Genomic DNA, 57,671 nt, shown 5'->3' with positions numbered 1-57,671 from the left:
CTATCAATAAATGCAGCACCTTCAAGTACGTTTGATGCTAATAATCCACTACGAAAAGCTAACCACTGAAAGCCATGTTTTATAGCATGGATACCTTTGTCAGCGCCAAAGAGGCTAATAGGATCTTTGGTTGTGACATTAATGGACATATGAAGATGATCATGGAAGTTTTTACCGACAGGAAGGTCAGCGACCGTTTCAATCCCTAATGATGAGAGGTGATCTTTAGGACCGATACCTGAGAGCATGAGTAATTTCGCGGAGCCCATCGCGCCGGCACAAATGATCACCTCTTTTTGGGCGAAAACATCGACTTCACCACCATTTTTATCCTGATAGCTTACCCCAACAGCGACACCATCACGGATAATAATACGGTTAACTTGTTTATTAAGCTTTACTGTAAGTTTATCGCTTTGTGCGACACTCTTAAGATAAGTTTTTGAAGTGCTTGCTCTTTCGCCATTTTTCGTTGTTGTTTGATAAAAACTGACTCCTTGTTGGCTTTCACCATTAAGGTCATTAACATAAGGAAGCCCTTGCTCTTGTGCGGCTCGGATAAAAGCCATAGAAAGAGGGTGCCGATAACGGTTTTCACTGACAGGAAGCAGCCCTGCGGTACCATGATAGCTATCAGATAAACTTTCATTTTGTTCGGCTTTCTTAAACCAAGGTAGGACATCTTGGTAGCTCCAGCCATCACAGCCATAGATTTGCGCCCAATTATCGTAATCCTGTTTTTGGCCTCGAATATAAATCATGCCATTCACAGAACTGCTGCCTCCGAGAACTTTACCTTGTGCTATCTGCATCTTGCGATTATTTGCATGTGGTTCAGGTTCCGTTTCGTAGGGCCAGCTTTTTTGGGCAATAATTTTAGCTACCCCAGCTGGCATACGAATATACAGATGATTATCACTTCCTCCGGCTTCAATCAAAAGAACGCGTGACTGGGTTTCTTTAATAAGCCGTGCGGCAAGCACGCAGCCAGCCGAACCTGCTCCTACAATGATGTAATCATAGTTTTCATTATTCATACAGTTATTCCCCTGATCAAAGTAGCGTTGCTATAACAATTTATTTTCATGTTATTAACAATAACTCTTTATCTTATTAAGGTGTGAATAATGTGTTGTTTATGTGAAGAGTATCAAAATGAAAGTTGTGTGTTTTTTTCTCGGTGTTTTAGTATTTTGTTGTTTTTAAAGGATAAAAAATCTAATTTATTAAGGTTTTTTGGGGTTTTCTTATTATTAATAAGTAAATGAGCTAATTAACTGATTGTTTTTTATTAGAGTATTTGCTGATTTTCGCTGTATTCTTAGTTTGAATATTAGTGGCATCCGCTATATTGCATTAATACAACTGATTGGGGTGAGGAAGTCGAAGATGAAGCAAGGTTTGATTGGGCTGTTATGCGTATTACCGAGCATGTTATTTGCTGATTCACTACATGAGCAATTTGCACAATTGATAGAAGCACCAGAAAAAACATTAAATTGCTTTGAAGCCGACTCTGCATATCGCTTTTGTTTAAAAAATCTCCCTAATCAAGGAATAGTTGTGGTCGACCAACAGGGCAATGAAGCCTATCGACCTTATTATTTTGATAATTGGCCTGATGAGCCTAAAAATGGGCTTTATCGTATCCGCCAAGGTGACAAAATTGGTTTTGCTGAGGCAAAAACAGGCAAGGTCGTGATTGAAGCAAACTATGATTGCGCCTACCCTTTTGAGAATGGGAAAGCCCATGTAGGAATAGGTTGCCAACGGGAAACGGATGGTGAGCATAGCTGGTGGGTTGGTGGCCATTGGGTATGGATTGATCTGCAAGGAAATAGGATAACCGCTCATCCTGCATCGTGAGATTTTACGACTATTCGAGTTTTATTTAACAAACCATTTCATTTATACCATTTCCATTAATATGATTAACTTATTGATAATCAACTGTTATTGTTAAGTTAATCACACTTTTTTCGTCTTTGCCATTTCGATAAAACCATTCGCAGTGAAAAACTGACCGCTTAATTTTGTATGCAACCGCTCGCACTGACTTTAGACATTCGCCAATAGATATTTTCTACCATAGAGACCATGGCAGAGCTCAAATTTTTTCTTATTGCACGGTGATAACGACTGCCAAAAAGAGACTTAGTAATGATAAAGAACGGTTCTTTGAATCGATTTGTTATTGATAAGTCAATAAAACATAAGAGAAGTTCGTTTTACCTCAGAAGGGTGTTTTATGAACAAAAATGGTATTTTAAAGCACATTCCTTGGATGATCCTTGGGATTATCGGTGCGATTTGTCTAGGTGTGGTTGCACTTAGACGCGGAGAACACATCAGTGCGCTGTGGATTGTTGTGGCTTCTGTGGCGGTTTATCTCATTGCTTATCGTTATTACAGTTTGTATATCGCGAAAAAAGTGATGAAGCTCGATGAAACGCGAGCGACGCCCGCGGTCATTAATAATGATGGCTTGAACTATGTTCCTACAAATAGAAACGTTCTATTCGGTCACCACTTTGCTGCAATCGCAGGTGCAGGGCCACTTGTAGGGCCTGTCTTAGCAGCACAAGTCGGTTACTTACCAGGCACCTTATGGTTATTGGCTGGGGTGGTACTGGCTGGTGCAGTACAGGACTTTATGGTGCTATTTATCTCTTCTCGCCGTAATGGTGCATCATTAGGGGAAATCGTTAAAGAAGAGCTTGGCCCTATTCCGGGAACCATTGCGCTTTTCGGCTGTTTCCTCATCATGATCATTATCCTTGCAGTATTAGCGTTGATCGTGGTTAAGGCACTAGCAGAAAGTCCATGGGGCGTGTTTACGGTATGTTCAACAGTACCGATTGCGCTGTTTATGGGAATCTATATGCGCTATATCCGACCCGGACGAGTGGGGGAAGTTTCGGTCATTGGTATTGTGTTACTGATCTTGTCGATTTGGTTCGGTGGTGTTATCGCTCATGACCCATATTGGGGTCCTGCACTGACCTTTAAAGACACTACAATTACTTATGTTTTAGTTGGTTATGCGTTTATCTCTGCATTATTACCTGTTTGGCTGATTCTGGCGCCTCGCGACTATCTCGCTACCTTCTTAAAAATCGGTGTGATTGTCGGTTTAGCGATTGGGATTGTGATTTTAAATCCTGAGCTAAAAATGCCAGCGGTCACTCAGTTCGTTGATGGCAGTGGCCCAGTTTGGAAAGGCACGCTGTTCCCATTCTTATTTATTACGATTGCTTGTGGTGCCGTATCGGGTTTCCATGCCTTAATTTCGTCAGGGACAACGCCTAAGTTGTTGGCTAACGAAAAAGATGCTCGCTATATCGGCTATGGTGCGATGTTAATGGAATCGTTTGTCGCGATCATGGCGCTAGTTGCAGCTTCAATTATTGAACCTGGCCTCTATTTTGCGATGAATACTCCACCAGCCGCTTTAGGTATCACTATGCCGAATCTGCATGAGCTTGGTGGTGCTGACGGTGCGGCAATCCTAGCACAACTGAAAGATGTTACGGCACATGCTGCGGCAACCGTCAGTTCATGGGGCTTTGTGATTTCACCTGAGCAAATTATGCAAACGGCAAAAGATATCGGAGAGCCTTCCGTATTGAACCGTGCAGGGGGAGCACCGACGTTAGCGGTAGGTATCGCGTATGTATTCCATGAAATCATACCTGCTGCTGATATGGGCTTCTGGTATCACTTTGGTATCCTATTCGAAGCACTGTTTATCTTAACTGCATTGGATGCAGGAACGCGCTCAGGTCGTTTTATGTTACAAGACTTATTGGGTAACTTTGTACCTGTGCTGAAAAAAACCGATTCACTGTTGGCTGGGATTATTGGTACAGCCGGATGCGTTGGTTTATGGGGATATTTATTGTACCAAGGCGTGGTTGACCCACTGGGCGGCGTGAAGAGCCTATGGCCTCTGTTTGGTATTTCGAACCAGATGCTGGCGGCAGTTGCCTTGGTGCTCAGCACCGTAGTCTTAATTAAGATGAAACGCAGTAAATATATCTATGTCACTGTGTTACCAGCGGTTTGGTTATTGATTTGTACAACTTGGGCATTAGGTTTGAAACTGTTTAGTGATAACCCTCAACTCGAAGGTTTCCTCTATTTAGCTAAGTCTTATAAAGAGAAAATTGCGGCGGGTGGTGCTGACTTAACGGCTCAGCAAATCACTGACATGAATCACATTATTATCAATAACTACACAAACGCAGGGTTAAGTATCCTATTCCTAGTTGTTGTCTACGGTATTATTTTCTATGGTATCAGAACAGCGATGAAGGCGTATAAAAACCCAGAGCGTACCGATGCTGAAACACCTTATGTACCGGTGCCTAAAGAGGGCGTGAAAACCTCATCTTCACACTAATCTTTAGTGTATAAAATGGTGCCCTGCATTGTGAGTAAACATGATGTAGGGCATCTGTATTGGAGAGCATATGTTTGGAAATTTAGGCAAAACAGGTAAGTACTTAGGGCAGGCTGCACGTATGTTGATAGGCATTCCTGACTATGATACCTATGTACAGCACATGAAAGATAATCATCCAGACAAGCCGATTATGACTTATAAAGAGTTTTTTCGTGAGCGCCAAGATGCGCGCTATGGTGGAAGCGGTAAAGGTGGATTTCGCTGCTGTTAATTAATGACGTCATGAGGAATACAATGAAACCAATCTCTGTCACGATTTTGACCGGTTTTCTCGGTGCGGGCAAAACCACCTTACTACGCCATATTCTTCAAGCAGATCATGGGCATAAAATCGCAGTCATCGAAAATGAATTTGGTGAAGTGCCAATTGATAATGCCTTAATTGGTGATCGTGCGACACAAATAACGACATTGAGTAATGGTTGTATTTGTTGTAGCCGCTCTAATGAGTTGGAAAATGCTTTGCTCGATTTACTTGATGGGTTAGATAGTGGGAAACTCGACTTTGATCGCTTAGTGATTGAGTGCACAGGAATGGCAGATCCCGGTCCTATCACTCAAACTTTTTTTTCTCATGAAGTGCTTTGTGAACGTTATTTATTGGATGGCATTATTACATTGGTGGATGCGGTTCATGCAAATAAGCAACTTGATGATTTTGCGATAGCGCAGGCACAAATTGGTTATGCTGATCGGATCTTATTAACGAAAACGGATGTTCAGCCTGAGCATGAAAGCTTAATTGAACGCTTACAGCGCATCAATGCACGGGCACCCATCTATCCCGTGACCCATGGTGAGATTGACCTCGATTTACTGTTTAATATTCAAGGTTTTTTACTCGATTCACAACTGAAAGTGAATCAACCCACTTTCCGCTTTACCCCTAAACAGCACAATGAAGTGAATTCTATCGTTGTTGAATTTGATTACCCTGTTGAGTTAATGGCGGTCTCTGATGTTATGGAGTCTCTACTGCTAGGATTTGCGGATAATTTATTGCGTTATAAAGGGATTTTATCAATCAAAAACGAGCCGAAAAGGCTACTATTCCAAGGGGTTCAACGCTTATATAGTGCTGATTGGGATAGCGATTGGGCAGAGAATGAGCCGCGTCACAGTGTTTTGGTGTTTATTGGGATTAATTTACCAGAAAATGAAATACGCCAAAAATTCGCACAACTCCAGACGAATAATGAAGAGCTATAAACATATCGATAACCCCTTTCCTGACTGCTAAGGGAAGGGGGCGATAATAAACATACGAATCTTAACTTAACATCATAGCTTTTCATTGGTTCCGATATTAACTTAACCAAAATTAAATGGGTTAAATTTCTTGTCTCATAGGAACGGTACAAAAATATCAAAACTAAATTTTAATAATTTCAAAATGAAACTTATTCTTTATTTTAAGGGGAATTTTAGGTTTGGAAGGGTAAAAGTGTGCTCTAATCGAAAATAATGGTTATAAGTTATCGACCTTACTCATTTTTATTCTATTATGAATTAGTATAAAGAATCAGTAATTAAATGGTCCATTGGCTTGTGTTGATAGAAAAACGAAAAACCAGCGTGATAAGTTAATTTGCTATTATACTTTTAGTGATACTATCGCGATATAACGTTCACCATCAATGATACTAAATTTAGTATCGTTGTTTTTATTGGCCATTTTATTAGTTCGGCCTTGGTTCTGTTGAAATAAACAAGACTTACTCCACTGATATAACCAATAATAACAAGATTTTTTAACCCACTTTTACTAGCAAATACACTAGGGTGCCAAACAGGGCTAACATACGTGTCTATCCTAACAGCGGCACCTTGACTGCAAGGGACTGAGAAAAAAGGAGATTGAAAGTTTATTAAATGCAATTTAGCCAAATAATAATGAAGATTTTGAAGTTACATAATGATCAGTTTTCTCACCATTATTTTTGCAAACATTTAATATCCTATCTAAATCAACGTGATTTTTGATCGGGGTTAAATTAATTTCTTCGATAAGTAAAGTATTAAATTCCCCAACGGTAATATCGAGTTTTTCTAATAATAGTAATAGCATGCTGACATTAATATGATTAATGCCACACTCATAGCGTGATATTTGCTGTTGGCTAAGATTGACTAAACGACCAAAATCGGCACCAGTTAAACCTTGATTTTGCCTAAGTCGTTTCAACGTTCGACCAATAGCTAATGAAATAGATGAAAAAAAACTATCGATACTCAATTCTTCACTTTCCATTAAAAACCTCTGTGTAGATAAAGTTAATAAATTATAGCCAACAAGCAATATGCTAAAACGTATTGCTTATTTAAGTTATGTTTTTATGTGAGCTTATTCTTATTTCTAAAACAAATATAAATCTTATTTTTTTTAGATCAAATATCCGATAGTCTGAATTTATTTATTATACGAGTAAAACCCATAAATGGAGTAATGGTTCTATTAATATAAATCTAATAAAATCAATGCGATAAATGGTTATTGATACTTTTTGAGCACCAATAACTGAGTATTATATGCTTATAACCCTGGTTTTTATGTGTCAATTCGAGATAAACAACTAAGATTATTAACAATTAATAGTTGTTATATAAACATGTTACAAAAAGAAATGTTTAACGGGGAATTGTTAGAAAGTATTAATAAAGTATAAAAAAATATGAATATGAATAAATCAAAAATTATTACTATCAATAAGTTATAGGTTTCTGGTTTTTTGCCATATAAATAAGAAATAATAATGATTGTAATATATTAAATAACGCTTCACTGCATACATGCCAAGTTTAAATAAAAATTACCGATTATTTGGTTAACATCTACATTTTATTGAGCAACAGCACTATGCTCGACCTCTATTGAGCTAAATTATCTACAAACCCATATTTAAGTATTATTGTAAGAATTATCTTAGTTATTTTCTACTGTTTTTATCTGTTTTTTTAATATTTTTAGATGCCATAAAAAAAACAGGCCACGAATAATTAGTGGCCTGTTTTTCTTGAATTTTGATTATGTTAGCGCGCTTTTGCAGCCATTATTTCAATAATTTGAACATCGGTGTGCCTCATAGAGCCGGTAGCTAAAGCGCATAAGTTAGCTATGGATTGGTCTACATCGTCGGACACGATGCCATCAGAGCCTCTTACACAACTGTTGTCGAGAGCCATTAACACGGCTTTATAGGCGGCGCTAGCGCTGGTTGAAACCTTCATCGCACAACTGTTTGATGCACCATCGCATATCATACCACTGACATCGCCAATCATACTGCTAATTGCCATTGCGACAACCTCATAACGTGATTCTAGCAACCAAGCGATCCCCGCCGCAGCTCCCATTGCGGCTGTTGTTGCAGCACACAGCGCAGATAAGGCGGGCAGTTGATTATGGATATAGATTGCCATTAAGTGTGACAACATTAAGGCGCGAGCTAACTGCTCTTCTGTTGATTGTAAGTAGTCAGCAGTGACAACAACAGGCATTGTCGCCGCTATACCTTGGTTACCTGAGCCGGAATTACTCATCGCGGGTAATACGGCTCCACCCATACGTGCATCTGAAGCTGCCGATGTTCTGATCATAATTTCTGACATGAGATCTTTCGACAGCAAGCCTCTATCTCGCTGAGATTGCAACGTTTTACCAATATGCAGACCATAAACATGGCGTAGCCCTTCCTGAGACAGGGCATCATTTAAATGTGCGGCTTCTAAAATAAAGCGGATATCTTCAAATGGCGCTTGTGTTGCAAATTGATAAACAGCTTTGGCCGTGACAGGGGGAAGTGTCACGTCGGCAGCACAATCCACAGGGGATTCATTTTGTTGCATTTGTTGGGTGCTATCAAAAATAACAGTGTCGTTATGGATCATTTTTACGACATGCGTATGAGTACCCGCGATAACGACAGTTGCTGAGCCTTTATCTGTAAATACCGTTGCCTCTGAATAGATCACATCATCACAGGGATGCTTAATATCGACAGTAATAAGGCCCTGCGCCAACATATTTTTACTGCGTTCAATGGCACTCGTTGAGGCTGACTTTAATACCTCTAGCCCAGCGTCGGCATCCCCTCCAACAGCACCTAATGCCGCTGCAATTGGGAGACCCACCATGCCCGTTCCCGGTACGGTCACTCCCATGCCATTTTTCATTAAGTTAGGGGAAACGAATGCGGTGACACGAGTGACCGTACCACCAACGCAAGCAGCGGCTTTTGCTGCTGCTAAGGCTAAAGAGATTGGCTCAGTACAACCTAAAGCAGGTTTGACTTCTTGTTTTACTGCATGGATAAAATACTGCCAAAGAAGTGGCTGAGCTTGAACTTGCATAATGAATTCCCCCTAAAGAACACCTGTTTAATAAGGATATTTTAAAGAATTATTGGGAGAAAATTTTCACTATGTTAGAGAAGATAAAATTGTTTGAGAGAAATTTTTTCTATAAAGATGCGAATAGTAAAAAATAAATTTCAAGTTTGAGCTTAATCACAAAAAATCCTGCCTAAGCGATAGGCAGGATAATATTGGTTTTAAGACTCACTTTCGAGATCAAGTCTCTTACTTTGCCATCGACGAGAACGCCAACGCCATGCGTTAGTTAAACCACGTAACCATTCATCGGCAAAAAAGCCAATCCAAATGCCTAATAAGCCCATTTCCATTTTTATTCCTAAGAAATAACCGAGTGGAATGGCGACTCCCCACATAAAAATAATGGCGGTGCAAAGTGGGAAGCGAGCATCTCCTGAAGCCCTAAGAGCGTTAACCATGACGATATTGATAGTACGCCCCGGCTCTAAAAAAACAGAGAGTAGAAACAGCGGTAATAACACATGAATAATATTTTGGTCATCCGTTAAATTGTTAAGGATAGGGGAACGGAATAACCAAAAGAAAAATACCACGCCAATCGTGACATAAAAGCCCATTTTTAAGCTTTTTATTCCACGACGGTAAGCCTCTTCAAAACGCTTAGCGCCAACAAGGTGTCCCACCATAATTTCATTACCAATACTGATAGAGATACCAAACAGCATGATAAAGAGTGAGAGTTGGAAATAGAGTGTTTGCGCGGCAAGAGAGGTTTCTCCCATTAAACCGATAAACGCAGATGCGGTCATAAAATGGAGGATCCACACTAAATTTTCACCCGCAGATGGCAAGCCTATATGCAGTATTTTACCTAGCATTGTACGTGACCAGCGAACCAGCAGCTGTGGCGTAAACTTGATCCTTAATCCATAGAATAACAGACAGAACAGCAAGATAACGGCGACAATACGGCCCACTACCGTCGACCATGCTACCCCTTCAAGGCCATATTGCGGCAGACCAAAAAAGCCATATAGCACAATCATATTACCAACAACAGTGATCACGTTAGCAATGAGCGTTACCCACATAGCGGGCTGAGCTTTGCCGTACACACGCAAGCAAGCAGCAAGAATGATGGAGATGGCTTCGGGGATTAGACAAATACCAAGAATATGCAAGTAAGCATAACCATCTTCCATAAGATGGGATGGCGTATTCATGATACTGAGGATTTTATATCCAAAAAACAGCGCGATAAGAGCACTGGAAAAACCGAGTAGAAAGTTAAAAGCAATAGAAATATGAATAGCTTGGCTGGCCTTTTCACGGCGTCCAGCCCCTAAATATTGGGCGATGACAACGCTACATCCCACACTAATAAAGTTAAATATGGTAATAAAAAGATCAAATACCTGATTCCCCACGCCCATTGCCGCAAGGTAGGCGGTTGAAACATGGCTCACCATATAGGTATTGATAAGTAATGTGGCCAAATGAAGAAAAATATCAATAAATATTGGCCAACTGAGAGAAAAGAGTGATCTCTCAGTGACATCGGATTGATGCATTGAGAACCTTCAAAATAATTAAAATAAAATTCATATGGATAAAGGAAAAGCAGGCAGATTTTACCCGTATTTATGTTGAGTTAATAGAGTCTATAGGTGCTTATTTAAGGAAAAGTTAATCTTTTGTTTAATAATGATGATTCTGCTAATTTATTCCTGATTGATAGTTATGATATCAATATAAAAAGACAACATCAGAACAGTAAAGGAGTCACAATGACAAAAATTAAAGCCGCAATAGTGGGATACGGAAATATTGGCCGTTATGCACTCGAAGCGGTATTGGCAGCGGATGATTTTGAACTTGTCGGTGTGGTACGCCGTAATGTACAGAATATCCCAGCAGAATTAGCGGGGTACACCGTTGTCGATGATATTGAAAAATTAGGCAAAGTTGATGTGGCGCTTTTATGCTCACCCACACGGGCGATTGGTGATTTAGCTGAGAAAGTTTTAAGTCAGGGGATCAATACCGTCGATAGTTTCGATGTTCACTCCGATATTGTGGCACTAAAAAAACGGTTAGATAACGTTGCGAAAGAGCATAAAAGCGTTGCCGTTGTTTCCGCGGGTTGGGATCCGGGCTCTGATTCAATTATGCGTACACTCATGTTGGCAATGGCGCCAAAAGGGGTCACCTACACTAACTTTGGCCCAGGAATGAGTATGGGGCACAGTGTTGCAGCTAAAGCTATTGATGGCGTTAAAGACGCACTATCGGTAACGATTCCGTTGGGTACTGGCGTTCACCGCCGTATGGTCTATATTGAGCTTGATGCGGGCGCAAACTTTGCAGACGTTGCTAACGCGATTAAAGCCGATAGCTATTTCTCATCCGATGAGACCCATATTCGCCAAGTTGATAGTGTGGACGCGCTGAAAGATGTTGGCCATGGTGTCCATATGACGCATAAAGGGGTTTCTGGAGCAACGCATAATCAATTATTTGAGTACTCAATGCGAATTAACAACCCTGCACTGACATCGCAATTTATGGTTTCTGCGGCAAGAGCGACGATGAAACAATCTGCCGGAGCATATACCGTGATTGAAATCCCACCAGTGCATTTCTTGCAAGGTGATCTCGATAGCTTGATTGCTAAGTTAGTGTAATCACTGGATGGCATGATTGTTTTTGCTACACTCATGCCAATTCCGTTTGACCTATTTAGTCTTTTTAGATAAACCATTAACGTTGGTTTACCGCTTATTTCCCCCGCAATATCGCCATGTCGCGCAGAGTGATAATCTGAGTTTTATTTTAGGTGATCGGGCTATTTTTATGATGGCGCAGCGAACGCTTTGTTTTTCCTTGAACGCAACAAAGACAAACGGATAAGTAAGAGAATCAATTCTGGCAGGCTGTAAAAAGAAAAGCACCTACGGTGAAGTAGGTGCCCTGGTGTTGGCAAAGCCATAGATACTCGTGATATTAAAGTTGCATTATTATTAGCGGTTTATGATTACCATGGACAACTTTCATTGAGTATTAAAGTACTAACGTTTAATTGATTTAAATTTTTCGGTTGTTGCAGTGAGAGCGACCTCCGTTGGTAGGCGCTCCATGGAGCTTGCACCATAGAAACCGTGGCAGTCTGGGCAGTTCGCTAAAATATATTCCGCATCTTCTGGGGTCGCAATTGGGCCACCATGGCACAGAACGATAACATCATCGCGTACTGATTTTGCGGCTTTAGCCCAGTCATTGATTAATGGCACACAATCTTTAAGTGTTAATGCTGTCTCTGCACCAATATTGCCCCCCGTGGTTAACCCCATATGAGGCACGATAATATCTGCACCCGCTTCGGTCATTGCAATAGCATCTTCACGGCTGAAAACATAAGGGGTAGTTAATAAGCCTTTCTCATGGGCTAGGCGGATCATATCCACTTCTAAACCATAGCCCATCCCGGTCTCTTCGAGGTTAGCTCTGAAGTTACCATCGATTAAACCTACGGTCGGGAAGTTTTGCACACCCGCAAAACCTTTGGCTTTTATTTCATCAAGAAAATGATCAAATTGGCAGAATGGATCTGTGCCATTAACACCGGCAAGTACAGGCGTATGTTTTACAACTGGTAAAACCTCTTTAGCCATATCCATAACGATTTCATTAGCATTACCATAAGCAAGTAGGCCCGCGAGTGAACCACGACCCGCCATCCGGTAGCGGCCAGAGTTATAAATGACAATTAAGTCAATGCCGCCTGCTTCTTCACATTTCGCAGAAAGGCCTGTACCGGCACCACCGCCAATAATTGGCTCGCCTCGCGCGATCATCTCTTTGAATTTTTTCAGCAAGCTTTCGCGATTATGTTTCATTGATGAACCTCTATTTGTTGTTCAAAATGTCCTGGTGTAATTGAATCACTTGTTCACAAAACTCCAGTGAGTTGATGTGATATGGACTCAAAATAAGTTTGCGTTTTTCTGTTGTTATAAGATTTTCAGTTAATGCATCAATGAAGGCTTGATCGGCTTCTGGATCCCAAAATTGAGCGCCTTCAATATCCAATGCTGAGAAGCCTGCCGTTGGGATAATAAAACGCACTTCACCTTCGCAGCGGTTCAGTTTGTTTGCTATCCAGCGGCCCATCTGCTGGTTTTCTTCTTTCGTTGTGCGCATCAATGTTACTTGCGCGTTATGGTTGTAAAATAATCGATGGCGATAATGGTCGGGCACCGTTGATGGGCGTCCAAAATTAACCATATCCAATGCCCCACAAGACAGAACACAAGGGGTCTGTGTTCGTGCTATCGCACCAAATCGATCGTCGTCACAAGCTAAGACGCCGCCAAAGAGGTGGTCACACACTTCTGTGGTGGTGATATCCAATACAGAGTGCAGTAAATGGCTATCGATTAATTTTTCCATCGCTTTACCGCCACTGCCTGTTGCGTGAAAAACCAAGCAGTCATACTGTGATTCAAGTTGCTCAGTGAGCTGTTGAACACAGGGGGTGGTTACCCCAAACATCGTTAATGCAATGGCTGGTTTTGATACATCGTCTACTTTATCTTCACGGTTAAAATAGATTGAACCAGCAATTTGGTTAGCGGCATTTTTTAGCACTTTACGAGAAATCACATTTAGGCCCGAGACATCGGTGACGGAGTACATCATCGAAATATCACTTGCACCGACATATCCAGAAGTATCTCCTGATGCCATGGTGGAAACCATGAGCTTTGGAATACCAACGGGAAGTGCCTGCATCGCGGGGGTAATTAACGCGGTACCGCCGGAGCCACCTAAGCCTAAAATAGCCGCTACATCGGTTTGTGCATTGAGGTAAAGGCTAAAAGCCAATGACATTGCCTCAATCGCTCTTCCTCTGTCACCACAAAAAACGGCTTCAACACCTGCTGGGTGGAAACTGGCAACCGTCTGTGCACTAACATCTGCATCTCTTTTTAATTGTGTTGGTTGCGTAGTCAAATCTACAGTGCGTACAGATAAACCCGTCTCTTTGATCAAATCGCAGACATAGAACAATTCATCGCTTTTAGTATCTAATGTTGTTGCTATGTAGATGTATCCCTGATGTTGTTTCATAGGAAAATCCTTACAGGTTAGGAAGATGTTTAATTTCTCATCTGAATGAGACTATAGTATCATTTTGGCTGAATGTAAAATGAGACTGTAGTCTCATTTTGGGGTTGTTCAATAATTTTTAGATATTGGTTTCTTTTATGGCTTGATAAATAAGGCATATTTGAATTTTTTGTGTTTTAATTTTTTTTAAGGCGAACGATAAAAATACAAGGTGCTTTAAGAATCGGTAGCTGTCATTATGGCAAAGTGTCATGATGAGTAACCATTCACTATTTTATCGTAGCGAAATGTTTTTAAGGGGAGGGAGACGATGTCATTAACACATTCTAATCATGAATATAAAGGCACAAGAAAACGGACTTACATTTTACTCGTTAATACAGCATTAGCGCTTTTTGAAAAAGGGAGCATGCCGTCAGTCTCTGAGCTTGCCGCTGAAGCGGGAGTGTCAAGGGCTACCGCGTATCGCTACTTTCCGACGCAAAGTGATCTGATCGCTGCCACCGTTAATGCGAGCTTGGGGCCAATTTTAACATGGCAACCACGTAGCCAAAAAACTGAAGAGCGTATTGATGAGTTATTATCATTTGCCTTACCTCGGATGTTTGAGCATGAAGGCGCATTGAGGGCGGCATTGCAAGTTTCATTGCAACAATGGGCACAGGGGCGATCACTGGCGCAAGACCCTAAAGAAAAGCGTCTTGAAAGGGGGAACCGTAAAGACATTTTAACGATGGTGACCGCTCCAATGAAAGATGAGTACCCTCAAGAAATTATTGATAAGGTGATCAAAGCATTTTCAGTCATTTATGGTTCTGAAATCTTTTTAGTACTCAAAGATATTTGGAAACAAGATGATGCTGAGGTCATTGAAATCGCACAGTGGATGGCAAAAGCAATTATTAACCAAGCCACTGCGGATAAAAATGCCCAAGGGTGCTGATATATCGCACTAAAAGAACGGTAGGGGGAGTACCTATCGTTCCTGATATATAGATTTATAACGCTTTCATAAAATAATACCTTTCATGCTTAATCGGGTACTCAATCAGTGTTGAGATCACCTGATAACCTTGTTTTTCATAAAAAGGTTTTGCTTGGAAACTGAATGTATCGACTTGTGCATATTTGGCCCCCAACTCTTTCGCTTTGTTCTCCATGGCTTGTATTAATTGTGATCCAATGCCTTGCTTTCTCAGTGACTCTTCGAGCCAAAAGTAGTTAATTCGTAGCCAATTTCCGAGTGTTGAGCCTGTTATTCCGCCTAATATTTCCCCTTCTTGTTCATAAAATACGGCTAATGGGGAATGAATATCTTCACTGAAAAATTGCAAATTATAGTTAATTAATGATTGATGAATACGAGCAACTTCAGATTCAGACGGGGATGTTGTGATACGTATTGTCATAATTTTGCTTATCTCTCAAGGTAATGATGATTTATACGGTTATTTACTATCTAATAATTTAATGAATTTAAAGTATTAAGAGGATACTATTAAGACTATTACAGATAATATAGGCACGCTAACTGCTCTCGCAGTGATAGGATTTTGCGATGATAAGATTATTGAAGATGGGCTTAGGCATTGCTATTTGTGCCTTAATTGGTGGCACCCTCACTTATCTTGGCGTACCTCTCGCATTAATGTTTGGTCCAATCATTGCTGTCATTGTGTTTAATCGCTTCAAAATTCAATTTGCCATTCCAAAATATACGCTCACATTTGTCCAGATATCATTAGGAACGTCTGTGGGGCTGATGTTTAATCAAGTCTCATTGGGGCAAGTGGAAAATCTATTTCTACTCCTTTTGATGTTGGTCGTCTGTTTAGCCGTCCAATTTTCATTCAGTTACTTTTGGTTTCATCGCAAAGTCGGGTGGACAAAACAAGAAGCGATGCTGGGCTCTGTTCCGGGAGCCATGGCGGCCATATTAGCATTAACAGATCATACCCATACCCCGCCACAAAAAATTGTCATTTCTCATACGATCCGCCTCATCATTTTAATTTTGTTAGCTGGGATCGTGGTAGGTAGCAATGGGGATCCCCAGCCGTTAATTGTACTGCCATCTTTGACGTTAGAAGCAACCTTCTGGTTAACGCTCATTGTATTAACGGGGTTAGGATTAGGCTTGGTATTGCAGCGGATGCATGTTCCTGCTCCATTTATGCTGACATCATTAGGTGCTGCGACGCTGATCCAAGGCTGGCTAGATGTGCAAATCCATTTTCCGCTGATGATCACTGAACTCAGTATGGTTTTGATCGGGATGAATATTGGTAACCACTTTATTGTTTTTCCACTGTCGTCATTGATCAAAAATATCTATTCATCGGCTCAAGTGGTCATTATTAATATTTTCCTAACTTTATTGATCACACTGTTTGCTGCATGGGTGACTGGCTATCCGATTTCGGTATTGTTGCTGGCTTGGGCACCGGGAAGCATGGAAGCGATGACGTTTGCTGCAATCACAATGAAGCTGGATGCTGGATTTGTTATGTCAAATCACATCATTAGGATGGTGATTATTCAAAGTATTCCTTCCATTGCTATGTTCTGGCAAGAAAAGCGGGCGAAAAAAAAGCGTAATAGCGATGTTGGCTGATCAGTGAGCGTTGACTCCCCTCGATAAGGGGAGATGTTTATTTTACATAAGCAAATAAGCCTAATGAATCACGCGCAAGAGATTGGCATTTAAATTCTTGCGGGAGCGGGATCCCTTTTAGGTCATTGTAGCTCTCTTTGTTCAAAACAGTCATTTGGTGTGAATCGTAATCCCCTAAATCCCACTTATTGCTGCGAGCAAAGTAAACGATAGCTCGTTCAATTTCTCTATCAGGGATTTGGGTGTAGCCACAATCATATTTTAAGTAGATAAAGACCGCTGTGAGATCAGCAAGATCTTCAGCTTCGTTGGGGGTCAATGCTCTGGCAGAATGGGTTATTCCTAACAGAGTTATGATGTAAAAAATTACAGTAAATTTGCGCATTCAGTATTCTATCTGTTTTTTATGTCAAGTAACGTTAACATAACAATAGAATTGTTAGTCAAGTATATTTTTCTTAAAACTGTGTAATATACCCTTAATAAGTACATGGTTTCCTTGACCTTCCTGTAAGGGGAAGCTTTATCATTTTTGGACATTAAACCATATTTTGGCCCTAAACGGTAATCACCCACGGAGCCAGATAGTTTGAATTCGTTTATTAATTTGATAAATAAAAGGAAGGTTATCAATGTTACGTCGCGATTTCATTAAGTTGAGCGCTATCACTTATGCGGCTAGTGCACTACCGATTTGGAGCCGTATCGCTGTGGCAGCCGAAAATTACCCAACACTGGCAATCCCTCCACTGCTAGAGCCTGATGCCCAAGGTAATATCCAATTAGCAATCAAACAAGGTGCTTCCCAATTTGTTCCCGGTAAAAAAACGACAACGTGGGGATATAACGGAGACTTACTCGGCCCAGCTTTGAGCCTGAAAAAAGGTCAGAGCGTAAATATTCATATTGCTAACCAATTACCAGAAGATACAACCGTTCACTGGCATGGCCTTGAAATTTCAGGGGAGCAGGATGGTGGGCCACAAGCGATCATCAAACCGGGCGCTAGCCGCCAAGTCAATTTCACCATCGACCAACCAGAGGCGACCTGCTGGTTCCATCCTCATACTCATGGCAAAACAGGTTATCAAGTCGCAATGGGGCTTGCGGGCCTTGTGATTATTAAAGATGAACAAAGTGACAAACATGGGTTACCAAGCCAATGGGGCGTTGATGATATCCCTGTGATTTTACAGGATAAGCGACTTAAAGATGATGGGCAAATCGACTACCAATTGGATGTGATGAGTGTGGCCGTGGGTTGGTTTGGGGATTTGATGTTAACCAATGGTGCGGTATTTCCGAAACATGTGGCACCAAAAGGCTGGTTGCGTTTAAGGCTACTTAATGGTTGTAATGCACGTAGCTTGAACATCTCAACCAGTGATGGACGTAAAATGTATGTTGTAGCAAGTGATGGCGGATTGCTCGCTGAGCCTATTGCTGTGACCGAATTACCTATCCTGATGGGGGAAAGGTTTGAAGTGCTGATTGATGCGAGGGATGGCCGCTCTTTTGACTTGCTGACACTGCCTGTTAATCAAATGGGCATGACAATCGCGCCATTTAATCAACCCTTACCTGTGTTACATATTGAAACCACAATGGGTACTGGTGCGGGGAAATTGTCTGAACAGCTCGCGACGTTGCCCGCCCTCCCTTCATTGGCTGGATTAACGCGTCGTCGTTTTCATTTAATGATGGATATGCGCTTGGATATGCAAGGGATGATGATGTTACGTGAGCGCTATGGTGAGCAAGCGATGGGTCATATGGGCGGACATGGTGGCATGATGCAAGGCCATATGATGTCGAATGGTGAAAATGGCGGTATGGGCATGATGGGGCATGGTAATATGGGCGGTATGCGTAATGGCGGAGGCCACTGCGGAACTGGCTCTGGTGAACTTGATATCCATAATGCCAATACAATTAATGGTCGGGCATTTTCGATGACGGAAGCCGCCTTTGATGCCCCTATGAATCGCCAAGAAATATGGGTTATTTCCGGTCGTGGCGATATGATGCTTCACCCATTCCATGTTCATGGAACGCGCTTTCGCATACTAAAAGAGAATGGCAAGGTTGTGGAGCCTCATCGACAAGGTTGGAAAGACATTGTTAAAGTTGAAGGCCAAGTCAGTGAGGTGCTGGTGGAATTTAAACATCCTGCCACCAAGGCGCATCCTTATATGGCGCATTGCCATCTCTTAGAGCACGAAGATACTGGCATGATGATGGGCTTCACAGTGAGTTGAGGTGATATCACTTAGCCTTGTGTATTAGGTCGTTAATGAGCCATGCTGCTATGCCCTCATTACGCCCTAATACTGAAGTGAAAAAGTCAAGGATGACATCTTTTATTCATATCTATTGCTATTGATTTTATTCGTTTTCTCATCATAAAAAGGCCATATTGCCTGAAATTGTGAAAGATGAGTTATAAAATTTATAACAAGTTATCGGATCCTTTTTTACGACAAATGGTGAGTTCTGTTATACTCCTTCCAAATTTTGTTCTCATATTTCTAATGTTGCTGTTGGTCGCGGCTTAAAAGCGTTTTGCGTCTTATCATAGAAATGTGAATTTTAGTATTCAAAACAAATAGGTAGTGGGAAATTGAAACATACACTAGAAGTGATGATCTCTGAAGAAGAGCTCAGCCAGCGAGTCAGTGAACTAGCTGAAAAAATTAGCGCACATTATAAAAATATTGATGGCGAGCTGGTCTTAGTAGGTTTATTAAAAGGTTCATTTATTTTTATGGCTGACTTATGCCGTAAGATTGAAGTCCCACACGAAGTCGATTTTATGACCGTTTCAAGCTACGGTAACGCAATGAACTCAAGTCGCGATGTTAAAATAGTCAAAGACTTAGATGAAGACATTCGCGATAAGCATGTGTTGATTGTTGAAGATATCATTGATTCAGGGAATACCTTAAATAAGGTTCGTGAGATCTTTGAATTGCGCGGTCCTAAATCCGTGGCAATCTGTACTCTGCTTGATAAGCCATCACGCCGTGAGGTTGAAGTACCTGTCGAGTGGATTGGATATTCAATCGAAGACAAATTTGTTGTTGGGTATGGTATCGATTATGCACAACAATATCGTCATTTACCTTATATTGGTCATGTCACGCTGATTGAAGAGTAAGTGAATAATATTCGATGCGTTAGTTAAAAGAAGGGCCGTTCCATGGAACGGCCCTTTATTCGTTTATCGCGATAAATAAAAATTATTTTTTATTGGTCAATTTAGCAATTGCTTCACGGTAGCAAAGCTCTAATCTTTCACGGCTATCTGCGGTAATATGCAAGTCATGTAGACGACCATTGTTGATACCGTAAACCCAACCATGGATCATCACTTTTTGCCCACGTTTCCACGCTGATTGCATAATGGTTGAGTGACCTAGGTTGTAAACTTGCTCAACGACATTTAATTCACATAAGCGATTTAAGCGTTCGCAAGGTTTTAATTCACCTAACATTGAGCTGTGTCTGTACCAAATATCACGAATATGCAGTAACCAGTTATTGATTAAGCCAAGTTCAGTATTGTCAACCGCAGCCTCAATACCACCACATCCATAGTGGCCGCAGATGATAATATGCTCAACCTGAAGGACATCAACAGCATATTGGATAACCGACAAACAGTTTAGGTCGGTATGGATAACTAAGTTTGCAACATTACGGTGAACGAAGAGATCGCCTGGTGCAGCATTGATTAATTTTTCGGCAGGTACTCGGCTGTCTGAACAACCTATCCATAAGAACCTCGGTTTCTGAGCTTTGGATAGTTCTTTAAAAAATTCAGGATCTTTTTCTTTTACGGAAGCTGACCATGCTTCGTTGTTAGCAAACAGCTCTTCAATTTTTCTCATCATGACGTATAGCCTAGTTGTGTTACTTTACGTTAAAATCTTATACAGCATTTATTTATTAATTAATATTCAGTTGTATTAATCTTTACATCCTTATGATGTGCATTTCATTCTGATTAGACAATATTGATATGGCTAACCACATGAATTGGTTAGCATATACCTATTTTCTCTTTTCTGCATAACAGTGATCAGAAAAAAATGGCATCATAGTATTATATTGCTCCCAAACCTACCCAAGAATAAAGGTGTTTTTTACATATGACTTACGCACTTGAGTTATCGCAGCTCACCAAAACCTATCCAGGTGGCGTGAAAGCCTTGCGAGGAATTGATCTAAGCGTAGAAGATGGTGACTTTTATGCATTACTTGGACCTAATGGCGCTGGTAAGTCGACCACAATAGGAATAATTAGCTCATTGGTCAATAAAACGAGTGGGTCTGTTAAAGTGTTTGGTTATGATTTAGACAAGCAAGTCGTACAAGCTAAACAACAATTAGGGTTAGTTCCTCAAGAGTTTAATTTTAACCCATTTGAAACCGTGTTACAGATAGTACTTAACCAAGCGGGCTATTACGGGGTTTCTCGTTCTGTAGCCCATCAACGGGCAGAAACCTATCTTTCTCAATTGGATTTATGGGAAAAGCGCAATGAGCGCGCGCGTAACCTATCCGGTGGGATGAAGCGTCGCTTAATGATTGCACGAGCGCTAATGCATCAGCCAAAACTACTGATTTTGGATGAGCCGACCGCTGGGGTCGATATTGAATTACGCCGTTCTATGTGGAGCTTTTTGAAAAAGCTCAATGCACAAGGAACGACGATTATTTTGACCACACACTACCTTGAAGAGGCAGAAATGCTTTGTCGCAATATTGGTATTATTCAGCATGGCGAGTTAGTTGAAAATACGAGTATGAAACAATTATTAAGTCAGCTGGAATCTGAAACCTTTATTTTTGACCTTGGCACAAGAAGCCCTATTCCAGAGCTTAAAGGGTATGAAACTCGTTTAATTGATACGTCGACCTTAGAAGTTGATGTGAAAAGAGAGCAAGGATTAAATGGGGTATTTAGCCAACTTAATGAGCAAGGCATCGAAATTTTAAGTATGCGCAATAAAGCTAACCGGTTGGAAGAACTGTTTGTGAACTTAGTGAAAAAAGAAAGTCATGCCGCTCGTTTGGAGGAAGCACAATGATTTCTCTATATTGGGTCGCATTAAAGACTATTTGGATTAAAGAAGTCACACGTTTTGGTCGTATATGGGTACAAACGTTATTACCGCCAGTGATTACAATGTCTCTCTATTTTGTCATTTTTGGTAACCTGATTGGTTCCCGAATTGGCGATATGGGTGGGGTAGATTATATGCAGTTTATTGTTCCTGGCTTGATTATGATGGCAGTGATAACGAACTCCTATTCTAACGTCTGCTCCTCATTCTTTGGCTCTAAGTTCCAAAAGAACATTGAAGAATTGCTCGTTGCGCCAGTACCGACACATGTCATCATTGCTGGTTTTGTTGGTGGTGGTGTTGCTCGCGGTATTTTGGTTGGGCTACTTGTCACCATCGTGTCACTGTTCTTTATTCCACTCCAAGTACATTCTTGGAGTATGGTGATAATTACATTGTTATTAACTTCAATCGTTTTTTCACTGGCAGGGTTATTAAATGCAATTTTTGCCAAAACATTCGATGATATCAGCATAGTTCCTACTTTCGTATTGACACCATTGACCTATTTAGGTGGCGTATTCTATTCACTCTCATTATTACCTCCCTTTTGGCAAGCGGTATCAAAACTCAACCCGATTGTGTATATGATCAGTGGCTTTAGGTATGGCTTTTTAGGTATTGCTGATGTATCAATTGCCGTGACATTAGGTGTATTGATGATCTTCTTTGTGATTTTTTATGGATTAACATGGTATTTAATTGAGCAAGGGAGAGGGCTAAGAAGTTAACGATATAACTTATTTTCTTATCTCAAAGTGATTTAATTTAACCCCTAATAGCTAGCTAACTATTGGGGGTTTTTTTATACCTTAATATCTATCGACGATTAGTTAGATCCCTATATTCAATTCAGATTTTTATCAATCATGAAATTAACATGGAATACAGTTACGAAAATATACTTAGTTTGGTTTCTTGCGTAAATAATATTAATAAAAAATAATCACTATAATTTATGAGATAAATATAACTAAACTGTCTTTTTGCGATATATGTTCAAATGTAACTAACAAAAAAGTATTAAAATAATTTCAATCTTAAATTTTTTTTATTTTTCGTTGGGTAGGAAAAATAGATATTCTTAACATAATGATTTTATTGTGTTTTCTGATATCGAAAAAAAATAGCAAACGCAAAATAGTAGAGATATCAGCACAGTAGGGTGAAATATTGCCTTACATTTATGTATTAGAATATTGAATACTCTCTTATCCCTCAAATTGGATTTAATAGCTTCCTTGTGTTTTATTTTTGTTTTTTTGTTCTGTGATTTTCTTTTTTATAGCGTTTTGTTTAGTGATTTGTTTGTTTTTAATGTAAATTAACGGTTTTCACACGTAAACTGGATTTTACACATAAATTGCATATACTCCTATGCAGGATGGTCGAGATAAGAAATAACCTTATTAAACTATGTAATTTCATAGTGAAATACCAATAAAAGAATTAGATAACAAATTATATATTTTAGGAGTCATCAAGATGAAACTAAATAAAGCCTTATTAGTTACTTCAGCTATCACTATGTCTTTATTCACTGGCGTTGCAAATGCAGATGTCATTGATGGTAAAGAAACGGGAACTATCCATTTTAAAGGGCAATTTGTTGAATCAACTTGTACTATCGAAACAAATAATGAGAACTCAAGTGAAGGAACAGTACAGTTAGGCACTTGGTTGGTGAGCCATTTTCAAAAATCCGATGAAACAACAAAACCAACAAAGTTTGTGATTGCACTTAACGAATGCCCTGATGTTATTAAAAAAGCAAAGATCACTTTCACTGGAACTGCGGATAGTACAAATAGCAGCTTATATAAAACATCCACAGAAGTTGGTGCTGGTATTGGTATTACTCATGCTGAAAGCGATACAGCTTATATTACCCCTGGAGCACCAGCGGGTGAAATTGAACTTAAAGGAGCTAATAATAGCGGTGAGAAGGAATACTATGCCCGTTATGTGACAACTGGCCCTGTAAAAGCGGGTGTGGCTAACGCGGATGTGACAGTAACAATTTCTTATAACCAATAATGCCAAGTAAATAAACAATAATAATTAAAGTGAGAAAAATTCTCGATTTAATTTAACAAAGTTTTAGCATTAATGGGAACATATCATTCTACACGTGATTATCAGAAGGTATGTTCCCCATATTTAGGGATAGCATTATGGTTAAAACATTAATATCTACTCTTTTTTTCTTCTTTTTAATCGTAACCCAAGCGAATGCAAGTGTTGTACTTGGTGGAACACGGGTTATTTATGATGCAAACAGCAAAGAAGCTTCCATTACAGTTCGTAATAATGATAAGACACCATATTTAATTCAATCTTGGATTGATCATTTCGATAGTAATAATCAAACTAAGTTACCTTTTGTTATCACCCCTCCCTTATTTAGAATTGAACCTGAATCCAGCAATTCATTGAGGATTGTTTATACAGGTAAAGATCTACCTGACGATAAGGAAAGCGTTTTTTGGTTGAATGTAAAGTCGATTCCACCGACTGATCCTAATGCTAAAAATAACCTGACTATTTCGATTAATAATCGAATCAAACTGATTTATCGCCCTAAGTCATTATCGAGCGCAGACGCAGGGGCTGCTTATAAAAAAGTGACATTTGAAAGAAAAGGCAACCTGTTAGTGGGTAAAAATCCAACACCTTATTATGTCTCTTTTAGTGAATTAAAAGTAGGGAATAAATCTATCGACGAGCCTGTTATGCTTCCTCCTATGGGAGAGCATTCGTGGAATATTTCAGGTATTCAAGTTAATAAAGTGATGTGGAAAGCCGTGACTGATGTTGGTGGGATAACAGATAGTCAAGAGCAAGAATTAAAATAATAAAAAATTAAAGTCAGGTATGGAATTTTACTATTATGCTAATTTTTAATAAAGACGAGTACATACAAGAAAATTTAGTATCCATATTTGAACTCAGCAAGATTGCTCCTCATTCGCTCAGCAAAGCCATTGCAGGTTTAACTCTGTCAGTTGCTTGCCTTCCAATGGCGTTTGCTGGTGACTATTTTAGTCCTCACTCGTTAACGCCAGTTAATGGACAAAATATAGCCGAACTGCAAAGTTTAGAGCAATTTTCAACGCCTGGAGGACAGCAGGAGGGCGAATATCATGTAGATATTGTCTTAAATGGGCGAGGAGTAGGTTCTAAATCTTTGGTTTTTGTTAAGAGCAAAGAGGATCAAAAATTAATACCAGTACTCACTAAAGAGGAACTTGAAAATTGGGGGGTTAATGTTAAAACCCTTCCTACTTTTGCCAATTTAACTGAAACACAGCCAATTGAAGATATTTCAAAGTATATTCCAGATGCGTATACACGGCTTGAATTGACTAACCAGAAGCTGATTATTTCTATTCCTCAGATAGCGATGAATAAAACAGCGTCTGGAACAGTTGATCCTAGTTTATGGGATGATGGTGTACCCGCTCTGGTATTAAGTTATTTTTATCGGGGATCTAACACTTGGTATAAATCTTCTCATGCAGATACGTCATCCCACTATGTTAACTTACGCAGTGGGTTAAATGTTGGCCCTTGGCGTTTAAAAAATTATTCAACGTATTCTTATCAAAATAATCAAAGCCGTTGGCAAAATATTGAAACCTACCTTGAACGAGGCATTAACCCTCTTAAATCTCAATTAACAATTGGTGATACTTCAACGCCGAGTGAGGTCTTTGATGGTTTTCAATTCCGTGGTGCTAAACTCGCTTCAGATGAATCGATGATCCCCAGCTCTCTACGTGGTTTTGCACCGATCATCCGAGGAATTGCGCAAAGTAATGCCGAAATAACGATAAAACAAAATGACTATATTATTTATCAATCTTATGTTTCACCCGGCCCCTTTGAAATAAACGACCTCTATTCGACGGGAACGAGCGGAGATTTAACGGTGACGGTAAAAGAGGCCGATGGGAGTGAACGCTCATTTATCGTTCCTTTTTCTTCATTAGCCATTATGCAGCGTGAAGGTCAATTGAAATACGCAGTGACTGGCGGGAAATTTAAAAATAATAACAGTGGCAAAGAGCCTAATTTTGCGCAAGCAACGGTCATTTATGGTTTACCTAAAGGAATAACGGCGTATGGCGGTGGTCTATTTTCCAAAGATTACCAATCTTATGCTGCGGGTATTGGATTAAACCTAGGTTATGTTGGTGCTTTGTCTTCAGATGTGACCCAAGCAAAAACAAAATTTACTCAATTTGATAACCGACAAAAAACAGGTCAATCGTACCGTGTTCAATATACTAAAAATCTGTTAACTACAGGTACCACAGTCACCTTTGCAGGTTATCGTTATTCAACTGAGGGCTTTTATTCTTTCCCAGAAGCTAACGCTAATTATTTGCGAGACAGTTTTTATAGCAAAAAAAATCGTTATCAAGCGACGGTTAATCAGGATTTGGAGGCTTATGGCAACCTTTATGTTTCCGCTTATCAGCAAGATTTTTGGAATCAAAGTGGTCATGAGCGGACATTAAATGCGGGTTACAATAATAACTATAAAGGTTACCAATATACCTTGAATTATAGCTATTCTGATTTTTCAGGCTACGATAAGGCTGATCACCAATTTGTTCTCTCTTTTAGCATACCTCTTGGTGGCCTATCGATTAATAATAGTATGCTAAACCTCTCTATGAGTAGTAATAACAGAGGGGATAGTAATTATATGGCTGGATTGAGTGGATCCCTGTTGGATGATCATAATTTAAATTATTCAGTACAGCAGTCATACGGCAATCGAAATCAAAAAGCACAAGGTAATGCTTCATTATCTTATAAAAGTACGTATACCATCGCAAATGCTGGCTATAGCTATGACCAATTTTCACAACGCGCCAATTATGGCTTAAATGGTGCCATTGTTGTGCACTCTGATGGTGTGACATTATCTCAGCCAATCTATGACTCTTTTGCTATTGTGAAGGCACCGGGAGCAAAAGGGGTTAAAGTTAAAAATAAAACAGGAATAAGAACTGATTGGCGAGGTTATGCGATAGTTCCTTATCTCAGCGCCTATACACAGAATGAAGTGTTATTAGATACCACGTCATTACCAGAAAATGTTGATTTGCAAAAAAGCGCACTGACCCTAGTTCCGACAAGAGGTGCGGCAATGTTAGCGGAGTTTAAGACATATACAGGATATCGTGTTTTATTGACAGTGACGCACAATGGGAAAGCCGTTCCTTTTGGTTCAATAGGACAATTAGTTTCCGAACAAGATGGATTAAGCAGTGGTGGTATTGTTGGGGATAATGGTGATATTTATTTTAGTGGTATGCCAGAGCAAGGAAAGATCCATATTAAATGGGGAAATCAAACAGATGAACAGTGTATGGCCAATTACCAACTTAATGAACAAGAAAAGCAAATGCCAGTAGCATCTCTGCAAGCAATATGTGAATAAAGAACGGAGATAAAATGAAAAATACAGTATTAAAATTATCATCAATTGCATTTTTTCTCGGATTGCTATGTGGTTACCCAAATATAGCTATAAGTTCAGATATTTCTGCAAGGATCATTTTTCCTGATTCAGAATTAGTGTTTGATGATGCTGCGGGAGAGGTCGCATCGGGAACGATTATCGGGGAGGGATGGCAAATATATTCAGGAACAGTTTGTCAAAGCAACCTTAATAACCCGAAAGAACAAGGGAAGTTTACCGAAATGATATTTTATGATGCTAGGTACGCAACAGGCCTAACAGTTAATTTTGGAGGAAAAGCGTTCCCTGTTTATGCTGGAAATGTTAAAGGCGTTGGTTATGCTTGGGGAATTAGAGAGGATGGTGATCCTGAGTGGTATCCAATAAAAGATAGGTATGGAAGTGGCCTTTTTGGTTTAGAAAAACCTGATACTGAGGTTAGGATTGAAATTGCCTTTGCAAGAGTCAGAGTTGATGGTATCCCGCCAAAAGGTGATACAAAGATCTCTCGCGATGCTCGGGCATTTTTTACCTGTTATAAGGACGATGATCCCCAATATACTTATGATGGATTTATAGATAGTAGCTATACTCATTTAAAGTCGACAGCCTCTACTTGTAATATCAATACAAAAAGATTAAATATCGATTTAGGGGAGCATGATCTAAATAGGGTAAATAGGTTTGATGTTGGCTATAGGTTTGGTTTAGCAGAAGAAAGTATTGAGATGAGTTGTAATGCTGAGATGCGTGTTTATATGACATTAGGCGAATATGGAAGAGCCTCTAAAATAGGCAGTGATTTCATCGAGTTAACAGATAACTCGGACTCACCTGGCTATGGCGTGCAGGTTTTTCATAATGGCTCTCCGGCATTAAAAGTTGGTGGTGATAAAAACGTTGTTACCGATAATCATCAGCTTCTATTTCGTACGGAAGCAGGCAAAAAGAATTATACCGTTCCATTGCGTTTTGAATATGTTAAAACGGCCAAAAAGGTTAAAGCGAGTTCAGGGAATGCAGCATTAACACTAACGTTTGCTTATGACTAAAGGATTGATACCATGAGACAAGGTTACAATCTAATACGTTATTTTTTTCTCGTATTCCTTATCCCTATTCTGATTAATTCGGCCTCTGCAACAGTAATGGTCAATTATACAGGAAGCATTAAACATTCGACTTGTGGTATCAAAACACGGAATATCAGTGTTGATTTAGGAACTTGGCTAACTAATAGTCCTAGAGGTTTTGGCAGTGCAATAAATTCCCAGTCTGAATGGATTGAATTTACACTTGAGTTTGATTGCCCAGATAAAATGAGTGTATTAAATGGCCAATTTCAAGGTGTTTCAGAATCTAATGGCCGTTATTTATCGCTTGATAAAGGTGATGGATATTCAACGGGAGCTGCAATTGAATTACAAAGCTATGAAAATAGTCTCCACAATTGGGTCAACCGAGATATTAATACGCTATATAACTTTATGCAGAATGAAGCTATTAATAAGGGAAATACTGAATTAAAAGTGCGTGCTCGTTATGTTCAAACCAATAGTAAAATTACACAAGGTAAAGCAAACGCTTCGGTTACCTTTGTCGTACAGGCCAATTAATATGACCACTAAAAAAATACTGCGGATAGTATTGCTGAGTTATTTCGGGTTAACTATAAACCATGCTTACAGTTACGATGTGTTAGTCAACATCACAGGTGCTGTAAAAGCTTCAACTTGTGATTTAAGTTCGAACCAAACTAAAAATATTAATTTAGGGGATATTTATTTAAGCTCTACAGGTTTGGGAGGCAGCGTTGGTTCGACTAGCCCAAAGGCAGATTGGTCAATTAGCTTGAAATGTCCAAGTAATATTCCAGTGATATTTATACCTAAAGGTAACAGTTATTCTGGTCAATCTAGTGTCTTAGCGCTTGATGCGGTCGATGGCGTTGCAACGGGGGTTGGGATAGAAACAGAATATTCAATGGATAAAAATAATTGGAAAGCATTAACGCTCAATGTACGAAATGAAATTATTAATAGTGTAAAGAGTGAGGGTGACATTCATATTTTTATGCGGGGTTACTATAAACAAATAAATGAAAAAGTAACACCTGGTTTTGCAAATGCCTCCATGACTATCGATATTGTTTACCAATAAAGATAAGAAAAAAATTATTGAATAAAGCCAAGATAAATGAGTGAGATTTATCTTAGCCTTATTTTTTATTTAGAAAACCAAATTATTATAAAAGTTAAAATAATCAACAAGGAAACTATATTTTTACCCGCAATAAATGTAAAAAAGTACTACAGAGCAGATAAAGATGTTCAATATAGGTAAGTAAAAACAGTTATACATAACCGTATGATAATAAAGTAATTTTAGGTATATAATTTTAATTATTCATTTTTTGATGCAGATCAAAAAATAATATTCCTATATAACAATGAGTTGTGATGTGTGAGTTGTTTTTTTGTCACCTCTAAAATTTACGTTTTGAAAAACTTACACAAATCAAATACTACTTTAATGTTATATACTCTTTTTACATGTTACTCACCAGTCGGGTAACATGAATTTTTAACTATTTCTTATTTGTGTATATAAGTCTTTAATATGTTCTCGCATTAATTTTTAGAATAGCGATATTTACCTATATCTATACTATTTTATTAATTACGCGCTGAATAATTAACATTACTATTAATTACTACGTAGAGTGTAAAGGTATATCAATGAAAAAATTATCAACTCGAAATATTTTTATGGCTGTTATTGCTTCAGCATTTGCTTTTTCAGCAACAGCAGAAGAGCAAAGTGGAACGATTAAGTTTAAAGGACTTATTTATAATGCTACATGCACTATTAGCCTGAATGATACTAACTCACCAAATGCTGATGTAAAAATGGGACGTTTTGCTACTAGTGAGTTTACTGAAGAAGGTGATGAGGTTGGTGGTACTGGTGGTGATGGTAAATTAAAAATTAAATTAATTGACTGTCCTGATCAAGGTACTATCTCTATCAATTTAACGGGTCATGAAAACCGTTTTGATAAAACTATCTTAGAACTGGACAATAAAGGTAGTGCTGGCGTTGCAAAAAATGTGGGTATCCGTATTTACAATGAAGATGACCTATCCAAGCCATTAAAAATTAATGGTAGTAAAAGTGAAGAAATAAAAGTAAATGGTAACAGTGCTCAATGGACTGGAACTTTTATTGCTAAGTATGTAAGTACAGACGATGACGTAGAAGCAGGCCAAGCAGACGCAACATTAAATTATAAAATTACTTATAAATAATTTGATAACGCAGATTATCAATTATTAATCTGCGTTACTTTTTTTCTTGGAGGACATCCTATGTTTATGAAAAAAATAGTTCCTACACTGTTATTGTGTTTTCTTGCTAGTTCAACCAGCTATGCTGGCTTTGGTTTAGAAACAACGCGTGTTATTTATCACGAAAAAGAGAATAGCGAAGGTGTTGTTGCATTTAATACAGATAAAAATAGGAATTATTTACTTCAATCTTGGGTGGAAGATAAAAATGGAAAAATAACACAAGATTTTGCAGTAACACCTCCATTAATTAAGCTAAAATCTGAGCAAAAAAACACGATCCAACTGACTAAAATAGCATCATTACCGAGTGACCAAGAAGCATTATATTGGCTAAATGTAAAATTTGTGGCACCAAGTAGTGAGGATTTAGAAAACGTTTTACGTTATTCAATGACAAACAAAATAAAGCTAATTTATCGACCTACAGCATTATCCGATAAAAAGCTTGAAGATGTTGTCAATGAGTTAACTTGGTCTCGCTCTACCGCTGGAGTCAAGGTTGTTAACCCAACACCATTTTATATTAACATTGCAAAAATAAAAATTAATAACAGAGAAGTCGAAGCACCAAGCTATTTAGAACCACGCTCTGAAACAGTAATTAATGTTTCTAATTTAGGGGCTAGTTCCAATAAGGTTTCTCTAAACTATATCAATGATTATGGTAAAGGGTTAGATAGTCAATATCTTATAAAATAATAATCTAATAAAGTAGAGTAAAGGCCTATGAATCGTCTTTATCATAAAAAGTATCCATATTCACCTCTGTTTATGGCTATTGTATTCGCTTCATTGTCATTTGAAATGCGGGCTGCTGATTATTATCCACCTAGCTTGTTAAATATTGCAGGTACAGATACGCAATTGACTAATGAAGATCTGGATGTGTTTAGGGAAAATGATATAGCACCAGGGAAATATCATGTCAGGTTTTTCATTAATAATAATTTAATTCTTAATAAAGAAATTAGCTTTGTGATGATGCCTCGGGCAGATGGTGGAGAACAACTTACACCTTGTTTTAGTTTTGCGGATTGGGAAAGTTTTGGTATAGATTTTCATAAGACCTTAAAAGGTGATCAAGAATGCTTCAATATTAATGATATTGAGTATATGACACAGTCACTTGATTTAAATACTAAAGTGTATTCAATGACTGTTCCGCAATCAATGATTAATCAGCAGCGCATAAGAAAAGCTGAAGAAGCACAGTGGGATGATGGCATTCCTGCTGTATTTTTAAATTACTCTTTTTCAGCTTTTAACACCTATGAAGGCGGTAAAGTCGATGATAACTATTATGGTAATATTCAGACGAAAATTAACATAGGCTCATGGCGTTATCGTAATTATTCCACATGGGCCAACAATCGGCACGATAAGAATAAATGGAATAATATTAGCAACACCTTATCAAGAAACATTAATATAATAAAAAGTGAGCTAACACTAGGGGACTTATATACAAGCTCGCAATTATTTGATTCTTTTAAATTTAAAGGGGTTAAATTAGCATCAGATAGGCAAATGGAACCTTATAACTTAACGAGTTATGCGCCAAGCGTAAATGGTATCGCTAATTCTGAATCTATCGTGACTATTGTACAAAATGATCAAGTTATCTATAAGAAAAGTGTGCCTGCTGGGCCATTTGAAATTACAGATTACTATCCAATGAGTAATGGTGGCAATCTATATGTCACAGTAGAAGAAGCAAATGGTAATGAAGTTAACTTTATTGTTCCTTTCTCATCAATTGCTTTTTTAGAGCGAAAAGGCAGTATTAAATACAGTTTCTCTAGTGGTGAATATGATGGGAATAATAACGGTGATGGCCGTTATGTGAATGAAGCTGAAATCTATTATGGATTAACAGACTTTGTGACCGTTTTTGGTGGTGCACTCTACGCTAAAAAATACCAATCCTATGCAATCGGTACAGGGTTTAACTTAGGTGAGGTTGGCGCAATTACAACGGATGTTGTGCACTCTCGTACTGATGTTGATAATCAATCTACGTTGAGTGGTAATGCATTTAGAGTCAATTACTCAAAACATATTGAGACAACGAATACGAGCTTAGCTTTAGCGGGTTTCCGTCATTTTGATGCTGATTTTATGAATATAGATGACGCATTCTCTTATGAGGAAAAATACCGTGGCAGCTATGAAAAACTAAAAAATGAATACACCGTATCTCTTTCTCAACCAATACTCGATAGCTCAAGCTCGATTAACTTAAATAGTGTTGTTTATGAGTATTCAAGTGGTCATAAACAACAATCTTATAATGTTGGTTTTAACAGTAATATCGATAAGGTTCATTACAGTGTCTATTACACCTATTCAAAAGGTAGACAATTTGAAAATGATAACAGCCGTTCATACAATTTGAGTTTAAATGTCAGTATTCCGTTCGATGTGTTAAATAACACAATGAGTGTGAATTATGGCATATCAACGGATGACCAGCATCGTACTTCACAAACAGCACGTTTAAGTGGCAGCTATGGCGAATTATATCGTGGAACGTGGGATATTTATCAAGGCTACGGTAATAAAGGTATGGGCTATTCAGGGGGATTAAGTAGCTCTTATCGCTCCCCTTATGCAGTCGTTAATGCAGGGTACGCTTATAACGATAGCCATAAAAACTTTAATTACGGTATTAGTGGTGCATTTGTTGGCACTCAATACGGTGTGGTATTAGCACCTTCAATGCAAGATACAAGCGCATTGATTCTTACCAAAGGGACACAAGGTGTCGGTATTATTAATGGGCAGTCAGTTGAAACTAACGCTTACGGTTTAGCGATTGTTCCGGGGATGGCGCCATATCGTAAAAATACACTGGCGATTGATACAAAAACTATCCCACAAGATACCGAAATTGAAAATAACATTATTAATAATGTTATCCCAACAAAGGGCGCTTTGATACTGGCTGATTTCGACGCTAAAAAAGGCTACAAGTTATTATTTAAGTTACAGCATCCAACGAATAAAGAATTACCGGTAGGTGCAAAAGCTGTTACAGAAGATGAAGCGACTCATCTCGTTTCTAACTTTAATACCTTGTATTTAGTTGCAGATAAGCCTAAAGGACGCATTAAAGTTAATTGGAAAAATGAGGGTGCTAATGAATCCTGTGATGTGGATTACAACATCGAAAATACCATGCCAACAAATGGGCTTTATATCCTGAATTCAGAATGCCGCTGAAAGGAGTAAGAATAATGAGAAAACAGATTAATTGGGGCTATGCAGCAGCGTTCAGCGTGGTGTTAATGTTCTCTGGGATAAATAGCAGTATTGCGGCTCAGAATTGTGTTGAAGGAGGGGATGGTCAAAATCACTCTGCAATGCGCGCAATGGTGGACATTAAATTAAGTGGTGCGATCAAAAAGAACGACGAGATTGCTCGTTATACATTTGTGCGAGAGAGTGGACGAGGTGGTGTCGCGCAGTGTGGGCCTGACTCACAAGTCTATGCTTATGCAACATACGGTGAAGGCAGCGGCATTATAGCGAGATATTATGGCGAAATTGATGGGAAGCCCGCTTACCATGTGCATGCTGGTGGCCCCGTAAATATCGTCTATGTCTTAATTGAAAGTAAATCAGGATTGCCTTTTACAAATCGTCCAGGACAAGTGTTGCCTGTTCCTGAAGGTGCACTTATGCCTATAGATGCAACGGTTATTTTTTATGCCGGTAAAGATAACCCGACGGCAACATCCTTTGATAATTCGGTGATTGGGGCGATACTCATTAAACGGTTTGACCCAGGTGGTGGCTCGACAAAAGTTGGTTATACTTATCGACTAAAAGGAAAAGTGACAAGCGCGCCGACATCTTGTGAAGCTAAAAATACCGATTTGTCATTTACGTTACCTCGGGTACCGACCACGGCATTCCCATCCGTAGGGTTCCCGACAACGCCGTCATCTGTTGAGGAACATATTAATATCGTCTGTACGGGGAATGTTTCAGCGAAGATCAAGCTCATTGCAAACAATACAGCGAGTTATAATGGCAAAGATGCAGTGATTAAAATCGATAATGAAGGGCAAGGTAATAATGCCAGTGGTATTGGGTTTGTTGTAAAATCACCATTAAATAATGATAACGTATTAGTTAATCAGGAGTTTGTTAAATTAGCTGATTTAGAAAAAGGTGAAACGCGTGTCCCCCTGAAAGCGGAATATTACCGTTATGGTAATTCTGTCAAAGCAGGGAAAGCAGAAGCGACGGCACAATTTGTTTTGCAATTTAACTAAACGATAGCAAAAGGGGATGAGCAGATCATCCCCTACAATGATGAATAAACAAAATACCCCGCCTATCTATTGGCTATAATGTCATGATAAAAATCGGTTGCACGAAAATAATAAAGACTCGTTTTTCTTAAAGTGGTTATTTAAACGCTGACAGTACCATACATATCCTCTTCAAATACAATATTAATATTCCCCCTATTACCATACTCATCGATAATAAAAATTTGCAGAGGGTCGGCCACATGATAGGGGGCAGGGCAATAATATCCCCAATAATAGAGTTTCTTATCTCTAAGATACATTTGATGACAGACGATAGTGATGGCGTGTTTATCTAAGGTGGTTTTTGACCAAAGAGGACCGAGATTTCCTTCCAGCCGAGGCCAAATCGCATAAGTTGTATCGCCTACAAATCGGCCATCTTTTTCCTCAGTACAATAAAGAGATTGGCGGATATCTTTTATAATCCTATTTAGCCCTTTATTTAATATATTGGAATAGCCAATCTCTATATTATTAGGCTCTATAAACCAGCTATTAACATAAATTCCGCTATAATAAGGCCCTCCAACGATCTTTATTGCATGGGGCATCACGTGATTATGGTACCAATCTTTAATTTTAGGGATATGCTGTAAGCTATATACAGGAGATTTATACTTTAATTTATATTTATTATGTGTTGTAATTTTAAATGTTTTACGTCTTATGACCCCGTAATTATGCTCATAATTCCCCAGTATCGCCCCTTTACTGATATGAAATGAAATATTTTTTGAGATTTCCTGCCAATCGTTATCTGTTATAGTGATGTTTTCATTATTATCATAATCAATTTTTTTAATTCCTTGAATGATAACCCGCTTAGGCGCAATAAAAATAATTTCTCCTTTATGATTTAAAGTGCCATTTTGTGAGGTATTGAATAAACCTTCACCATCGATTCTCACCCCGACTGCAATTTCATGTCCGGGATTGATCTCTTTCAGTGAGAAGTAATATGAGGCACTGATCCTTTTTATGCTTTTTATGGCCTCTATAGATGCATTTTTTATGTGAGTAATCTCATTCTGTACGGCTTTACAATAGTCTCCCCGATGTTCAGAGATTATCCATTCATCACCGAGTAGTTGTTGATCTGAAAAGGAACAAAAATAGATACAGTCTCTAAATTCTTTTTCATTTTCAAAAAAAGCGTCATTATTTTCATCTAAGATTTCAGCAGTAACAATAACCTCAACTTGATTATATCCATTTGCATAAATAACCGAATGAATATTAGTCGGATTATCTTTAAAATGAATGCTAAGATGGTTGATTTGTTTGAATTTTTTAGCTGGGGGTGAGTTAAGCATTTTGGCTCCAAATATTTTAAGCTAAAAGATCAATAGTGCCACTTTTAACAAAACGGATTTAAACAGTAATTTCCCCATCAATATTATGGCGATACTCAATAGTCATGATGCCTTCATTGCCAAACTCATCAACAATTTCAACATGGCTTGCTAAGGATGTGTTTGATTGAGCACGGCATTCAGCACCGAGATAGAGAGGAATGTGATCCACTAAATTGATTTGATGGCAAACAAGGGTGATACTATTTTGATTATTATTTGAAAAGCGGGCAAGTTTAGGCATATCGTTGCTAAATTGTGGCCACACAGAAAACGTATTTTTTTTATTAAATTCACCATTTCTCATGCTTGTAAAATAGAGTGGCGGCTTTTTCTTGTGGGTTAGCTCTGTCCAACCTTCGTTAATTGCGTGAAAATAGCCGACTCTATCTCGAGTCTCAATAAACCAACTCGTTAAGTATGCACCGAGTGCCTGATCATCGGTGGCATAATTCATTGCATGGGGCATGGTCGTACCATAAAACCAATCTTTATAAGGAGCACTATAAGGCAATGTAGGAGAGACCCTTTTTTCGATAATGTTATATTTGTTGGCTGTAATAATAGATATTTTTTTATAGCGAATAATGGCTGCATAATTCCGATAAGAGCTGGAGTGCCGATTGCTACCATTGCGGAATAATGCATCGGTCATGATATATTTCCAACCTTTATCAATCACCATAACATTTCTATTATCTGTATAATCGATAGGGGATATCCTGCTTACTGAAATTCGGCTAGGTGATTTAAAGACAGAGCCTGAATTTAAAGTAGGCGTTCCATTCATTGAGGTGTCAAAATTGCCTATACCAGGAATATTAATTCCTACTGCGATTTCTAAGGCGGGGTTAACAATGTCGGATGAAATAAACTTGGATATTTGAAATGTCGAGCGGGTTATCGTTCGTAGGGTTGGTGGCTCCCGCCTTGATAGAGTTGTGTCATACTTAACTGCTTTACAAAATGGCCCTTTTTCATTCGAAATTTGCCAATTTTGATTTAAGGGTTTACCATCAAAAAATGAACACAGATAAGTGGCATCTTGCACTTCTCGTTCATTATTAAAATAAGGCTCTCCATCTTCACTAATAGCATCAACAGTAATCAATATTTCGATTTGATTTTTTTTATTTGCATAAATAAAGCCACTGGAAAACGAAGGCATATTTTGAAATTGGATCTTTAGAGTATATAACAGTCCAAAAGTCTTCTTGTTTCTATTATCATTCATAGCATCCCCTTTATGTGATGTTTTTTTCAATCTAATATAAATTGGGATGTTAAATAATTATCTTTTTTATTAGCTATGGTGATTTAAATGATATTTTCTAGAGGTATTACTGAGATTAATATAATAATTTTTAATGTTATAGAAAAAGATCAAATAACGAAATGAAAGCTGTATTTTCTTGCTTGGCTAAAAAAGGAAGCTAAGTAACCCCCAACAAGCTAACTGCCGTTGGGGGGATATAGCGTTAAGCGACTTGTACAGGAACTGCTTTGGCAACACGGCTCATAATATTGTCACCGTCAAAGTAAGCGACTTTGGGTTTATGGTGACGAGCATCTTCATCTTTGATATCAACGTATGAGCAGATAATCAATCTATCGCCAACAGCAGCACGACGTGCAGCGGCACCATTGACTGAAATAATTTTAGAACCTCTTTCACCTGCAATTGCATAAGTAGAAAAACGTTCTCCATTATCGACGTTGTAAATATCAATGGCTTCGTATTCGAGGATCCCTGCGGCATCCATAAAATCCTGATCAATAGCACAAGAGCCTTCGTAATGAAGGTCGGCTTGTGTGACCTTAACCCGATGTAATTTACCTTGTAACATTTTTCTAAACATAATTATTGTCTACCATTTTTAATCGTCATGCTGTGTTTGCTTGTTTTTTTAAGCTGAAACTGTGGGTAGGTCAACCTGTAAATTATCAATCAAACGGGTTTGCCCTAACCAAGCTGCCATTAAGATGACCGCTTTTTGACTTATATTGCTCAATGGAGCAAGGGTTTCGGCATCACGAATAAATAGCTCATCAGGGGTAAAACCTGCTTGGCGAAGCGAATCATCGATTTCTTGGATAATCGCTTCAACGTTGTCAGGGGCTGCAATTAGCTTCTCTGCCGCCTGTTGCATAATGCTATATAGTTGTGGTGCTATTTTGAGTTCACTTGCTGATAGATTGTTATTTCTTGAACTCAATGCAAGCCCATTTTTCGCTCTGACGGTAGGCACAGAGACAATTTGTATATCAAAAGAAAGGTCACTCACCATTTTGCGAATTAGCTGTAATTGCTGGAAATCTTTTTCACCAAAAAACGCTAAATCAGGTTGGACTAAATTAAACAGTTTGGTAACGACTGTTGATACACCGCGAAAATGCCCAGGGCGACTCGCACCTTCAAGTATTGATGACAATTCAGGCACTTCAACAAAGGTTTGTTGCGCCATTCCTTCAGGGTAAACATCTTTCACAGAAGGGGCAAAAACGAGATTGATATCGCGACGTTTCAGCTTTTCACAATCCTCTTGCAAGGTTCGAGGGTAATTGGCTAAATCGGATTGGCGATCAAACTGCATAGGGTTAACGAAAATGCTGACAATTACAATATCAGCTTGTTGTTTCGCTTCATCAATTAAAGCTAAATGTCCATCATGCAGGTTGCCCATGGTTGGTACAAGAGCGATACGTTTACCTTCTAGCTTCCAGCGGCGGATCTCACGGCGAAGAATGGGAGATGTTTCGACGATAAGCATAGGTGAATTCCTTATTATTGAGCCGTAATAAAATTATTCAAAAGAATGATCTTCACTAGGGTAGATCCCTGCTTCAACTTCTTGAATATACAGTTTAACTGCATCTTGAATATTGCCTGCTTGTGCAAGGAAGTTCTTGGCAAACTTAGGAGGGCGGGCCGTAATGCCTAATGCATCATGCATGACGAGAATTTGCCCATCAGTACCATTGCCTGCACCGATACCAATAACCGGAAGGAGTAGTTCTTCTGTAATATTATTGGCTAGTGAGGTAGGAACACACTCAAGAACCAAAAGCTGTATTCCCGCATTTTCTAGCGCAATGGCATCTTTCATGAGTTGGTTGGCGGTAACCTCATCGCGACCTTGTACTTTATAGCCACCAAGAACGTTGACGGCTTGTGGCGTTAGCCCTAAATGCCCACATACGGGAACGGAACGTTCACACAGCATTTTGACGGTATCGCATAGCCAGCAACCCCCTTCAAGTTTTACCATGTTTGCACCAGCCTGCATCAGAATAGCGGCATTAGCACAAGCTTGTTCAGGGGTGGCATAACTCATAAAAGGCATGTCAGCGATAATAAATGCGTCTGGTGCACCTTTGCGTACACAGCGAGTGTGATAAGCGATTTGCTCTACGGTAACAGGGAGGGTGCTAGATTCGCCTTGTATGGTCATACCAAGGGAGTCACCGACGAGCATGACTTGGATACCTTGCTCTGCAAATAGCTGAGCGAAGCTGGCATCGTAAGCCGTCATGGTAGCAAATTTGTGTTTGTCTTTTTTAAACTGACCCAGAGTAGCCAGAGAAATTGGTTTCATTATAATAACCTCCGGAAAAGATCCCACTGACGACCCCTCCTGTTTAGGAGGTTCACTGTTTAGGTTGTAATATCCCAAAGGGTGAGGCCATTACGTGGGACGAGTGTGAGCCTTTCTGATAGCGGTTCGCCATCAGGAAAAATCAGATCAGGGGCAATGTCATTGAGCGGGTATAACATAAATTCCCGCTCTTTTAGCCCATAATGAGGTACGGTCAATCGTGGGGTATTAATAATATGACTGCCGAAAAGCATAATGTCGAGATCGAGCGTTCTAGGGCCCCAACGCTCAGCTTTGCGAACTCGACCAAGCTCCAGCTCAATGCGTTGTGTATGATCAAGCAACGCTTCTGGCTCAAGCTCAGTTTCAAGTGCAACCGCCATATTAAGAAAATCGTTTTGATCTTGTGGCCCCAGCGGTTTACTACGATAGATCGAAGAGGTGTTGACTATACGGCTGTTTGGGAGCGCATTTAACGCATCAATAGCCTGTTGAGCCTGTTTCAATGGCTCGCCAAGGTTACTGCCAATAACAATATAGACCAACTCCATTCTATGACCCCTGATTTTTATTTGGTTTATGGGCGCTTGATGATGACTTGCGTGGGCGATGGCGTTTACGCACTGGCGCACTACCTAGCTCAGCTATCATCTCACGCTGCTTAGTATTATTGGAACGCTGATACTCATCCCACCAGACAGCAAGCTCTTGAAGCTCATTTCTCCGTTCAACATTGGCCCTTAATTCTAATAAATCAAATGCAGCACGGAACTTTGGATGCTCCATTAATTTATTCGCGCGACGCCCTTGGCGGCGAGGAAGGCGTAATTGCAATTGCCAAATATCACGCATGGTGGTGGTGATACGTTTAGGTATCGCAATCGAACGGCACTGCTCATCAAGTATGTCATTCATCGCCAGTGCGAAAGCATCATAGTAGGCAAGCCCACCTTCTTGAGACAGCTTTTCTGCATGTTCCGTAACGGGATACCATAACATGACTGCAAATAAAAATGCAGGATTAACCCGTTTATCATTTTTGAGCCTAAAGTCAGTATTTTTGAGTACCTGATCAATGATTTTTTCCATTGGCGAATCATTGTTATTGGTAAAGCGACTACTGATAACCGGAAACAGTTGCTCAAATAAGTGGTACTCCTTTAGCATGTTATAGGTTGCATAACCTTGACCCGCTTGTAGCAGTTTCAGTGACTCTTCAAATAACCTTGCTGAAGGAATTTCGCGCAATAGCGGTGCCAGACGTTGGATTGGTTGCGCCGTATTTGGCTCAATACGCATATCCAATTTACAGGCGAAACGCACCGCACGTAGCATGCGAACAGGATCTTCGCGATAACGAGTCTCTGGGTCACCAATAAGGCGAATAATGCCCGCTTTAAGATCGTTTAAGCCGCCCACATAGTCACGAACAGAGAAGTCATCAATGTTGTAGTAAAGGCTATTAACGGTAAAGTCACGGCGGATTGCGTCTTCTTCGATAGAGCCGAAAATATTATCCCGTAGCAACATGCCATTTTTGGCTTGCTGGGAGCGGTTTTTATCTTCCGACTCAATTTGGTCATGGTGACCGCGGAAAGTGGCAACTTCAATGACCTCTGGCCCGAACATAATGTGGGCGAGACGGAATCGACGACCGACTAGCCGGCAGTTACGAAATAGTTTGCGGATCTGCTCAGGCGTTGCATTAGTTGTAATATCAAAATCTTTGGGTTTTTTACCAAGGAGTAAGTCACGTACACCACCGCCAACGAGGTAGGCCTCATAGCCATTTTTATTTAAGCGATAAAGTACCTTCAGTGCATTATCACTAATATCACTACGTGAAATAGTATGCTCTGAACGAGGAATTACAGTGATATTTTCATCTGTTTCAGTCGTCATTGTCTCTGATTTCTCTGCCTGAATACCGGCACGTTTGGACTGACGAACCGTGGTTTTTGTTTGTTTAGCGTTCTGTTCTACGGACTGAGCTGTCGCAGTGTCAGAATAAGTGACTGGCCTTTCACCGGCTGCCTGTGCGTCACGCGTGTCCTTGTCATTTCGCGATAAAATATTACGGCAGAAATTTGCTACTCGGTTAAAAATAGTACACCTCGATATCATTACGAATATTCATTAAACAAAATAAGCGGCTAATCATAGCTTACTGGCCTTTCTTTGAGAATGCTTAAACGCATAAAAGTCATATTCAGTCATAAGCATTGTCAATAATATCATGAGATGGGATCGCCGCTAGCTGCCATTTATCCGTTGCGGTTTTTAAAATCTCATCGGTACTCAAATCACGCCAGTGCTGGATTGGCGGTTGATTCAGTAATGTTAGTGCATGGCATATTACTGGGCGAGGATCCGTCATCGGCAGTGCTGTGGCATGATTTTGCTTTGATAGCTTATTATTATCATGATTTAGGATCAGCGGTAAATGGGCATAATCAGGAACAGGCAATGAAAGGTGGTGATATAACGAAATTTGCTGTGAGGTGGTAGGGATTAGGTCTGCGCCTCTCATCACTTCAGTGACATTTTGATAATGATCATCAACAACAGCGACTAAATTATAAGCAAACAAACCATCTTTACGATGAATAATAATATCTTCTTCAGCGACATTGGCTGGTGTCACAATTTCGCCTCTGAGCCTATCTGTAAATTGATAAACGGGGTGAGTTTGTTTTAATCGAATAGCCGCTTGATGGTCTGGAAGATGGAGGTTGCGACAATGACCATCGTAATGCCCTTGCAACGCTTTGATACGTTGCCGTGAGCAAGTGCAGTAGTAACTTTTGCCTTGTTGGCGAAGGTCATCTAATGCAGCACGGTAGGCATCATGACGTTTTGATTGGTACAGTACCTGATCATCCCAATATAAGCCGTAATGCGCTAACGTTTTTAGAATATTATCAGCCGCGCCGGGAACTTCCCTTGGGGGATCAATATCATCAATACGCACCAGCCATTTACCTTTTTGCGAGCGTGCTTGCAAATAGCTACCTAGGGCGGTGACGAGTGAACCAAAGTGAAGGTTACCTGATGGAGATGGTGCAAAGCGACCAATATAGGGGGAAGTGGAGGTGCTCATTACTAGATTTCCTTATAACGGCGCAAGGTTAGTGCGCCGTTAAGGACTCCATAATCAGTGATTAGCCAGCCATTTGCTTTTCGCGAATTTCTGCTAATGTTTTACAGTCGATACACAAATCAGCGGTAGGGCGGGCTTCCAAACGACGGATGCCGATTTCCACACCACAAGATTCGCAGAAGCCAAAATCGTCTTCTTCGACTTTCTTCAGTGTTTTCTCGATTTTCTTAATCAACTTACGTTCACGGTCCCGGTTGCGTAATTCAAGGCTGAATTCCTCTTCCTGGGCTGCCCGATCAACAGGATCTGGAAAGTTAGCTGCCTCATCTTGCATATGAGTAACTGTCCGGTCTACTTCATCCCTGAGTTGATTGCGCCATGCTTCGAGAATGAGCTTAAAATGCGCCAACTGGGCTTCGTTCATGTACTCTTCGCCAGCTTTTTCATGATAGGGTTCAACCCCAGCAATGGCGAGAATGCTTAAGGACGATGTCTTACGTTTTTGCCCTTCTTGCATAATGCTTCTCCTACACACGCAAATTTCACAAAACCCCAAAGGGGGGAAAAATTAAGGTCGCTATAAATAGCAGAAGAGTGCCCTCTTGGCAATCGTTCATGCAATGAGTTTTGTAATGCTGTGAAGGCGCGCGTGTTTATTCCTTTTTAAGCCTCCAGAACCCATGCGTCTTCGCTTTGAGCAGCGAATAAACTATCATTATTTGATAGGTGTAAACTTAATTTTTTTACCCAATAGCATTTTTTGCGTATTGATATCTACTTGATAACACAGTACTTCAACACCATTTTCGATAGCTTCTTTCAAAAGTGTGGCATATTGCTTATCAATATGGGCTGCTGCCGAGACCTCGTAGATCCCCGTATGCAAAACTGCAAACAACAGTATGGCTTTTTTTCCTTCTTTAGCAATTGTTGTTAGCTCTCGTAAATGCTTTTGTCCGCGTTCAGTCACAGCATCGGGAAAATAGCCATGGTTATTTTCCAATAACGTGACAGATTTTACTTCGATAAAACAATCGGGTAGCCCATCTCCAGATAAAAAGAAATCAATCCGGCTATTTTCAGAACCGTATTTCATCTCAGGCTTTATTACACTATATTCGGATAATTCTGGAATGTTTTTTTGCGCCAACGCCTCGGCAATGATCTGATTAGCTCGTAATGTATTGATACAAATTAGATGATTTTGTGACGTTTGTGTCACTTCCCAACTGTGTGGGTACTTGCGTTTTGAGTTATTCGATGTTGAATACCAAATTTTATCTCCGGGCGTTGCACAGCCAGTCATCGCCCCCGTATTGGCACAGTGGATAGTCATGACTTCACCGTCAGGTGTAACGACATCCGCTAAAAAGCGCTTGTAGCGTTTGATCAGTGTGGCTGGTTGTAACGGGGGAATAAACTCCATATTGTCTCCGCAATCAGTATTCAGGAAATAAGCAGCAATGCTACAATCTTTGCCTGAAAATGTTAAATACCATTGGAGTTATCAGCCGCGTGTTACCGATTTATGACGTTAGTGATTCCTTACTTACGGCCTTACAGCAATCTCCGCAAGTGTTATTACATGCCCCTACAGGGGCGGGTAAATCAACCGTTTTACCTCGGCTAATATTAGAAAGTGGGGTGATTGACGGACGTATTATCATGTTGGAGCCGAGACGAATTGCGGCTCGTAGCGTCGCTAAACGGTTAGCCGAGCAGCTAGGCGAAGATATCGGTAACACGGTAGGGTTGCGCATGCGCTCTGAAAGCCGAGTTAGTGTAAACACACGTATCGAAGTGGTGACTGAAGGGGTTTTGACTCGCATGTTGCAAGATGATCCGATGTTAGAAGGGGTCGGTTTAGTCATTCTTGATGAGTTTCATGAACGCAGTTTACAAGCGGATTTAGGCTTGGCGCTACTGCTTGATACTCAGCAGGCACTGCGTGATGATTTAAAAATCTTGTTGATGTCGGCCACATTGGATGATCAAGGGCTGGTGGCTCTATTCCCTGATGCCCCCGTGATCGTATCCGAAGGGCGTGCCTATCCTGTCGAAAGGCATTTTTACCCCATCAATGCGAATAAATTATTCCACAAAGAGGTGGCAAATGCGGTTTGGCGATTACTTCAACAAGAAAGTGGCTCGCTATTGCTTTTTCTACCCGGTGCGGGGGAAATCGAGCGAACACGCTCAGAGCTAGCTTCTATGGTTAGTGAGGACATACTTTTATGCCCAATGTATGGGGCACTATCAATAAAAGAGCAGCAGCAAGCCATTCAGCCTGCCCCTGAAGGTAAACGTAAAGTCGTTTTAGCGACCAATATTGCAGAAACTAGCTTAACGATTGAAGGCATTCGCTTAGTTGTTGACAGCGGTTTTGAACGAGTAGGCTTATTTAATCCTCGCACTGGACTAACAAAACTGGTTAAACAGCGTATTAGCCAAGCGTCCATGCAGCAGCGGGCTGGGCGAGCAGGACGGTTAGAAGCCGGTATTTGTTGGCATTTATTCAGTCAAGAGCAAGCGGAAAGAGCCGCACAATTTAGTGAAGCTGAAATATTACACAGTGATTTAAGTTCGTTATGGTTATCCCTATTGCAGTGGGGATGCCAAGCGGTGGAGCAGCTTCAATGGTTAAACCTGCCACCACAACCCGCAATAGCCGCAGCGAAAGAGTTGCTGAGTCGACTTGGGGCGATTGATCAACACGGTAAGCTAACTCCGCTTGGAAGAGGAGTCGCAGAACTCGGAAGTTCAGTGCGCACTGCCGCCGTGTTGTACAAGGCCTTGCAAAGTCAAAATAATGAAGTGATTAAATTAGCGGCGTTATTAGTGGCAATATTAGAAGAGCCTCCACGCCAAGCTCACAGTGATATTTATTATTATTTGGATAAGCCTACAGAGAGTTGGTGCAAACGTGCCACTTTATTATGTGGTTATCCGGTCACAGCAGCAGTTGGCAGAAACGTCTCGCTAATAAGTGAGTGGTTACCTACTTTATTAGCGAGCGGTTTTCCAGACCGTATCGCGAAAAGTCGAGATCATCAAAGCCGCTATCAGTTAGCAAGTGGATTAGGGGCATCGTTAGATGAAAATGACGCGTTGTTAGGAAATGAGTGGCTAATCGCTCCAACACTTTGGCAACCTGAAACCTCAGCAGATGCCAAAATAAGTCTAGCAACCCCTATTGAGATCGCTAGCTTGCAGGCGGCTTGTCCTGATTTGTTTTATCAGCAGGAAACCGTCGAGTGGGATGAACAAAAAGGCACTTTAATTGCTTGGCGACGGTTGCAATGTGGGCAATTGGTTGTTCGCTCTGAAAGATTAACCCATCCTGATAGACAACAAATTAAACAGGCATTGTTACATTGGCTAAGGCAAAATGGATTAGAAAGTTTAAATTGGAGCCCGTTTGCACAGCAGTTTCGGATCCGTTGCCAATTGGCTCAACGTTGGTTTGCTGATACCACTTTACCAGATGTGGCTGATGAGGCTTTGTTGGCTTCCTTAGAAGCTTGGCTTGCGCCTTACTTAGATGGAATAACTCACCGTAAGCAACTTCAAGAAATCAATGTCGGGGAGCTGCTGATGCATCGTTTAGATTGGGAGCAACAAAAATGGTTAAAAGAGGCTTTACCGACGGACTATTTAGCGGGTTCGGGGAGCCGTGTAAGCATTCACTACTCTTTAGATAAGCCCCCGATGATAGAGATCCGCATGCAGGAGATGTATGGGCAGACATCGAACCCAACGGTTGCTCATGGCAAAGTCGTTGTGGCGGTTGCTTTGTTATCACCTGCGATGCGCCCATTACAGATCACCCAAGACTTAGGGGCTTTTTGGCAGGGCAGCTATCGAGAAATACAAAAAGAGATGAAAGGTCGCTACCCAAAACATTTATGGCCAGATGATCCTGCTAATACGCAACCTACCAATAAAACTAAAAAAGCGATGAATACCGAGGGGCGTTAAATAGAGGCGAATGAAAAAACAGGCGAGATATACACGAAACACGCCGTGAAAAAGCATCATCAGTCAATTTGAGCCTTCTAATTTTTTGTTGGTATGGATAAGTGCGCTAGCAACTCAATCCAGATATGGGTCGTGATAGAAGGTCTAACTGAGAGCGTTTTTATCTTGCGTTGTTGTGCTATGTCTCAGACATGGCATGAGTTTCACTGTCTGTCAGTAAATCGATGTAAATATCTGCATAACGTAACAGAAAAAAGTTATAGCTAGCTTCAGGCATTTTTTATCCACTCATTGCGCGACAAAATTGATATGGATCCTACACGCTCTATTTGATATGGAATAATAGAGTAAACTTTAAAAATTACTTTAAATATTAATTGGTTAATTGAGTGTTACGTGTATGCGTGTTTTTAGTTGGAAAGTAAAGTATCACGGATAAAAATATTCTATTTTATTAATTGCTTATAGGGTTTATTTTGTTTTTTTGCCGTGTTGGTATGTCATTGGCAGTTTTTGAGATAAAATTTAGCGATGCAAATGATGTGCAGACAAAGATAAGTGCGTAACAAGGCTATTTTATGCTCTAATAGATGTCCGTGGTGATGGAGTGATATTATTTGCTGCGTAAGGTAATGAAATGTAATTAAGAGCTTTCTTCTGTGAACGCTTTGACATTTTAAGTCAGAATCAAGGATAGTACGTTAAGAATGTAGGTGATATGGAGCGACCATGTCCGGTAAAGATTTTGAACCTATTGGTAGACGTAAGAATACGTCGACGAAAAAAAAGCAGTCTCATTCACGCCGCCGCCGTGATGACTATGATTATGATGAAAAATTATTTGATGACGATGATATTGATGAGCAAGACCTCGATGATGAAGAGGACGAGCTAATGGCGAAGAACAAAAATAACAAAGGTAACAAAAATCGTAAGCCAAAAAGCCGATGGCGCTGGTTTTGGTTATTGGTCAAAATTTTTATTGTCTTTGCTGTATTGCTTGGAGCCTATGCTTTTTATTTAAACCAGCAAATCAAAGAACGCCTTGATGGCAAGGTTTGGGATTTACCTGCGGCAGTGTATGGCCGGATGGTTAACCTTGAACCGGGAATGGATTATAGCCAAGCTGAAATGATCCGCTTACTGGAAGGTATGCAATACCGTAAAGTGACGAAAATTACTAGCTCAGGTGAGTTTTCCGTTAAAGGCAATACGATTGAAATATTACGGCGTCCATTTAATTTCCCTGATCAGAAAGAAGGGAAAATATTGGCGCGCATGGTGTTTGACCAAGGGATCTTAACTAAAATTGAAAACATGGAAAATGGTCGTTCATTTGGCTTCTTCCGGTTAGATCCTAAACTGATCACCATGATGCAGTCGGCGAATAATGAACAGCGCTTAGTTTTACCGTTGTCAGACTTCCCTGAATCGCTAGTGAAAATTTTGATAGAGACCGAAGACCGTAACTTCTATGAACATGATGGGGTGAGTCTTTACTCTATTGGTCGAGCGGTTGTCGCTAACTTATCTGCGGGCAAATCTGTGCAAGGGGGAAGTACCCTGACGCAACAGTTAGTTAAAAACTTATTTTTAACGAATGAGAAGACATTCAGGCGCAAAGCGAATGAAGCCATTATGGCGCTCTTGCTAGATTACAACTATAGCAAAGACCGTATCCTTGAATTGTACCTCAATGAAGTGTTCTTAGGGCAAAACGGGAACGATGAAATTCGTGGCTTCCCATTAGCGAGCCTCTATTATTTTGGTCGCCCTATTAATGAATTAAGCCTAGACCAACAAGCGTTATTAGTTGGAATGGTTCAAGGTGCCACAAAGAATAATCCGTGGACGCAGCCAGAAAATGCGATTAAACGTCGTAATATCGTGTTGAAAATACTAGAAACACGCAATGTTATCGATAATGAAATGTATCAAGTGCTTAGCGCGCGTCCTTTAGGAGTAAAACCAAGAGAAGGGCTTGTCGCCTCTCAGCCTGCTTTTATGCAGATGGTTCGTCAGGAATTAAATGAAAAACTGGGCGATAAAGTTAAAGAGCTTTCTGGCGCAAAAATCTTTACGACTCTTGACCCCGTAGCACAAACTGCGGCTGAAAATGCGGTGGAATCAGGTGTGGCTCAGCTACGAGCAGATCGCAAACTGAATGATATTGAAGGGGCGATGGTCGTGGTTGACCGCATTAACGGTGAAGTTAGAGCGATGGTAGGTGGCTCACAGCCACAATATTCCGGTTTCAACCGTGCGCTCAATGCGCGTCGTAATATTGGTTCATTGGCGAAGCCACCGGTTTATTTAGCGGCATTGAATGAGCCTGATCGTTTCCGCCTGAATACATGGCTAAAAGATGAACCATTATCCGTTAAGGTGGGGAATCAAGTCTGGAGGCCAAGAAACTATAGCCGCAATTTTACAGGGGGAATGATGTTGGTTGATGCATTAGCGAAATCACAGAATATCCCAACGGTAAACTTAGGGCTAGAAGTTGGGCTGGATCAGATAGTTAATATCTTTGTGCGCCTAGGTGCGCCAGCGAGTGCGATGGAAAAAGTTCCCGCAATGCTACTCGGTGCGGTTAACTTAACACCGGCTGAAGTGGCGCAAATCTACCAAACCATTGGTGGTAATGGTAACCGCGCTAAACTTTCTGCATTACGCTCTGTTATTGATGGCGATGGCACTGAAATTTATCAAAGCTATCCATCCGCTGAGCGTGCAATACCGTCACAAGCGGCTTATTTAACGCTCTATGGTATGCAGCAAGTGGTGCAACAAGGTACTGGGCGAGTACTGCTGAAGAAATATGGCAAATATAATTTAGCGGGTAAAACGGGAACAACCAATGACTTGCGTGATAGCTGGTATGCAGGTATTGATGGTAAAGAAATCGCCATTGTCTGGATTGGTCGTGATAATAATGGGCCAACACAGTTAACGGGCTCTACCGGTGCATTGCGTGTGTATCAGCGTTATTTGGATAATCAAACACCATTGGCGTTGATTAATCGTCAGCCTGAAGGGATTGTGGATATGAAAGTGATGCCTGATGGTCAATTTAACTGTTCAGACTTTGGTGGCGGACGCGTATTGCCGATTTGGACTGAGGCGCCAGACGCATTATGCCAATCATCCGCACAGCAAGAGCCAGTTTGGGATTTAAATAACAACGCTCAACCGGCCCAAGAAGACGCACCAGATTGGGTGAAGGAAATGTTCGGTAATAATTAATTAGTACCGTAAAATGAAAATGCCCCGTGAGTATCAACTCGCGGGGCATTTTTTATAGGCGGAGCTTATACGATCAACACTTGAAATAACAACAGACTGTTTGCATCGCTATAAATATTTTCACCACTTATCCAAGTGGGATATGCCGTTTTAATTCCCCACTTTTTATTGTTTCAGCACTTGTTCCCAATGCTTTGACGGGTTCAACTTGTGAAATTGTAAGTTGTGCTCTAATCGCTTTAACATTAATGAGGAAACGCTAGTCGCGACAAAATGAGGGAGTAAAGGCGTAAATAAGGAGGCGAAGATATCGCCTCCGAGTGAAAGAAAGGTTAAGCAGTTTTCATTTTTGCAAATGCAACTTCTGCTGCTTCGATGGTTTTCTCAATATCTTCATCGCTGTGAGCAATAGACATAAAACCCGCTTCGAATGCGGAAGGCGCTAAATAAATACCTTGCTCTAACATAAGGTGAAAGAAGGTTTTAAAACGCTCAACATCACACTTCATGACGTCTTGGTAGCAAGTCACACTTTTTGCGTCAGTGAAGAAAATACCAAACATGCCGCCGACATGGTTGATCACCATTGGAATGCCTTGCTCTTGTGATACGCGTTTTAAACCGCGGGCTAATTTTTCAGTTAGCTCGGTCAGTCTCGCGTGAACACCTGGCTGTGCAACCTCATTAAGACAAGCAAGGCCTGCTGCCATTGCAACTGGGTTACCGGATAGCGTTCCTGCTTGGTATACAGGCCCAATCGGCGCAAGTTTCTCCATGACTTCGAAACGACCGCCAAATGCGCCAACCGGCATACCACCACCAATGATTTTACCTAGGCAGGTTAAATCAGGTTGTACACCATAGTAATCTTGCGCGCCGCCGAGTGCCACACGGAAACCCGTCATGACTTCATCAATGATCAATAGGGCATTAAATTCATCACACAGTGCACGTAGGCCGGGTAAAAACTCATCGGTTGGTGGAACACAGTTCATGTTACCCGCAACAGGCTCAACAATGACGCACGCAATATCTTGTGGATAATTTTCAAAAGCCTGACGAACCGATGCTAGATCGTTATAAGTGCAGGTGAGTGTATGTTTAACGAAATCTTCAGGTACACCCGGAGAGTTAGGCTCTCCCATTGTCAATGCCCCTGAGCCTGCTTTGACTAATAAACAGTCAGCATGGCCGTGGTAGCAACCTTCAAATTTAATAATTTTGTCGCGACCTGTGTAACCACGTGCTAAGCGGATCGCACTCATGGTTGCCTCAGTACCTGAGTTCACCATACGGATCATATCGATAGAAGGCACTAATTCACAAACCAGTTTTGCCATTTCCACTTCTGCGGCAGTTGGCGCACCGAAACTTAAGCCTTTATTGACAGCTTTGATTACGGCATCACGGACGGCGGGGTGGTTATGACCAAGCACCATTGGCCCCCAAGAGCCTACATAGTCAACATAAGCTTTACCATCAACATCAAAAATATAAGCGCCATCAGCACGTTCAATAAATAAAGGCGTACCACCAACACCATTAAATGCTCGTACTGGTGAGTTGACGCCTCCGGGGATTAGCTGTTGCGCTTCATTATATAAGTTTAAAGATTGGCTCATGCAAGGCTCCTGAATAGGGACAAATAAATCGACTAAATACCGTTGAAACGAGACTTATCATACTTCAAGTTACTTAGATAGGGTGGCTCAAGCCATAAGGTAGCGCTGAGTGAGACCACTTTTGGTTGGTCATCTACATGCAACTTGAATTATTTAATAGGCCTATTCTAAAGCACGGAACCAATTAAACCAAATTCATTGATTGGTATGCACAATGTGTTGAATTACGACACAGGACTTGAATCAATGACTAAGCTGGCGGATAATTAGTAAATTGATCTGAGTAAGCTATCTGCTTACGCTGAATTACCGGTTGACCGGCTTGGAGTAAAAAATGAGTGATGATGCAGCTCTGCCATTGCAGTTTACTGATGCGGCAGCAATTAAAGTAAAAGACTTAGTTTCTGAAGAAGACAACCCAAACCTGCGTCTACGTGTTTACATTACCGGTGGTGGTTGTAGCGGCTTTCAGTATGGCTTTACCTTTGATGACCAAATTAATGATGGCGACATGACCATTGAAAAACAAGGCGTTGCCTTGGTGGTTGACCCAATGAGCCTACAATATTTGGTTGGCGGAAGTGTTGATTATACTGAAGGGTTAGAAGGTTCACGTTTTATTGTGACCAATCCAAATGCGAAATCCACCTGTGGTTGTGGTTCTTCATTTAGCATTTAAGTCTTATCGTTGAGAGGGGCGTTCCCCCTCTCATTCATCGCTATTCTGAGTGTAATTGTTCACACAATGACTGGGCCGCCAGCACTACGCGAGGGCCAGCACGATGAAACCAATCTTCATTTAAACGAATAATCGGGATAGAAAGTTGCGTTTGCCAAAATTGGCGAACGGCAGTTTCTTGAGTCTCGGTTCCTGTCATTACAATCATCTCGGGCTGCCTAGCAATAACCTGTTCACGGCTGACTTGAGGCCAAGGCACAGCACTGTTTGCGAAAATATTTTCCCCACCACACATTGAAACAATGTCATTTTGAATAGTGTTACTGCCTGTACTAAATAGGGGTTGAGTGCCTAGTTGAATAAAAACCCGTTTTTTGGGGCGCTCTTGCTGAGCGTAACGTTGTTTTAGCTGGTTAAGTTGCTCACGCATCGATAAAACGGACTGCTGGGCAATTTGGGGCTGCGGGCTGTATTTAGCCAGTTGTTCGATAGCAGAAATAACCCCTTCAACGCTTTGTGGATCGAAATAGATAATAGGGATCCCCAAAGCAGCAAGTTGGTCGAGTGGGCGCTGAGGGTTACCACCTCGCCAAGCTAAAATAAGATCGGGTTTTAGTGCCACAATCCGTTCGACATTAAGGCCTTGCCAATCGGAAACCTGCTCTAATTGTTTCGCTTCGGCAGGATAATCGGAGTATGCACTGACAGCAATCAGGCTTTCGCCTAATCCAGCCGCATAAGCCAACTCAGTATTCGCTGGAGAAAGGCTGATCACGCGGTGTTTCGTGTCTGCAACAACCGATGTATTAAAAAATAGCAATAGTAGTAAGGCGAGTGTGGTTTGAAGTGTGCTTGGGTGCCATTTCATGCAGTCATTGCCTCTAACTAAAAGAATAAATAAAAAGCATAGCGTTTTATTGACTATGCTTTTTATTTTAAACGAAAGTTATGCGAGTTCAGCTAAAATTGCCGCTATCATCAGTGATGATTGGCGCGCTGCAACAGGTAAAAACTCATCAAAACTGGTGTGTGATTCTTTATCTGCTACATCGGAAATAGCGCGTACGACAACAAAAGGTACAGCGAATTGATGGCAAACTTGGCCGATGGCGGTAGCTTCCATCTCAACAGCAGCGACTTGAGGGAAGGTTTTTTTAATTCGAGCCAAAGGCTCTGCGCCATTGATGAAAGCATCACCACTGCACACAAGACCACGAACCGCATTCATATCCAACTGTTGAATACATTTTTCGGCGAGCGCGATCAATTTAGGGTCAGCCATAAATGCGGGAGGGCATTGCGCCATTTGGCCTGGTTCATAACCAAAGGCAGTTACGTCTGCATCGTGATAACGTACCTCAGTTGAAACAACGATATCGCCAACATTTAAGTTAGGATCTAAACCACCCGCTGAGCCAGTATTAATTACTATATCGGGTTGGCAATGTTCAAGTAGCAACGTGGTGCCGATTGCCGCCGCCACTTTACCAATACCTGATTTTAGCAGCGCAACGTCGACGCCATTAATTTTCCCTGTGTAAATTTCACAGCCAGCACGGCTGAGAGTTTGGCAGCCTTCAATTTGTTCACGCAGGATGGCAACTTCCTGCTCCATTGCACCTATGATACCGACTTTCATTATGTCATACTCACTGTTGATTAATTAGACACTTAAGGTAGAGATGACTAAAGTGTAACATTGAAAGGTATTATTTCTCTGCCTTTTATTTTTGTCTCGTGTATAAAGGATGAGGAGTTGGTGTGAGCGAAATTAATTTTCTAACAAAATTAAATTATCAACGAAACTATAATAGCGCGAAAAGTCCTCGAGTCTCTGCTCACAATGAAGATGCTGTTAATCGCCAATTTGAAAGTGATAGAGGCCGAATTATCAATTCAGCGGCAATCCGTCGGTTGCAGCAAAAAACACAAGTATTTCCATTAGAACAAAATGCCGCAGTGCGCAGCCGATTGACCCATTCCTTAGAAGTACAACAAGTCGGGCGTTACATTAGCAAAACGGTTCTTCACGAATTAAAAAAGAAAAAGTTACTGGAAAAATATGGGCTACATGAGCGTTGTGATGCGTTTGAAAGCCTAGTCGAAATGTCTTGTTTGATGCACGACATCGGTAACCCTCCTTTTGGGCATTTTGGTGAAGCCGCAATTCAGAGTTGGTTTCGCCAACTGCTAGCCCCTCAATACCAATACACACCCGATTATCCGGATCCTTGTAAAATCGCCGCCATGCGTTTAACTGGGGATGAACGTCTTGATCTCTTCCGTCGTCAACTTAAACAGGATTTATGCTCTTTTGAAGGTAATGCGCAAGGGATACGCATGGTACATCGCCTATTGAAGCTAAACCTCACTTATGCACAAGTCGGCTCTATCTTGAAATATACGCGCGGAGCATATGATCTTGAGCCTATTCCTGAAGAATTTGATTATTTGATGAAAAAGCCGGGCTACTATTGGTCTGAACTCGGTTTCGTGAATGAACTATGTAAAAAATTAGAGATGGGTGAACATTGTCGCTTCCCACTTTCTTATATTATGGAGGCGGCTGATGATATCTCTTATTGTATTGCTGATTTAGATGATGCCGCTGAGAAAGGAATTTTTACCGTTGAACAATTGATCAACTATTTGCGGAACGAATGGGGGGTCGTCGAAAAAGGCGACTTATTTGATGAAACCATTATGAGCGCTTTTAATAATATCAGTGATAACCATACAAGACGAATTCAACAAGACCAATTTTTTATGTATTTACGAGTGAATATTACCAGTAAATTGGCTCGTTACAGTGCTCAGCGTTTTATTCAGAATCTCCCCGAAATCTATGCAGGGCGCTTCAATAGCGCATTGTTGGAAGATAAAAGCCCTGAGCATCGCTTACTTAAAGTTTTGAAAACGGTTGCATTTAAGCATGTCTTTAGCCATCACGAAGTAGAAGAGCTGGAGTTGCAAGGTTATCGCATCATTGGGGGGCTGTTAGATTTTTATCGCCCATTATTGATGTTAGAAAGGGAAGACTTTATTTCGCTAGTTGAAAATAACTATCACAAACAATTTTTTATCGAAACACGGTTATTCCATAAACTCTCTAATAAGCACCGTTTGTCATACAGTGAAGCAATTGAAGGCATATGTGCAACAAATGAAATAGAGAAATCTATTCTTGAGTTTTATTATCGGGCACGATTAATTCAGGATTATATCAGCGGCATGACGGATCATTATGCCTATGAAGAATATCGTAAATGTATGGTGTCAAACTGATTGTTTATTCGGCAGTAAGGTGATGAAGGCGTCAATTATTTTGAATAAGAGCCGTTCAAACAAACAAAAATAATAAAAAAATATACGTTAAGTGAAAAAGTGATAACTCATCTTGGCAAAAAAACTGCTATTATAGGCGCGCTTTTTACTGAGCATATATTCTGCTGACTAGGTGATATGCACTAGTAGACGCTATAGTTACGCGTAGGTAGAGCTTAAAGTCAGTGTGTTGTCGCGTATCTTATGCCAGTGAGAGAGCATCTCTTTAACCAAAGAGAATATAAAATTATTTTCTGAAACTTAACACCTCGTAGTGACAAATTATGGCCCAATTTTACTCGCCAAACCGCCGTACCACCCAACGCCGTCAAATAACGGTGACAATCGATAGTCTAGATGCAGCAGGTCAAGGAGTTGCACGCTCTAATGGTAAAGCGATTTTCGTAGAAGGGCTTCTACCCGGTGAACAAGCGCTAATTGAATTGGTTGAAGAGAAAAGCCGCTTTGCGAAAGCAAAAGTGGTTAAACGTTTAAGTACCAGCCCACAACGGGTTAAGCCACAGTGCCGTTATTTTAATCAATGTGGTGGCTGCCAGCAGCAGCACATTGATATTTCTCTACAAAGAGAAAGTAAAGCCAATGCATTACAGCATCTAATCGCCCGAGAAACTGGGGTTCAAAAAGAAGCCAAGCCCATTATTTTTGGTGAACCTTATGGTTACCGCCGTAGAGCGCGTCTTGGATTACAGTATCAAAATAAAAGCAAACACCTGTTAATGGGGTTTCGCCAAACTCAATCGAATACCTTGGTCGATATCAAGCAGTGCCCTGTACTGCATCACGATCTTGAACGATTGATCCAACCACTATCTGACTGCTTAAATCAGCTAAAAGCTGCACCAAAACTCGGCCATGTGGAGTTGATCCGAGCAGATAATAGCCTCATTGTCTTACTGCGCCACCTTGTACCATTGGCTCCCTCCGATCAGCAGCTGCTTAAAAGCTTTGAACAGCAACATGAGGTCTGTGTTTGGTTAGCAGGGGATGAACATAGCTTACATCCGTTAAGCGCTTCTACCGTGATACCCGAATATCAGGTTGCTGGGGAAATGTTACAGTTCAGCCCATTAAACTTTATTCAAGTCAATAGTGACATCAATCAGAAAATGGTTGCTCAAGCACTTGAATGGTTGGATCTGCATCCACATGATCGAGTTTTAGATTTGTTTTGTGGCATGGGGAATTTTACATTGCCTATCGCGAGGCGAGTCAAAGCCGTGGTTGGTGTTGAAGGTGTCGAAAATTTAGTCAAACAAGCGAGAAATAACGCGCAGCGCAATTCAATTGGTAACGCGACCTTCTATAATGAAAACTTAGAGGCGCAAATCCATACTCAGCCATGGGCAGCTGAAGGGTTTAATAAGGTATTGTTAGATCCTGCTCGAGCGGGCGCCGCTGGCGTAATGGAACATTTAGTTAAACTGATGCCCGAAAAAATTGTCTATGTTTCTTGTAACCCGACCACTTTGGCACGGGATAGCAAAATTTTGCTTCAAGCGGGATATCAGTTAGTACAACTGCGGATGTTGGATATGTTTCCGCATACCAGTCATCTGGAATCAATGGCGCTATTTATCAATAGCCCAGAGGGTTAACAGGTAGGGAGAATATATGGTTGCTGTAAGAAGTGCACATCTTACCCCAGCAGGTGAGTTTGCCCCAGAAAAATGGGTAAGCGGGCTGGGCCTAAATAATCCACAATCAGAACAAAAACTTATCCATACCTGGCAGTATTGTCATGAAAAATTAGCAGGGCAAGAAACGGCACCCCTACTGCTATGGCGTGGGATCGAGATGACCGAAATACTCTCGACGCTGAGCATGGATATCGGTAGCTTACAAGCCGCACTGCTATTTCCGTTAGTTGAAGAGAAACAGCTCGATGAACAAGCGGTAATTGATGATTTCGGTCAATCAATTTATGAGCTGGTAAAA

Annotated in this window: 49 protein-coding genes and 1 pseudogene (2 of these 50 running past the window's edge); 27 read left to right on the top strand and 23 right to left on the bottom strand. The window is 40.5% G+C overall.

Features of this window, described 5'->3' with window-relative positions:
- Positions 1–1,037 carry the 5' portion of a GMC family oxidoreductase gene (locus PR699_RS06455; RefSeq protein WP_004922664.1) on the bottom strand. Its footprint begins 571 nt before the window's first position, so 1,037 of the gene's 1,608 nt are visible here — the first part of the coding sequence; the start codon lies at positions 1,035–1,037; its stop codon lies off the left edge, out of view.
- Between the two features lie 352 nt (positions 1,038–1,389).
- Between PR699_RS06455 and PR699_RS06450 the strand changes: the two genes are divergently transcribed.
- The 4 genes from PR699_RS06450 to yjiA all read left to right on the top strand — a co-directional run bounded on the left by PR699_RS06450 (position 1,390) and on the right by yjiA (position 5,674).
- Entirely contained in the window at positions 1,390–1,866 is a 477-nt protein-coding gene (locus PR699_RS06450; RefSeq protein WP_014656592.1) for a WG repeat-containing protein, read from the top strand.
- A 382-nt stretch (positions 1,867–2,248) separates the two neighbouring features.
- Positions 2,249–4,402 (top strand): carbon starvation CstA family protein, encoded by a 2,154-nt coding sequence (locus PR699_RS06445; protein WP_004922657.1) that lies wholly within the window; start codon positions 2,249–2,251, stop codon positions 4,400–4,402.
- A gap of 70 nt (positions 4,403–4,472) precedes the next feature.
- Positions 4,473–4,676: a YbdD/YjiX family protein gene (locus tag PR699_RS06440; protein WP_004922653.1), complete on the top strand. Its 204-nt coding sequence runs from the start codon at positions 4,473–4,475 to the stop codon at positions 4,674–4,676.
- A 23-nt stretch (positions 4,677–4,699) separates the two neighbouring features.
- Positions 4,700–5,674: a GTPase gene (gene yjiA, locus PR699_RS06435; protein WP_014656591.1), complete on the top strand. Its 975-nt coding sequence runs from the start codon at positions 4,700–4,702 to the stop codon at positions 5,672–5,674.
- Between the two features lie 670 nt (positions 5,675–6,344).
- Here the strand turns inward: yjiA and PR699_RS06430 are convergent.
- The 3 genes from PR699_RS06430 to PR699_RS06420 all read right to left on the bottom strand — a co-directional run bounded on the left by PR699_RS06430 (position 6,345) and on the right by PR699_RS06420 (position 10,368).
- Positions 6,345–6,716 carry a helix-turn-helix domain-containing protein gene (locus PR699_RS06430; RefSeq protein ID WP_004922647.1) on the bottom strand — a complete coding sequence of 124 codons (372 nt, stop codon included), beginning with the start codon at positions 6,714–6,716 and terminating at the stop codon, positions 6,345–6,347.
- A gap of 779 nt (positions 6,717–7,495) precedes the next feature.
- Positions 7,496–8,815: a serine dehydratase subunit alpha family protein gene (locus PR699_RS06425; RefSeq protein ID WP_014656590.1), complete on the bottom strand. Its 1,320-nt coding sequence runs from the start codon at positions 8,813–8,815 to the stop codon at positions 7,496–7,498.
- Positions 8,816–9,015: 200 nt separating this feature from the next.
- Complete coding sequence (locus tag PR699_RS06420) at positions 9,016–10,368, bottom strand: MATE family efflux transporter (RefSeq protein ID WP_004922637.1); 1,353 nt, start codon at positions 10,366–10,368, stop codon at positions 9,016–9,018.
- A 216-nt stretch (positions 10,369–10,584) separates the two neighbouring features.
- On the opposite strand from PR699_RS06420, the gene PR699_RS06415 reads away from it, so the two are divergent.
- Positions 10,585–11,481, top strand: a complete 897-nt coding sequence (locus PR699_RS06415) for a diaminopimelate dehydrogenase (protein ID WP_014656589.1) — start codon at positions 10,585–10,587, stop codon at positions 11,479–11,481.
- Between the two features lie 384 nt (positions 11,482–11,865).
- On the opposite strand, the gene PR699_RS06410 is transcribed toward PR699_RS06415, so the two are convergent.
- A complete protein-coding gene (locus PR699_RS06410; protein ID WP_004922623.1) occupies positions 11,866–12,693 on the bottom strand; it encodes a phosphoenolpyruvate hydrolase family protein in 828 nt (275 codons plus the stop codon).
- A gap of 10 nt (positions 12,694–12,703) precedes the next feature.
- Positions 12,704–13,927 carry a Tm-1-like ATP-binding domain-containing protein gene (locus PR699_RS06405; RefSeq protein ID WP_014656588.1) on the bottom strand — a complete coding sequence of 408 codons (1,224 nt, stop codon included), beginning with the start codon at positions 13,925–13,927 and terminating at the stop codon, positions 12,704–12,706.
- 310 nt (positions 13,928–14,237) lie between these two features.
- On the opposite strand from PR699_RS06405, the gene PR699_RS06400 reads away from it, so the two are divergent.
- Positions 14,238–14,870, top strand: coding sequence for a TetR/AcrR family transcriptional regulator (locus PR699_RS06400; RefSeq protein ID WP_014656587.1), 633 nt, complete (start codon positions 14,238–14,240; stop codon positions 14,868–14,870).
- A gap of 55 nt (positions 14,871–14,925) precedes the next feature.
- Here PR699_RS06400 and PR699_RS06395 read toward each other — a convergent pair whose 3' ends face one another.
- Entirely contained in the window at positions 14,926–15,336 is a 411-nt protein-coding gene (locus PR699_RS06395) for a GNAT family N-acetyltransferase (protein WP_004922612.1), read from the bottom strand.
- A gap of 149 nt (positions 15,337–15,485) precedes the next feature.
- Here PR699_RS06395 and PR699_RS06390 point away from each other — a divergent pair, with 149 nt between their 5' ends.
- Positions 15,486–16,541, top strand: coding sequence for an AbrB family transcriptional regulator (locus PR699_RS06390; protein WP_014656586.1), 1,056 nt, complete (start codon positions 15,486–15,488; stop codon positions 16,539–16,541).
- Positions 16,542–16,578: 37 nt separating this feature from the next.
- Here PR699_RS06390 and PR699_RS06385 read toward each other — a convergent pair whose 3' ends face one another.
- The gene (locus PR699_RS06385) at positions 16,579–16,926 is read right to left on the bottom strand and encodes a YacC family pilotin-like protein (RefSeq protein WP_004922605.1); all 348 of its coding nucleotides are present in this window, start codon (positions 16,924–16,926) and stop codon (positions 16,579–16,581) included.
- A gap of 247 nt (positions 16,927–17,173) precedes the next feature.
- Between PR699_RS06385 and cueO the strand changes: the two genes are divergently transcribed.
- Positions 17,174–18,799, top strand: coding sequence for a multicopper oxidase CueO (cueO, locus tag PR699_RS06380; protein WP_014656585.1), 1,626 nt, complete (start codon positions 17,174–17,176; stop codon positions 18,797–18,799).
- Between the two features lie 362 nt (positions 18,800–19,161).
- Entirely contained in the window at positions 19,162–19,698 is a 537-nt protein-coding gene (gene hpt / locus PR699_RS06375; protein ID WP_014656584.1) for a hypoxanthine phosphoribosyltransferase, read from the top strand.
- 82 nt (positions 19,699–19,780) lie between these two features.
- Here the strand turns inward: hpt and can are convergent, their stop codons facing one another.
- Complete coding sequence (gene can, locus PR699_RS06370) at positions 19,781–20,434, bottom strand: carbonate dehydratase (RefSeq protein ID WP_004922593.1); 654 nt, start codon at positions 20,432–20,434, stop codon at positions 19,781–19,783.
- 258 nt (positions 20,435–20,692) lie between these two features.
- On the opposite strand from can, the gene PR699_RS06365 reads away from it, so the two are divergent.
- The 12 genes from PR699_RS06365 (at position 20,693) to PR699_RS06310 (ending at position 34,776) form a co-directional block, all read left to right on the top strand.
- Positions 20,693–21,634 (top strand): ABC transporter ATP-binding protein, encoded by a 942-nt coding sequence (locus PR699_RS06365; protein ID WP_004922590.1) that lies wholly within the window; start codon positions 20,693–20,695, stop codon positions 21,632–21,634.
- Entirely contained in the window at positions 21,631–22,401 is a 771-nt protein-coding gene (locus PR699_RS06360) for an ABC transporter permease (protein WP_014656582.1), read from the top strand. The genes PR699_RS06365 and PR699_RS06360 overlap by 4 nt, the downstream gene beginning before the upstream one ends.
- 754 nt (positions 22,402–23,155) lie before the next feature.
- Entirely contained in the window at positions 23,156–23,707 is a 552-nt protein-coding gene (locus PR699_RS06355; protein WP_004922584.1) for a fimbrial protein, read from the top strand.
- A 137-nt stretch (positions 23,708–23,844) separates the two neighbouring features.
- Positions 23,845–24,525, top strand: coding sequence for a molecular chaperone (locus tag PR699_RS06350; RefSeq protein WP_014656581.1), 681 nt, complete (start codon positions 23,845–23,847; stop codon positions 24,523–24,525).
- A gap of 35 nt (positions 24,526–24,560) precedes the next feature.
- Positions 24,561–27,125, top strand: coding sequence for a fimbria/pilus outer membrane usher protein (locus tag PR699_RS06345; protein WP_036941329.1), 2,565 nt, complete (start codon positions 24,561–24,563; stop codon positions 27,123–27,125).
- Between the two features lie 14 nt (positions 27,126–27,139).
- Positions 27,140–28,198, top strand: a complete 1,059-nt coding sequence (locus PR699_RS06340) for a fimbrial protein (RefSeq protein WP_014656578.1) — start codon at positions 27,140–27,142, stop codon at positions 28,196–28,198.
- A gap of 12 nt (positions 28,199–28,210) precedes the next feature.
- A complete protein-coding gene (locus PR699_RS06335) occupies positions 28,211–28,762 on the top strand; it encodes a fimbrial protein (RefSeq protein WP_004922571.1) in 552 nt (183 codons plus the stop codon).
- Position 28,763: 1 nt separating this feature from the next.
- Positions 28,764–29,306, top strand: coding sequence for a fimbrial protein (locus PR699_RS06330; protein WP_004922566.1), 543 nt, complete (start codon positions 28,764–28,766; stop codon positions 29,304–29,306).
- A gap of 578 nt (positions 29,307–29,884) precedes the next feature.
- Positions 29,885–30,454, top strand: a complete 570-nt coding sequence (locus PR699_RS06325) for a fimbrial protein (protein ID WP_004922560.1) — start codon at positions 29,885–29,887, stop codon at positions 30,452–30,454.
- A 60-nt stretch (positions 30,455–30,514) separates the two neighbouring features.
- Complete coding sequence (locus PR699_RS06320) at positions 30,515–31,195, top strand: molecular chaperone (protein WP_004922557.1); 681 nt, start codon at positions 30,515–30,517, stop codon at positions 31,193–31,195.
- 27 nt (positions 31,196–31,222) lie between these two features.
- Positions 31,223–33,718 (top strand): fimbria/pilus outer membrane usher protein, encoded by a 2,496-nt coding sequence (locus PR699_RS06315; protein ID WP_036941326.1) that lies wholly within the window; start codon positions 31,223–31,225, stop codon positions 33,716–33,718.
- Positions 33,719–33,732: 14 nt separating this feature from the next.
- Positions 33,733–34,776 carry a fimbrial protein gene (locus tag PR699_RS06310; protein ID WP_014656575.1) on the top strand — a complete coding sequence of 348 codons (1,044 nt, stop codon included), beginning with the start codon at positions 33,733–33,735 and terminating at the stop codon, positions 34,774–34,776.
- Positions 34,777–34,916: 140 nt separating this feature from the next.
- On the opposite strand, the gene PR699_RS06305 is transcribed toward PR699_RS06310, so the two are convergent.
- The 10 genes from PR699_RS06305 to sfsA all read right to left on the bottom strand — a co-directional run bounded on the left by PR699_RS06305 (position 34,917) and on the right by sfsA (position 44,292).
- Positions 34,917–36,131 (bottom strand): hypothetical protein, encoded by a 1,215-nt coding sequence (locus tag PR699_RS06305; RefSeq protein ID WP_014656574.1) that lies wholly within the window; start codon positions 36,129–36,131, stop codon positions 34,917–34,919.
- 58 nt (positions 36,132–36,189) lie between these two features.
- Positions 36,190–37,404, bottom strand: coding sequence for a hypothetical protein (locus PR699_RS06300; RefSeq protein ID WP_004922546.1), 1,215 nt, complete (start codon positions 37,402–37,404; stop codon positions 36,190–36,192).
- A 244-nt stretch (positions 37,405–37,648) separates the two neighbouring features.
- Positions 37,649–38,029, bottom strand: a complete 381-nt coding sequence (gene panD / locus PR699_RS06295) for an aspartate 1-decarboxylase (protein WP_004922542.1) — start codon at positions 38,027–38,029, stop codon at positions 37,649–37,651.
- A gap of 48 nt (positions 38,030–38,077) precedes the next feature.
- Positions 38,078–38,941, bottom strand: a complete 864-nt coding sequence (panC, locus tag PR699_RS06290) for a pantoate--beta-alanine ligase (RefSeq protein WP_004922538.1) — start codon at positions 38,939–38,941, stop codon at positions 38,078–38,080.
- 33 nt (positions 38,942–38,974) lie between these two features.
- Positions 38,975–39,766, bottom strand: a complete 792-nt coding sequence (gene panB, locus PR699_RS06285) for a 3-methyl-2-oxobutanoate hydroxymethyltransferase (protein ID WP_014656572.1) — start codon at positions 39,764–39,766, stop codon at positions 38,975–38,977.
- A 59-nt stretch (positions 39,767–39,825) separates the two neighbouring features.
- On the bottom strand, positions 39,826–40,317 hold the full coding sequence (gene folK, locus PR699_RS06280) for a 2-amino-4-hydroxy-6-hydroxymethyldihydropteridine diphosphokinase (RefSeq protein WP_014656571.1): 492 nt from the start codon (positions 40,315–40,317) through the stop codon (positions 39,826–39,828).
- Position 40,318: 1 nt separating this feature from the next.
- On the bottom strand, positions 40,319–41,890 hold the full coding sequence (gene pcnB, locus PR699_RS06275; RefSeq protein WP_004922527.1) for a polynucleotide adenylyltransferase PcnB: 1,572 nt from the start codon (positions 41,888–41,890) through the stop codon (positions 40,319–40,321).
- Between the two features lie 85 nt (positions 41,891–41,975).
- Positions 41,976–42,866, bottom strand: a complete 891-nt coding sequence (gene gluQRS / locus PR699_RS06270) for a tRNA glutamyl-Q(34) synthetase GluQRS (RefSeq protein WP_004922525.1) — start codon at positions 42,864–42,866, stop codon at positions 41,976–41,978.
- 61 nt (positions 42,867–42,927) lie between these two features.
- The gene (gene dksA / locus PR699_RS06265; RefSeq protein WP_004922522.1) at positions 42,928–43,383 is read right to left on the bottom strand and encodes an RNA polymerase-binding protein DksA; all 456 of its coding nucleotides are present in this window, start codon (positions 43,381–43,383) and stop codon (positions 42,928–42,930) included.
- A 198-nt stretch (positions 43,384–43,581) separates the two neighbouring features.
- The gene (gene sfsA / locus PR699_RS06260; RefSeq protein WP_036941316.1) at positions 43,582–44,292 is read right to left on the bottom strand and encodes a DNA/RNA nuclease SfsA; all 711 of its coding nucleotides are present in this window, start codon (positions 44,290–44,292) and stop codon (positions 43,582–43,584) included.
- Between the two features lie 59 nt (positions 44,293–44,351).
- On the opposite strand from sfsA, the gene hrpB reads away from it, so the two are divergent.
- Together hrpB and mrcB are read left to right on the top strand one after the other, a co-directional pair.
- Positions 44,352–46,844, top strand: coding sequence for an ATP-dependent helicase HrpB (gene hrpB / locus PR699_RS06255; protein WP_014656569.1), 2,493 nt, complete (start codon positions 44,352–44,354; stop codon positions 46,842–46,844).
- 729 nt (positions 46,845–47,573) lie between these two features.
- A complete protein-coding gene (mrcB, locus tag PR699_RS06250) occupies positions 47,574–50,090 on the top strand; it encodes a bifunctional glycosyl transferase/transpeptidase (protein WP_036941313.1) in 2,517 nt (838 codons plus the stop codon).
- Between the two features lie 145 nt (positions 50,091–50,235).
- Here mrcB and PR699_RS06245 read toward each other — a convergent pair.
- Together PR699_RS06245 and hemL are read right to left on the bottom strand one after the other, a co-directional pair.
- Positions 50,236–50,349, bottom strand: a pseudogene (locus PR699_RS06245) (transcriptional regulator); the annotation flags it as partial.
- A gap of 73 nt (positions 50,350–50,422) precedes the next feature.
- Positions 50,423–51,712, bottom strand: a complete 1,290-nt coding sequence (gene hemL, locus PR699_RS06240; RefSeq protein WP_004922511.1) for a glutamate-1-semialdehyde 2,1-aminomutase — start codon at positions 51,710–51,712, stop codon at positions 50,423–50,425.
- A gap of 334 nt (positions 51,713–52,046) precedes the next feature.
- Between hemL and erpA the strand changes: the two genes are divergently transcribed.
- A complete protein-coding gene (gene erpA, locus PR699_RS06235; RefSeq protein WP_004922507.1) occupies positions 52,047–52,391 on the top strand; it encodes an iron-sulfur cluster insertion protein ErpA in 345 nt (114 codons plus the stop codon).
- A gap of 40 nt (positions 52,392–52,431) precedes the next feature.
- Here the strand turns inward: erpA and btuF are convergent, their stop codons facing one another.
- Positions 52,432–53,259, bottom strand: coding sequence for a vitamin B12 ABC transporter substrate-binding protein BtuF (btuF, locus tag PR699_RS06230; protein WP_004922504.1), 828 nt, complete (start codon positions 53,257–53,259; stop codon positions 52,432–52,434).
- Between the two features lie 78 nt (positions 53,260–53,337).
- The gene (mtnN, locus tag PR699_RS06225) at positions 53,338–54,030 is read right to left on the bottom strand and encodes a 5'-methylthioadenosine/S-adenosylhomocysteine nucleosidase (protein ID WP_004922501.1); all 693 of its coding nucleotides are present in this window, start codon (positions 54,028–54,030) and stop codon (positions 53,338–53,340) included.
- Positions 54,031–54,152: 122 nt separating this feature from the next.
- Here mtnN and dgt point away from each other — a divergent pair, with 122 nt between their 5' ends.
- The 3 genes from dgt to relA all read left to right on the top strand — a co-directional run.
- Positions 54,153–55,676: a dGTPase gene (dgt, locus tag PR699_RS06220; protein ID WP_040132328.1), complete on the top strand. Its 1,524-nt coding sequence runs from the start codon at positions 54,153–54,155 to the stop codon at positions 55,674–55,676.
- Between the two features lie 323 nt (positions 55,677–55,999).
- Positions 56,000–57,331, top strand: a complete 1,332-nt coding sequence (rlmD, locus tag PR699_RS06215) for a 23S rRNA (uracil(1939)-C(5))-methyltransferase RlmD (RefSeq protein ID WP_014656565.1) — start codon at positions 56,000–56,002, stop codon at positions 57,329–57,331.
- Positions 57,332–57,347: 16 nt separating this feature from the next.
- Positions 57,348–57,671, top strand: the beginning of a protein-coding gene (gene relA / locus PR699_RS06210; protein ID WP_014656564.1) for a GTP diphosphokinase. It continues 1,914 nt past the right edge of the window; 324 of the gene's 2,238 nt are visible here — the first part of the coding sequence; it begins with the start codon at positions 57,348–57,350; the stop codon falls past the right edge of the window.

It is taken from the genome of Providencia sp. PROV268, assembly GCF_028477805.1.
Lineage (GTDB): Bacteria > Pseudomonadota > Gammaproteobacteria > Enterobacterales > Enterobacteriaceae > Providencia > Providencia stuartii.
Note: the sequence above shows the minus strand (reverse complement) of the source record. Positions and strands in the feature narration are given on the sequence as shown.

Excerpts from the sequence above, each read along its gene's own strand:
- PR699_RS06450 (WP_014656592.1), top strand. The coding sequence starts at position 1,390 with ATGAAGCAAGGTTTGATTGGGCTGTTATGCGTATTACCGAGCATGTTA.
- PR699_RS06445 (WP_004922657.1), top strand. The coding sequence starts at position 2,249 with ATGAACAAAAATGGTATTTTAAAGCACATTCCTTGGATGATCCTTGGG.
- PR699_RS06440 (WP_004922653.1), top strand. The coding sequence starts at position 4,473 with ATGTTTGGAAATTTAGGCAAAACAGGTAAGTACTTAGGGCAGGCTGCA.
- yjiA (WP_014656591.1), top strand. The coding sequence starts at position 4,700 with ATGAAACCAATCTCTGTCACGATTTTGACCGGTTTTCTCGGTGCGGGC.
- PR699_RS06430 (WP_004922647.1), bottom strand. The coding sequence starts at position 6,716 with ATGGAAAGTGAAGAATTGAGTATCGATAGTTTTTTTTCATCTATTTCA.
- PR699_RS06425 (WP_014656590.1), bottom strand. The coding sequence starts at position 8,815 with ATGCAAGTTCAAGCTCAGCCACTTCTTTGGCAGTATTTTATCCATGCA.
- PR699_RS06420 (WP_004922637.1), bottom strand. The coding sequence starts at position 10,368 with ATGCATCAATCCGATGTCACTGAGAGATCACTCTTTTCTCTCAGTTGG.
- PR699_RS06415 (WP_014656589.1), top strand. The coding sequence starts at position 10,585 with ATGACAAAAATTAAAGCCGCAATAGTGGGATACGGAAATATTGGCCGT.
- PR699_RS06410 (WP_004922623.1), bottom strand. The coding sequence starts at position 12,693 with ATGAAACATAATCGCGAAAGCTTGCTGAAAAAATTCAAAGAGATGATC.
- PR699_RS06405 (WP_014656588.1), bottom strand. The coding sequence starts at position 13,927 with ATGAAACAACATCAGGGATACATCTACATAGCAACAACATTAGATACT.
- PR699_RS06400 (WP_014656587.1), top strand. The coding sequence starts at position 14,238 with ATGTCATTAACACATTCTAATCATGAATATAAAGGCACAAGAAAACGG.
- PR699_RS06395 (WP_004922612.1), bottom strand. The coding sequence starts at position 15,336 with ATGACAATACGTATCACAACATCCCCGTCTGAATCTGAAGTTGCTCGT.
- PR699_RS06390 (WP_014656586.1), top strand. The coding sequence starts at position 15,486 with ATGATAAGATTATTGAAGATGGGCTTAGGCATTGCTATTTGTGCCTTA.
- PR699_RS06385 (WP_004922605.1), bottom strand. The coding sequence starts at position 16,926 with ATGCGCAAATTTACTGTAATTTTTTACATCATAACTCTGTTAGGAATA.
- cueO (WP_014656585.1), top strand. The coding sequence starts at position 17,174 with ATGTTACGTCGCGATTTCATTAAGTTGAGCGCTATCACTTATGCGGCT.
- can (WP_004922593.1), bottom strand. The coding sequence starts at position 20,434 with ATGATGAGAAAAATTGAAGAGCTGTTTGCTAACAACGAAGCATGGTCA.
- PR699_RS06365 (WP_004922590.1), top strand. The coding sequence starts at position 20,693 with ATGACTTACGCACTTGAGTTATCGCAGCTCACCAAAACCTATCCAGGT.
- PR699_RS06360 (WP_014656582.1), top strand. The coding sequence starts at position 21,631 with ATGATTTCTCTATATTGGGTCGCATTAAAGACTATTTGGATTAAAGAA.
- PR699_RS06355 (WP_004922584.1), top strand. The coding sequence starts at position 23,156 with ATGAAACTAAATAAAGCCTTATTAGTTACTTCAGCTATCACTATGTCT.
- PR699_RS06350 (WP_014656581.1), top strand. The coding sequence starts at position 23,845 with ATGGTTAAAACATTAATATCTACTCTTTTTTTCTTCTTTTTAATCGTA.
- PR699_RS06345 (WP_036941329.1), top strand. The coding sequence starts at position 24,561 with ATGCTAATTTTTAATAAAGACGAGTACATACAAGAAAATTTAGTATCC.
- PR699_RS06340 (WP_014656578.1), top strand. The coding sequence starts at position 27,140 with ATGAAAAATACAGTATTAAAATTATCATCAATTGCATTTTTTCTCGGA.
- PR699_RS06335 (WP_004922571.1), top strand. The coding sequence starts at position 28,211 with ATGAGACAAGGTTACAATCTAATACGTTATTTTTTTCTCGTATTCCTT.
- PR699_RS06330 (WP_004922566.1), top strand. The coding sequence starts at position 28,764 with ATGACCACTAAAAAAATACTGCGGATAGTATTGCTGAGTTATTTCGGG.
- PR699_RS06325 (WP_004922560.1), top strand. The coding sequence starts at position 29,885 with ATGAAAAAATTATCAACTCGAAATATTTTTATGGCTGTTATTGCTTCA.
- PR699_RS06320 (WP_004922557.1), top strand. The coding sequence starts at position 30,515 with ATGTTTATGAAAAAAATAGTTCCTACACTGTTATTGTGTTTTCTTGCT.
- PR699_RS06315 (WP_036941326.1), top strand. The coding sequence starts at position 31,223 with ATGAATCGTCTTTATCATAAAAAGTATCCATATTCACCTCTGTTTATG.
- PR699_RS06310 (WP_014656575.1), top strand. The coding sequence starts at position 33,733 with ATGAGAAAACAGATTAATTGGGGCTATGCAGCAGCGTTCAGCGTGGTG.
- PR699_RS06305 (WP_014656574.1), bottom strand. The coding sequence starts at position 36,131 with ATGCTTAACTCACCCCCAGCTAAAAAATTCAAACAAATCAACCATCTT.
- PR699_RS06300 (WP_004922546.1), bottom strand. The coding sequence starts at position 37,404 with ATGAATGATAATAGAAACAAGAAGACTTTTGGACTGTTATATACTCTA.
- panD (WP_004922542.1), bottom strand. The coding sequence starts at position 38,029 with ATGTTTAGAAAAATGTTACAAGGTAAATTACATCGGGTTAAGGTCACA.
- panC (WP_004922538.1), bottom strand. The coding sequence starts at position 38,941 with ATGCTTATCGTCGAAACATCTCCCATTCTTCGCCGTGAGATCCGCCGC.
- panB (WP_014656572.1), bottom strand. The coding sequence starts at position 39,766 with ATGAAACCAATTTCTCTGGCTACTCTGGGTCAGTTTAAAAAAGACAAA.
- folK (WP_014656571.1), bottom strand. The coding sequence starts at position 40,317 with ATGGAGTTGGTCTATATTGTTATTGGCAGTAACCTTGGCGAGCCATTG.
- pcnB (WP_004922527.1), bottom strand. The coding sequence starts at position 41,890 with ATGATATCGAGGTGTACTATTTTTAACCGAGTAGCAAATTTCTGCCGT.
- gluQRS (WP_004922525.1), bottom strand. The coding sequence starts at position 42,866 with ATGAGCACCTCCACTTCCCCCTATATTGGTCGCTTTGCACCATCTCCA.
- dksA (WP_004922522.1), bottom strand. The coding sequence starts at position 43,383 with ATGCAAGAAGGGCAAAAACGTAAGACATCGTCCTTAAGCATTCTCGCC.
- sfsA (WP_036941316.1), bottom strand. The coding sequence starts at position 44,292 with ATGGAGTTTATTCCCCCGTTACAACCAGCCACACTGATCAAACGCTAC.
- hrpB (WP_014656569.1), top strand. The coding sequence starts at position 44,352 with ATGTTAAATACCATTGGAGTTATCAGCCGCGTGTTACCGATTTATGAC.
- mrcB (WP_036941313.1), top strand. The coding sequence starts at position 47,574 with ATGTCCGGTAAAGATTTTGAACCTATTGGTAGACGTAAGAATACGTCG.
- hemL (WP_004922511.1), bottom strand. The coding sequence starts at position 51,712 with ATGAGCCAATCTTTAAACTTATATAATGAAGCGCAACAGCTAATCCCC.
- erpA (WP_004922507.1), top strand. The coding sequence starts at position 52,047 with ATGAGTGATGATGCAGCTCTGCCATTGCAGTTTACTGATGCGGCAGCA.
- btuF (WP_004922504.1), bottom strand. The coding sequence starts at position 53,259 with ATGAAATGGCACCCAAGCACACTTCAAACCACACTCGCCTTACTACTA.
- mtnN (WP_004922501.1), bottom strand. The coding sequence starts at position 54,030 with ATGAAAGTCGGTATCATAGGTGCAATGGAGCAGGAAGTTGCCATCCTG.
- rlmD (WP_014656565.1), top strand. The coding sequence starts at position 56,000 with ATGGCCCAATTTTACTCGCCAAACCGCCGTACCACCCAACGCCGTCAA.